A 57,671-nucleotide genomic window follows, 5' to 3' on the forward strand; every position below is an offset into this window, starting at 1 on the left:
TCACCGAGGAGATCAACAAGCGCAAGGGCTGACACCCCCCACACCCGCCTTCGTCTTACGGCCGGGCCCCGCACCCAGCACGACAGGGCCGACAGGGCCGACAGGGCCGACAGCCGTCCGGGCCCCCGCGACCATGCACCACACCACCGGTCACGGGGGCCCGACCCATGCCACGTGTTCGTTCAGCCGATCTCCCCGGGTATCTCGCCCGACCCTCGTATCAAGAGCCGCGTGGGCAACTCGACCCACTCCGGCGGCGCCGAGCCCGCCGCCCCTTCCAACCGGGCGAACAGCCGCTCCGCGGCGGTCCGTCCGAGCAGCGCCGCGTCCTGGGCCACCACGGTGAGGCCCGGGTCCAGGAGGTCGGCCAGTTCCAGGTCGTCGAACCCCACCAGGGCGACGGGACGCCGCCACTCGGCGAGGAGCCGTACGACCGTCACGGTGACGCGGTTGTTCCCCGCGAACACCGCCGTGACCGGATCGGCGTCGGACAGCATGTCCCGTGCCGCGAGCCGAACCCGTTCCGGCGAGGTGACGCCGAGCGACATCCAGGAGTCCGCAACGGGTATCCCCGCATCCGCCATCGCCGCCCGGTACCCCCGTAGCCGCTCCGCCGCCGTGTGGATGCGCGGTTGGTCACCGATGAATCCGATCCTTCGGTGCCCGTGTGCGATCAGGTGCGCCACCCCGGCCCGGGTGCCGCCGAAGCTGTCCGACAGTACGGCGTCCGCCTCGATCCGGCCGGCCGGCCGGTCCACGAACACCGTGGCGATGCCCGCTCTGATCTCGGGCTCCAGGTACCGGTGGTCGTTCCCCGCGGGTATGACCAACAGCCCGTCCACCCGCCGTGCGCACAGCGCGAGCACCAACTCCCTTTCACGCTCCGGGTCCTGGGCGCTCGACCCGTTGATGAGCAGTGCCCCGTACGTGCGGGCGACCTCCTCGACGGCGCGGCTCAGCGGTCCGTAGAAGGGGTCGGCGAGGTCCTCCAGAACGAGTCCGATGCTGGCGGTGCGCCCCTTGCGCAGGACGCGGGCGCTGTCGTTGCGGCGGAACCCCAGTGCGTCGATGGCCTCCTGGACCCGCCGCTCGGTTTCGGGGGTCACCCCGGCCTCACTGTTGACCACGCGGGAGACCGTCTTGAGGCCGACTCCCGCGCGCGCGGCGACGTCCTTCATGGTCGGACGATTGCCGTAGCGATTCTCGATCCTGGGGGATGTATCGGTCACTATGCGGTGTCCTGTCCTGTCGTCACACGGGTGTTCTGCGAGGGAGGGCGAACGCGTGGCGTCGAGCATAGAGCCTGGACAACGTTGTCAGATGGGGTGAGACTGCCCGACGGGCTTCGACTGTTTTCCTTGGTGAACCGACTGGAGAAACCGACTCGGATGCACACCGACCTCGTCGCCGCGCTCGACATCGGCGGAACGAAGATCGCCGCGGCGCTGGTGGACGGCCGGGGCCGGATCGGACTCCGGGCCCGGCGTCCGACACCGGCGGCCCGGGACGGTGCGACCGTGCTGCGGGCGGTCGCGGAGACCGTCGGTGAACTGACGGCGTCCCCGTTGTGGCGGAGGGTGCGGGCGATCGGCATCGGCAGCGCAGGTCCGGTGGATGCGGCGGTGGGAACGGTGAGTCCCGTGAACGTTCCCGGCTGGCGGGACTACCCGTTGGTCGAGCGGGTGCACGGGCTGGTCGGCGGGCTGCCCGTCCGACTGGTCGGCGACGGAGTGGCGATGACGGCCGCCGAGCACTGGCAGGGCGCGGCGCGCGGACACGCCAACGCGTTGTGCATGGTGGTGTCCACGGGGGTCGGCGGCGGGCTCGTTCTGGGCGGGCGTCTGCATCAGGGAGCCACAGGTAACGCCGGCCACATCGGGCACATCAGTGTGGACCTCGACGGTGATCCGTGTCCGTGCGGGGCGCGCGGCTGTGTGGAGGGTCTCGCGAGCGGCCCGAGCATCGTGCGGCGTGCCCGCGCGAACGGCTGGTGTCCGGCTCCCGGCGCCGACGCCTCGGCTGCTTCCGTCGCGGACTCCGCCCGCGCCGGCGACCCGGCCGCCCGGGAGGCGTTCGACCGGGCGGCGCGGGCGCTGGCCGCCGGCATCGCGGCGACCGCGGCGCTGGTGGAGATCGACATCGCGGTGGTCGGTGGGGGAGTCGCCCAGGCGGGGGAGGTGTTGTTCGCCCCCCTGCGCCGGTCCTTGCCCGCGTACGCGACCCTGCCGTTCACCCGCCCGCTGACCGTTACCCCCGCATCGTTGGGAACGGACGCGGGCCTCATCGGTGCGGCGGCGGCAGTGCTCGCCCCGGGAACGGGAACGGGAGCGTGATCGGGGGCGGGCGGCCCCGGTTCTGGCCGTGCGACCGGGACCGGGACTGCATCCGGGGCCGGCACCCGGACCGGGGACCGCCATGCCCCCGCCGGGAGGTCTGACCGGCGACGGGGCGGCTCAGGTGCTGGTCGGTGCTGCGGCGGCCGGACTTTCGGTCGGCCGGTGGGACGCGGCGGGGGAGTCGTCGGCCGGGCGCGGCGGTGAGGTCCGGCCGGGGGAGAGGAACCCGACGGCGAAGGCCACCGCTGTGAGGGCCGCGGCGCCCCACAGGAGCGTGCTGATGCCGGCCGTGTCCACGACCACGCCACCGAGGAAGGCGCCGAGGGCGATGGCGGCGGTGAAGACGCCGACGTAGAGTCCGGTCACGTGCTCGACGCGGTGCGGCGCGGCCTGGGTCATCCAGATCTGGCAGGCCACGGACAGCCCGCCGTAGGCCAGACCCCACAGTGCGACGCTGATGCCGGTGAGCACGGAGACGGTGCTGAAGAGGGCGAGCAGGGCGATGGCCGCGCCGATGCCGGCCGTCAGCCCGAGCACCGTGCCGAGTGCACGGCGTGCCGCCACGGCGCCGGCGGCGAAGTTGCCGACCAGTCCGAACAGGCCGTACACCAGCAGCACCAGGGCGATGGGGCCGGGCGACAGTTCGGTGCGTTCTTCGAGGACGGGCCGTACATAGGTGTAGGCGGCGAAGTGCGCGGTGACCAGGAACAGGATCAGCACCAGCCCGATCACCACTGCCGGGGTCCGCAGGAGGGGTTCGTGACGGCCCTGCTCGTCCGAGCCGGGCGCCGCGGCCGGGCGGGGCAGCCGGGGCAGGACCAGTACCAGTCCCACGGCGAGTGCCACCGCGGCGACGGAGAGCGCGCCGAAGGCGACGCGCCAACTGAACGCGTTGCTGACGAAGGTGCCCAGCGGCACGCCGACGACGGAGGCCGCCGCGACCCCGCTGACCACGGAGGACACCGCCAGCGCGATGTTGCGCTGGGCCACGAGCCGGGTCGCCACCGCGGCCGAGAGGCCCCACACGGCTCCCATGCCGAGGCCCAGGACGACCCGGGAGAGCACGAGCAGCCCGAAGCCCTGGGCCACCGCACTCAGGGCGTTGCCCGCCGCCAGCACCACCATGGCCGCGGCGAGGACCACGCGTCGGTCGAGCGCACCCAGCAGACGGGGAACGGCCGGGGCGGTGACCGCGGTCACCAGACCGGTGATGGTCAGGCTGAGGCCGGCGGTCCCCGGGGCGACGTCCAACCCGTCGGCCATCGGGGTCAGCACTCCCACCGGCAACATCTCGGAGGTCACGACCACGAACGTGCTCAACGACAACACCAGGACCCCTAGCCATTGCCAGGGGGTCGTGCGATCCGGTTCCGAGCCGGTGCGTGGCACCGGTGCATGCGCGTCCATGCCACCAATCAAGCAGCGCACCGGGGCCGGAACAACAGCGATCTCCTCAAGGTTCGATGAGCTAGGGTAATCAATCACGGACGCTGAAGGGGCTGCGATGAACCAGGTCCACATCCAGGAGATCGAGTGTCTGCTCGTCCTCTCCGAGGAACTGCACTTCGGACGGACGGCCACCCGGCTGGGGTGTTCGCAGAGCCGGGTCAGTCAACTCGTCGCCGCCCTCGAACGCCGGGTCGGTGTACGGCTCGTGGACCGCACCAGTCGGAGCGTGGCCCTCAGTCGGTTCGGCGCACAGTTCGTCAACGAGGTGCGCCCCGCCTACGACACCTTGACGACGGTGATCACCCAAGCCCGTGAGCGCGCCAGCAGCGGCGCCCTGCGTCAGCTGCGCATCGGCTTCCACGGCAGCGTCTACGAGGAGGTCACCGAGGCGTTCCGCAAGCTCCGGGCCCAGGAAGACGTCACGATGGCGCTGAGCGAGATCCCCCTGGGGTCGCCCTTCACGGCAGTGCTCAGCGGCCGGCTCGACGCGGCCGTCGTGGAACTCCCCGTGAACGAGACCGCGTTGACCGTCGGCTACCGCTTCCCCCCGCAGGACCGACTGCTCGCCGTCGCCACCTCCCACCCGCTGGCCGGGGCCCAGCGCGTGCAGGTCGAAGAACTCGCCCGACTGGACGTCCTCCACCCCGTCGGGGACGCCCCCGACTACTGGATGGCGGCGCGGGTGCCCCGCGCCACCCCCGCGGGTGCGCCGATCCGTTCCACCACCGGGATCACCACCGTTCAGGAGGGGCTGGCACTGGTCGCCGGGGGCGAGCACGGGATGTTGGTCTGCCGTCCATTGGCGGAGCGTGCCACCCGAAGCGATGTGCAGTACCTGCTGATCGACGGACTTGACGAACCATCACAGATGGCCCTGGTGTGGCGAACCGATCGTGGTAGTCGACAACTAGTCGCTCTCGCACGCCTGTTGGACGGGGAGTTCGCCCGGGAGCGGACTCCGGAGCGGCTTCCCGCGTGAGCCGATTCCCCTGTTGGCCTGGGCAGTTGTGGCTGGGAGAGGTCGGCTAGGGATGCCGGGCGAGCCCCGTTCTCGAGGTGCCGTGATGCGTACGGCGGGTGCGCGCGGCGCAGGTGACGGGGCGTTCCCCGCCCTCCCCAACTCCCTTGATTCCCCGCCATCTCACATTGTGGAAAGCTCAAGGGAAGTCCTTGTGCCGGCCAATCATGCACTGCGATCATCGCCGCATGAGCACCCCGAACCGCATCGCTGACACGCCATCCGGCGTGCACCGCGGCTCGTTCCTGTGCGTCTGTTGTTGGGCCTGAACCCCCTTTCTGCACGGTTCGGTTCCCGATCTCTGCTGGTCAGCCGCGCTTCATCGCGCCGCATCGGCACTGACGCACTCGGAGTCACCACGGTGAACGGCATCGCCCTCATAGGTACACCCCCCTGGTCAGCCGGGCGGGCGCCGCACCACCACCCCACCGCCCGTCACTCGGGTGGCGGCGTCCCGGTCCGTTCCACCTCCACCGATGCGCGCGCCGGGCGGAACTCCGGTCCCGGATACGAGTCCTGTTGTCGCCCCGCGCTGCGTCAGCTCCGCCCTGCGGTGTTTGACGCCCCCGTGCTCACGCCGGACGAAGGACGGCGTCGCCCCTAAGGGGCCTCGCACGACACTCACCGGTTCCCCCTGTGCCGATGCCACGGCACCCCCAGCCCCTCTGCGGGTTCGCGGGCCATGAGAAACGAGAGGATCCTTCATGTGCGGCATAGCCGGCTGGGTTGACCTGGCAGGACTCGGTCCGGACGCCCGGGCCATTGCCGAGAAGATGAACGACGCGCAGGTCCACCGGGGCCCGGACGGCTCCGGTGTGTGGCTCTCCCGGCAGGCGGTGATCGCCCACCGAAGGCTCTCGGTGATCGACATCGAGAACGGTGAGCAGCCGATGCTGTTCCCCCCGTCGGGCCCCGAGGCCCGGTTCGCCCTGTCCTACAACGGCGAGCTGTACAACCACCGGGAACTCCGGGTGGAGTTGGCCGCCCGGGGCCACCGCTTCCGCACCTCCAGCGACACCGAAGTCGTCCTCGCCGCCTGGGTGGAGTGGGGGGCGCGCGCCGTCGAACACTTCAACGGCATCTTCGCTTTCGCAATCTGGGACGACCGGGAAGAGAAGCTGTGGCTGGTGCGCGACCACCTGGGCGTGAAGCCGCTGCACTACCACCGCGACGGTGACCGTCTGATCTTCGGCTCCGAGGCCAAGGCGATCTTGGCCCACCCCGACGTGGTCACTTCGGTGGACGAGGACGGGCTGCGGCAACTGGTGCTGCCGTTGCTGAAGTTCCCCGGAACCAACCCGTACCGCGGTATCTCGGAGGTGCTGCCCGGACAGGTCCTGGAGTTCTCCCGGTACGGCGTTCGCACGATTCGCTACTGGGACGTCCGTGACTTCATCGGTCGGCCGGCCCAGGCGGACGACCTCGACTCGGCGGTGGAGGGGCTGCGCACGCTGTTGCACGACGCGGTCGCCCGACAGACGATCGCGGACGTGCCGCTGTGCACGTTCCTCTCCGGCGGGCTGGACTCCTCGGCGGTCACGGCCATCGCGAACGGCCTGCCGGGGCGCACCTCCCCGGTGAGTTCGTTCTCCGTGGACTTCACCGACGTCGCCGACTCGACCGACTCGCGCTCCGCGCTGGACCGTCGTTATGCGCGGGAAGCGGCGGACCACATCGGCTCGCGCCACTCGAACATCGTGCTGGACAGCCATCTGCTCGCCAGCGGCGCGGTGCGGGACGCCACGGTGCGCGCCCGGGACCTGCCCAACGGCTTCGGCGACCTCGACACCAGCCTGCTCCTGCTGTGCCGCGCGGTCCGCGAACACGCGACCGTCGCCCTGTCCGGTGAGGCGGCCGACGAGATCCTCGGTGGCTACCTGTGGTTCCAGGAACCCCGGGCCGTGGAGGCACAGACGTTCCCGTGGATGGCGGACAGCCCCGCCCACGGCTATCTGCACCAGCGCGTCCTCAGCACCATCGATCCGGGGCTCGCACGCCAACTGCGGCTGGACGAGTACCTGCGCGACGAGTACGCCACCGCGATCGGTGGCCTCACCTTCGACCCGTCGATCAGTGCGCGGGAGCGTCGCCACCGGGAGATCATCCACCTGGCCATCACCTACTTCCTGCCGATGCTGCTGGACCGCACCGACCGACTGAGCATGGCCGGCGGCCTGGAGGTCAGGGTCCCGTTCTGCGACCACCGGATCGTCGAACACCTGGTGACGCTGTCCCGGCACGTCCACAACGCGGGCGGTCGGGAGAAGGGCGTCCTGCGCGACGCGGTGGCCGACCTGCTCCCGCCCGGTGTGCTGGAGCGCCGGAAGTCGCCCTACCCGACCACTCCGGACCCCGACTACTCGCGCCAGCTCGACCGGCAGCTCACCGAGGTCCTCGCCGACCCGCCGGACGGGCTCGCGGACATCTTCGCCCCGCACGTACTGACCCCCGGCGGCCTCACCGACGCGGCGAGGTCACACGGCCTCGTCAGCAACTTCGAGGGCGAGGTCGTCCTCAACTTCGCCTCCTGGCTGCGCCAGTACGCACCGAAGCTCGCGATCTAGAACTCCACCCCTACCGCTCGAACCACCCGCGTACCCCTCGAACCACCCACGAGTACACCGCTGTTCGTCCACCACGGAACGACACCCTGGGAGTGCGACCTTGTCCACCTCTGACATCCAGCAGCAGACCCGTGACCACCTCTGGCTGCACTTCACCAACCACGCGAAGCTCTCCGCCGGCGGCGAGGTCCCCGTCATCACCCGCGCCGAAGGCGCCTACCTCTGGGACGACCGGGGCAACCGGTTCCTGGACGGCCTCTCCGGGCTGTTCGCGGTCAACGCCGGCCACGGACGCCCCGAACTCGCGGAGGCCGCCGCGCGACAGATCCGCGAGCTCGACTACTTCCCCATCTGGAACGCCGTGCACCCGCGCGCGGCGGAACTGGCCGAGGCACTCGCCGAACGGGCCCCCGGCGACCTCAACCGGGTCTTCTTCACCAACAGCGGCAGCGAGAGCGTGGAGACCGCCTGGAAACTCATCAAGCAGTACTTCAAGGCCATCGGACAGCCCGGCCGCCACAAGGTGATCAGCCGCACGATCGCCTACCACGGCACCACCCAGGGCGCCCTGGCCATCACCTCCCTGCCCGGACTGCGGGCCCCCTTCGAACCGCTCGTACCGGGCGCCCACAAGGTGCCCACCAACGACATCTACCGCGCCCCGGAGCACCTGCGCGACGACGAGGAGGCGTTCGGACTCTGGGCCGCGGACCGGATCGCCGAAGCGATCGAGTTCGAAGGCCCGGACACCGTCGCCGCGATCTTCCTCGAACCCGTACAGAACTCCGGTGCCGCGATCCCGCCGCCCCGCGGCTACTTCGAACGGGTCCGCGAGATCGCCGACCGGTACGGGGTGGTCCTCGTCGCCGACGAGGTCATCACCGCCTTCGGCCGCATCGGAGACTTCTTCGCGATCAACCGCTACGGGATCACCCCCGACATCATCACCGGAGCCAAGGGCATCACCTCCGGGTACATACCCGCCGGCGCGACGATCGTCAGCGACCGCCTGTTCGAGCCGTTCACGAAGAAGGAGAACACCTTCGTCCACGGACTCACCTTCGGTGGGCACCCGGTCGCCGCCGCCGTCGGGCTGGAGAACATCGCGATCTTCGAACGCGAGAAGCTGAACGAGAACGTCCGGGCGAACGAGGACCTGTTCCGCACCACCCTGGAGAAACTCCTCGACCTGCCGATCGTCGGCGACGTACGCGGCGCCGGCTACTTCTGGGGCGTGGTGCTGGTCAAGGACAAGCACACCCGGGAACCCTTCACCGCCCCCGAACGCCGCCGCCTCCTGGACGAACTGCTGGCACCGGCGCTCCGCGCGGGCGGACTCCACGCCCGGCTCGACGAACGGGGCGACCCCGCGATCCTCCTGGCACCCCCGGCCATCGTCGGCGAAGCCGAGTTCACCTTCATCGAACAGGTGCTGCGCGCGGCCCTGACCGAAGCGTCCCTGAGGTTCTGAGGCATGGCGAAAACCCTGCACCCGGCACCACCCGGGAACACCACCCCGAAACGGCCGCCCGCGAGCCGGACCACCGCCGCGTACGTGCTGCGCCGCTGCGGCTACGGCGTGGTCGTGGTGTTCTCGGTCTACACCCTGTCGTTCTTCCTGCTCTACGCCCTGCCCAGCGACCCGGTCGCCCTCATGCTGGAACGCCGGTCCGCGGGGGCCGGCGGCGGCACGGCGGAACAGGTCGCCGCGCTGCGCGCCGAGTACGGACTCGACCAGCCGTTGTTCGTCCGCTACCTCGACACGCTCGGGCAACTCCTCCGCTGGGACCTGGGCACCTCCTTCCAATCGGGCAAGCCGGTACCGGAGGTCCTCGCGGCGGTGGCCCCGAACACGATCAGCCTCGCGGCCGGCGGCCTCGTCCTCGCGGTGCCGCTGTCCCTCGCCCTCGCCCTGGCCACCTCCTGGCGGCGCGACGGCTTCCTGCACCGCACCCTGGTGAACGTCCCGGCGCTGATCGCCTCGATCCCCGCGTTCTGGCTGGGCCTGCTACTGGTGCAACTCTTCTCCTTCACCCTCGGATGGGTGCCGTCAGCGGGCGGAACCGGCCTGTCCGGCCTGGTGCTGCCCGCGGTCGCGCTGGCCTTCCCGGTGTCGGCGTCGTTGACGGCCGTCCTCGTCCGCAGCCTCGACGACGTCCAGCAGGCCGCCTTCGTCGAACTGCTCCGGGCCCGGGGGCTGCCCTGGGGCCGGGTGTACCTCGCCCATGTGGTGCGCAACGCGCTGCTGCCCTTCGTGACCCTCGCCGGACTGACCGTCGGCGGAGTACTGGTCGGCACCGTGATCACCGAGACGGTGTTCGCCCGGGCGGGCCTGGGCCGGCTGCTCGCGTCCTCCGTGGAGACGCAGGACGCCCCAGTGATCCTGGCGATCGCGGTGCTCGCCGCGCTGGTCTTCGCCGCCGTGAACCTCGCCGTCGACCTGCTGTACCCGGTCCTCGACCCGAGGACGCGCCACCACAGCGGGGGAGCGCCCGCATGACCGCGACGACCGCTCCCCCCGCACCGGCACGGACCCGGACCTCCGTTCCGTGGGCGGCGCTGATCACCCTCGGCCTGGTGGCCGTCGCCGCGCTGCTCCCCCGGAGCATCGCCCCTGCGGACCCGTACGCCCAGGACGTCTCCCGACGGCTGCAACCCCCGTCCGCCGAGCACTTCTTCGGCACCGACGAACTCGGCCGCGACCTGTTCAGCCGAGTCGTCCACGGCACCCAGGCCAGTCTGTCGATCGCGCTCCTCGCGCTGGCCTTCGCGTTCGGCCTGAGCATCGTGGTCGGCCTGGTCGCGGGCTACTTCGGGGGCGTCGTGGACCGGGTGCTGATGGCCACGGTGGACGTCCTGCTCGCCCTGCCCTCCCTGCTGATCTCGCTGCTGATCGTCTCGGGCCTGGGCACCGGCCCGGTCAACCTCGCCGTCGCCGTCGGCATCGCCTCGGTGCCCGCCCTGGTCCGGGTCACCCGTGCCGAGGTGCTGCGCGTCAGCGCCCAGACCTTCGTGGAGGCGGCCAAGGGCTTCGGACTGCCCCGGTACCGCATCCTCCTGCGACACGTCCTTCCCCACGCCAGGGGACCGATCACCGCGCTGGGCGCACTGGAGTTGGCGACGATGGTGCTGTCGGTCTCCGCCCTGAGCTTCCTGGGATACGGCACCCAACCGCCGGACCCGGAGTGGGGGAGCCTGATCGCCGGCGGCCGGAACCACTTCGCCACGGCATGGTGGCTCACCACACTGCCCGGTGTGGTGCTCGCGGGCGTGGTGCTCGCGCTGCACCGCCTGGGACGGGCGCTCGGCGCGTCGGAAGCGGGGCTCGCATGACCGCCCCCACCCGGCCGACGACCGGGCCCGATCCCCTGCTCCGACTCGAAGGGCTCCGGGTGGCCTACCCCGGAAGCCGGGGACGCGCCGCTACGGTCGCCGTCGACGACCTGTCGGTCACCGTCCCGCCGGGACGCGCGGTCGCCCTCGTCGGTGAGTCCGGCTCCGGCAAGTCCACGACCCTGCACGCGCTCCTCGGCATCGCGGCGCGCACCGCCCGGGTCGACTTCGCCCGGCTGGAGTTCCAGGACGCCACCGGCGAACTCCGCCGGGTCACCGACCCCCGGTCCCTGCGCGGCCGGTCGGTGGGACTCGTCCCCCAGGACCCGATCCGCTCGCTCGATCCGCTGATGCGGATCGGCGCGCAGTTCGCCGAGCTGTACCGGCACTTCCTGCGCCTCATCGACAAGGAGGAGAGCCGCGCCCGGACCGTCGCCGCGCTCGAAGCCGTCGGCGTCGACCGGCCGGAGCTGCGCCTGCGCCAGTACCCGCACGAACTGTCCGGAGGACAGCGGCAACGCATCCTGATCGCCCTCGCCCTGATCGGCGAGCCGCGTCTGCTGCTGGCCGACGAACCGACCTCCAACCTGGACGCCACCGTCCAGCGGCGGGTACTGGACCTCTTCGACGAGGTGCGGGAGAGCCGGGACCTGTCGATGCTGCTGGTCACCCATGACATCGCGGTGGCCGGTGAACGCGCCGACCACGTCCTGGTGATGCGGTACGGCCGCGTCGTCGAGTCCGGGCCGACCCAGCAGGTCCTCGGCGACCCGCAGGACGCCTACACCCGACAACTGCTGACCTCCCAGCCCAGCAGGTTGCCGGCCCGCCCCGCGGCGCAGGTCGCGAAGGACGCGCCACCGCCCGTGCTCGAAGCCCGCGGGCTCGGCAAGTCGTTCGTCAGCGAACGGGGCCACGAGCGGGTGCACGCCGTGCAGGACGTGAGCCTCGGCCTGCACCGCGGGCAGACCGTCGCGATCGTCGGCGAGTCGGGGGCGGGGAAGTCCACCCTGCTGCGGCTGCTGACCGGACTCGAAGCCGCCGACAGCGGCACCGTGCTCCTCGACGGTCAGGAACTGCGCCCCGTCCGACGGGCCCGGGCGGAGTTCGCCCGCCGGGTGCAGCTCGTCTACCAGAACCCCGCACGCAGCCTGAACCCGTCGCTGGCCGTCGGCCGCGCCGTCACGGAACCGCTGGAAGCACACGGCGTCGGCACCAAGCGGTGGCGCGCCCAGCGCGCCCGGGAACTCCTCGAACAGGTCGACCTGCCCGCGGACCTCGCCGACCGCCGCCCCACCCAGCTGTCCGGCGGACAGTTGCAGCGGGTGGCGATCGCCCGGGCGCTCGCCCTCGACCCGGACGTCGTCGTGCTCGACGAACCCGTCTCGGCGCTCGACCAGGCCGTGCAGTTCGCCCTGCTGGAACTCCTCGGCGAGCTCCAGGCCCGCCGCGGCATGGCCTACCTCCTGGTCTCCCACGACCTCGGGGTGGTCCGCGCCGTCGCCGACGAGGTGCTGGTCATGCACCGGGGACGGGTCGAGGAACGCGGCCCCACCGAGGCCGTGTTCGAAGCCCCCACCAGTCCGCACACCCGGGCCCTGCTGGACGCGGTCCCCGCGCTCCGGCTCGCTCCGCCCGCCGACCACACCACGGCCCGTCCGTCCACCGATTCCGACCCCGCCGTCCCCTCCGCTCCTCTGACCTCTCTCACCACTACCTCTCTCACCTCGCCTACCTCTCTTACCTCTCCAGACAGGACACCTTCACCATGACCCGCGCGCCCCTGACGCGCCTGCTCGCCGCCACCGGAGCAGCAACCCTCCTCCTGACGGGCTGCTCCGCCGGAGTCGACGCCTCCTCCGGCGACACGGACACGACCCATCTGCGCGTGGCGTACGGCTGGTACCCGACCTGCTTCGACTACGCGCAGTCCAACCCGTTCGCGCTCTTCGGCCGACAGGTGCTGGACACCCTGCTCAGCGAGGACCCCACCACCGGCCAGCTCGAACCGTATCTGGCCGAGTCCTGGAAGACCCTGGACGGCGGGCGCGCCTACGAGTTCACGATCCGTGACGGAGTGACCTTCAGCAACGGCGAGAAGCTGACTGCACAGGTCGTCGCGGACAACTTCGAAAAGCTCTGGGACCTGGCAGAGCAGGGCGTCTCCCAGACCCCCGGCGCCTACCTGCGCGGATACGAACGGGCCCGGGCCGTCGACGGGCGGAAGGTGCGCATCGAGTTCAAGGAGCCCAACGCCGGCTTCCTCCAGGCCAACAGCGAGGGCCAGTTCGGGATCATCGCCCCCGAGTCCCTGGCGAAGAGCCCGAAGGAGCGCTGCGCGGAGGGCACCGTCGGCTCGGGACCCTTCGTGCTGGACGAGGCCGTCCAGGACGAACGCGTCGAGTACGTCCAGCGCAAGGACTACGACTGGGCCCCCGAGACGTACGGACGCAAGGGCGCGTCCGCGCTGGAGCGGGTGACCGTCCAGATCGTGCCCGAGGAGAGCCTGCGGGCCGCCGGCGTCGTGTCCGGGGAGTACGACCTCGCCTACTCGATGACCGAGACGGGACTCGCCCAGGCCGAGAAGCAGAGCGGCGTCACCACCGTGCTCGCCGCCAACCGCGGCGTGGTGAACACCTTCGTCGCCAACACGGCCGACCCGGTCCTCTCCGACCCGGCCGTACGTCAGGCCATCCAACACGGCATCGACCGCAAGGAGTTCGTCGAAACCTTCTACGGCGAGGGCGTCGAACCCGCCACCAACGTGGTCTCCCGCGGCCACCCGTCCTACGAGGACCACAGCGATCTGCTCCGCCACGACCCCGACCACAGCCGGGGGCTCCTCGACCGGGCCGGCTGGAAGAAGGGCGACGACGGCGTGCGGGTCAAGGACGGCCGCCGACTGAAGGTGTCACTGACCTTCGCCGGCACCGACATCGGCACCGCCGCTTCGGGCTGGGAGTACGTGAAGGACAACCTCGCCGACCTCGGCATCGCGGTCGAGCTCAACCGGGTGTCCGAGGCGGAACAGGCCGACCTCCGCAAGTCCGGTGACTGGCAACTCGCCGTCTACCAGGGAGCCAGCCGCGGCGACGCCGACGGCATCGCCGCCTTCTACCACACCGAGCTCGCACCCTGGGACGGGCAGGCCCCCCGGCCGGCCGTCGACTCGCTCCTCGCCCGACAGGCCGCCACCGCCGACCCGGCGAAGCGCCGCGCCCTGGTCGACGACGCGGTGACCAGGATCCTCAAGCAGGCGTACGGCATTCCGTTGTTCGACTCCGCGCAGGTCCTGTTGGCGCGGACGAACGTCAAGGAGCTGACGTTCCCCGTCAACTCGTGGGAGCCGATCTTCCACCGCGTCAAGAAGAACTGACCCGCGCAACACCCGAACGGACCCCACAGCGAGAGGGAAAGATGTCAACCTCGTCACCGGCCGCCACCTCGGCGGCCGGGCCCCCACGACAGACCGGACGCGGCCCGACGGTGCTGCTCAACGCGCAGTACCTGCCCACGAGTCGGGACTGGCGGACGGCGGCGGGCCGCGCCGACTCCCCGTTCCGGGTGGACACCTTCCTGCGGGCCGCCCAGCAGGCGGAGGCCGCAGGAGTCGACGCCCTGTTCCAGGCCGACTTCTCCGGAGTGAACCGTGCCGGGCTGCGCGCGGGTCCTCCGCTGACCGTGTTCGAGCCGTTCCAGATGGCGGCGCTGATCGCCAGCGCCACCACCCGGATCGCGGTGATGCCGACCGTCTCCACGATGTACACGCACCCCTCCGCGTTCGCGCGCAGCCTCGCCAGCCTGGACCGGATATCCGCCGGGCGGGCCTGGGTCAACGTGGTGTCGTCCTTCCGGTCGGGCACGGCCCTCGGCGTCCAGCGCCAAGTGCCCCGGGACCGACGCCACGTCCAGACCGAGGAGTTCATCCAGGTAGCCCGACAGCTGTGGGCGAGCTGGCCGCCGGCGGCGAACCGGCCCGACCGGGCGACGGACCGCTTCGTCCGCGAGGACCTCATCACGGACGTCACCCACCACGGCGAGTTCTACGACCAGACCGGCCCCATCGACATGGCGCCCTACTCGCCCGCGTTCCCGTTCACCCTGGAGGCCACCTCGTCACTCGAAGGGCTACGGCTGGCCGCCCGCACCGCCGACGGCGTCTTCGCGGGAACCGCCACCCTCGGCGCGGCGCAGGAACTACGACGCATCCTCCGCCGCGAGGCACGGGCAGCCGGACGACCCGAGGACGCGGTCGCCCTGCTGCCCGGCAGTTACGTGCACGTCGTCGGCACCGAGGACGAGGCCGAACGGCTGCTCCGCGCCCAGCGCGCGCACGCCGGCGCCCACGGCGGGCGGCTCGCACTCGACGAAGTACGGGCACGGTACCCCGGGCTGCACCTGGACGGCCTCGGTCCGGCCGACCGGTTGCCCGCCCAGGTGCTTCCCGAGGACCCCGACGAGGTCTTCGCGACGCACGGTTCGCGCTACCTGCCGCTGTGGGACCTCGCCCGGGCGGGCGGCCGGACCGTCGGGGAGTTCGCGGCGGAGGCGGTCGGCCTCGCCGAGCACGCACGGTTCGTGGGCACCCCCGAGCAGATCGGGGACGAGATGCGCCGGTGGTACGACGAGGGCGGTGTCGACGGCTTCCAACTGATCCTCGGCAACGACTTCGACGCGCTCTGCGAAGGAGTCGTCCCCCGACTGCGGGGCAGCGGCACCCCGGCCCCGCACAGCGCTGCGCACCGCCGACCGGCCACCACGGGCTCCTTCCCGCGCCCCTAGGGCCCGGCTGCCCACCCGGAACGCTCCGGTGTCCCGACGGGCCCGTCGGGACACCCGGGCGCGTGCGATCCGTCCACCCGCAGAGCACGTCCAGGAATCAGGAGAGGTAGCCACGCATGACCGATTGCAAGCGGGCGTCCACCGTCGACGCGGACACGCGCGCAGTGCCACCCGAGGAGACACCCCCCGACGGCGCACGCACCGCCCTGTGGAAACGCCGCCTGTTCGAGGGGGAGGCCGGCCTGACCCGGTTCGTCGTCGAAGCCCGGGCGGGGCTGCACATGCAGGACCTCCTGAGGGTCAAGCACGCCATCTTCGAGGGGCTGCCTCAGGGCGAGGGGGAAGAGGAGTGGAAGGCGGCGTTCTTCCGCGGGCAGGCCCTGATGGAGAAGTTCGTCGTGGGCCACTTCGGCCTCGACGACCTCGCCTCCTGGGCGGCGTCCAACAGCACCATCTACGCGGCCGTCGACCCCGCCCCCAAGCACGACGCCGTCGTTCCGCTGGAACGGCTCAACGCCCAGGCGGACCTCTACGGCTCCGACACCGAGTGGGTCGAGAACGGACCCGAGCGCGCCGTGCTGCGCATCTCGCGCTGCGCCATCTGGGAGTACCGCGAACTGGCCCGCGAACGCGGTGTCACCTTGACCCTCCGGTCCCCGTGCGAGTACTGCGTGCCGGCGACGACCGGAATGATCACCAAGAAGGGACTGCGCGCCGCACACGAACTGACCGAGGGCCCGAGCGGCAACGGATGCGTGTGGACCACCTCCCGTGCACGCCCCCGACCCGCCGGCGGCCACCACCCCGATCCCGAAGGATGACTTCCATGACCGGACCCACCACCGGACTCGACAGCCACGCACTCGCAGAGACGAACTGGGACCGATTCCGCGGGCTCCCCGCACGCCAACAGCCCGACTGGCCCGACCGCGAAGCTCTGCGGGCCACCCTGCGCGCGCTTGCTCCCCAGGACCTCGTCAGCCCCGGGTCCGTCACCGAACTCCGCAGTGAACTGGCCCAGTTGGATGCCGGAGGAGGGCTGATCCTGCAACTCGGCCACTGCGTCGAGGACATCGACCACGACGTGGACGCCGACACCCGCAGCATGATCGCCTTCCTCACCCACTTCCGGTCACACCTACGGACGCACACCGGGCGCCACGTCATCGGCGTCGGGCGCCTCGCCGGCCAGTACGCCAAGCCCCGTTCCCAGGACCACGAGGTGGTGGGCGGAGTGAGCCTGCCCAGCTACCGCGGCCCCATCGTCAACTCCCCCCGTCCCGACCGGAAGTCGCGCAGACCCGCACCGGCCCGCATCGCCCAGGCCCACGCCGCCGCCCAGACCTCCTACGCGGCCATCGCGGACCACCACCGGGCGACCGCGAACCTCGATCCGATCTGGACCAGCCACGAGATGCTCCTGCTCGACTACGAACTGCGGTTCCTCCGCCGGGGCGAGTCGGGGCACCACCTCGCCACCACCCACTGGCCGTGGATCGGCGCCCGCACCCGACAGCCCGACGGGGCGCACATCGCCGTCGCGGCCACCCTGAGCAACCCCGTCAGCGTGAAGGTCGGCCCCGACCTCTCGCCGGACGAGGCGGCGGAGCTGGCGGTCCGGCTGAACCCCCGTGACGAGCCGGGCAAACTCACCTTCATCGCCCGCATGGGACACCGGAACATCGAGCAACTGGGCGCCCTCGTACGGAGCGTGCACAGCCGGGTCGAGAACGTGCACTGGATCAGCGACCCCATGCACGGCAACACGGTCACCGGCACCCACGGGTTCAAGACCCGTCACGTCGAGCACATCGTCGACGAGCTGACGCAGTTCCAGCGCATCCTCGTCGACGCCGGCCACCGCCCTGCCGGACTCCACCTGGAGGCCACGCCCGAGGACGTCCACGAGTGCACCCAGGACGGCCACGAGCCGCACGAACCGGCCCGCTACCGGACCTTGCTGGACCCCCGTCTCAACCCCGAACAGACCGCGCGGGTCCTGGGCAGCTGGTTCGTATGAGCCGACGCCGGCCCCCGACAAGGAGTACCCCATGACCGCTCCGTTCCTCGCCCTCGAAGACTCCGCGACGATCGACCCCGACGCGTACCTGCAGGCCGCGCTGGACTGGCACTTCTCGCCCGAAACCGGCTCACCGCTGTGGCTGGAGCTCGCCAAGACGCTCGACTTCGACCCCCTCACCGACATCCGCTCCTACGCCGACCTCGCCAGGTTCCCCGACATCGCCGAGCACCTGCGGGACCGGCCCGTCGCCGACCTCGTCCCCCAGGGACTGGCGCACGAACCCGTCCCCTCCGTGTTCGAGACCGGCGGCACCACGGGCGCGCCCAAACGTCTGCCCTACACCGAACGTTGGGTGCGCCGGGCCCTCGACTGGAAGACCGCCGAACTGCGCGAGGCGGGCTTCCCCAGCGGCAGGCCGTGGCTGGTGGCGATGCCCTCGGGCCCGCACGCCTTCGGACACACCACCCGCCTCCAGGCGAAGGCCCTGGGGTCCGTCCTGCACACCGTGGACCTCGACCCGCGCTGGGTGAAGAAACTGATCGCCGCGGGCGACAGCCCCGACCCGTACCTCGCTCACCTGGTCGACCAGCTCGGCCACGTCATACGCAGCCAGGACATCGCCGCCATCACGACCACCCCACCGATCTTCTCCGAACTGCTCCTCCACCACGAACTCGCCGACCGGCTGCGGGGGAGCCTGAAGTACCTGGCCTTCGCCGGAGCGCACCTCGACGACGACACGTACGACCTCATCGCGGACGCCCTGCCCGACACGGTGATCCAGAACATCTACGGCAGCACCATGGTCCTCACCACCGCACGGGCACGCCCCACCGAGGACGCCTCCGACACCGTCTACGACGGCTACTCCCCGTTCGTGGTCTTCGCCGTCGTCGACCCCGAGACCCGGCTCCCCGTGGCGTACGGGGAACGGGGACAGGTGCGCATGACGCACATCAGCAGCGGGGTCTTCATCCCCAACAACGTGGAACGGGACTCGGCGATCCGGGTGCCCGCACCCGAAGGGGCCGTCGGGGACGCCCTCGGCTCGCCACGACCGCTCGCCGCGTTCGACGGGGAGCCGGTCATCCAGGGGGTGTACTAGATGGGGGCCCCCTCCCGCGTCCCGTCCCGCGCCGCCCGGCCGGCCGAAGACGTCCTGGAACTGCCGCTGTTGACGCACCGGGGACGGCTCAGCACCCGGGCCCGGGAGACCGTCCACGCCCTCGACGGTTCCCCGCTGGCCTCCCTGTCGCTCAGCCCCGACCTGCTCCTCTCGCAGAGCGTCCGGGCCCAGGCCGCCGCCGCCCCGCTACCCGCCCGGGAACGCGCCGCCAGGCTCGTCGAGGCGTCCCGGCGGTTCCTGGACGACGTCCTCGGCGGACTCTCGTTCGCGGAACACTGCGCGTACGTCAACCGCGTGTCCGGACACAACGTCCCGCTCACCGAGGAGTTGGGTCGCGCCGTCGCCGCGGCCATCGCACAAGCGCCCGACCGGGCCGACCGCGCCCGGCCCCACGGCTCGGTCCGCACCTGGCAGGAGGCCGCCGACGGAACGGGCAGCGGCGTGTGGACCCGACGGGGCGAGACGCTCGCCGCCGTGCTCTCCGGCAACACGCCCACGATCCAGAACGGCTGGCTCCAGGCGCTGGCCCTCGGGTACCGCGTAGCGGTGCGCCCCTCGCGCCGCGAACCCTTCACCGCCCACCGGGTCATCGAGGCGCTCCGGGCGGCGGGCTTCCCGGACACCGCCGCGGTGTACCTCCCGACCACGCACGGGGGAGTGTCCACCCTGCTGCGCCGCGCCGACCTCGGTCTCGCCTACGGCGGCGACGAGATCGCGAACGCCTACGGCTCCTCACCGACCGTCAAGGTCGGCGGACCGGGCCGCTCCAAGACGCTCGTCGCCCGTGACCGCCTCTCCCCGGCGACCCTCGCCGCCGTGGCCGACTCGGTGAGCGCCCTGTCCGGCTCCGCCTGCGTGAACACCACCGCGGTGCTGGTGGAGGGTGACCACGAACAGTTCGCCCGTGACCTCGCGGCGGTGCTGCGCGCTCGCGCCGGCGTACACCAGACCACCCCCCGGCACCTCGGCCCCCGGGTGTCCCGTGAGTCGGCGGACGCGCTGATCGGGTACCTGGAGCGCCACGCCTCCCACGCACGCCCGCTGATCCCCCTCCAGGAGGTGACCACCGTCCATCCCGACGGCGGTGTGGTGCTCGGCCCGGCGGTGTTCGCCGTCGCGGACCCCCAGGACCGGCTCCTCGCCACCGAACTGCCCTTCCCCTGCGTCTGGGTGGCCCCCTGGACCGCGGCGGACGGCATCGGTCCGCTCCGTGACTCACTGGTCGTCAACGCCGTCACCCGGGACGAGGACCTGATCGGTGCGCTGCTGCGCGACCCGAGCGTGCGCAACGTCCACGTCAACGCCCCCACCGTGCACAGCGACGGGAACCTGCCCCACGAGGACTACGTCGGTGACTTCCTGATGAGGAACAAGGCCGTCGTGTCCGTCTGACACGTGCCAGGCCGGCATCCGGCCGAGCACGTCCGGACCGGGCGCCGTGGAGGAGGCCGACCTACCCCGTGACTCCTCCACGGCTCCCGTCCCGCTCCCACCGGGCCCCGACCCGCCCCCTGGTTCGACCGTCGGAGCAGGTCACCACCGGTTCGACGGGTGGGTACGAGGGTGCCGCAGTGCCCTTGAGGAACTGCGGGTACGGTCCCTTCGGCGCATCCTGGTTTCCGTGACAGGGTGTTGCGGGCAAGCCTCAGGGGCCGACAGAAGAGGGGGAACCGTGATCGTCTGGATCAACGGTGCGTTCGGTGCGGGCAAGACGACCACCGCACGGGAACTGATCGAGCTGATCCCGAACAGCACGCTCTTCGACCCCGAGGCGATCGGCGGTGCGCTGTCCCAACTGCTGCCGCCCAAACGCCTCGACGAGGTCAGCGACTACCAGGACCTGCCGATCTGGCGCCGTCTGGTGGTGGACACCGCCGCGGCCCTCCTCGCCGAGGTCGGCGGGGTCCTCGTCGTCCCCGTGACCCTGCTGCGCCAGGACTACCGGGACGAGATCTTCGGCGCGCTCGCCTCCCGGCGGATCGCCGTGCGCCACCTCCTGCTGGCACCGGCCGAAACGATCCTGCGAGAGCGGATCGAACAGCGGGAGGTCCCGTCCGGCCCGGTGGACCGCCAGACGTGCGTCCGACGGCGGAGCCACGACCACGTGGAGCCTTACCTGGCCGCCCTGGGATCGTGGCTCACCGCGGACGCCCACCTCATCGACAACGGCAGGCTCAGCCCGCACGAAACGGCCGTCCGGATCGCCGAGGCCGTCCGCAGCGGTGCCGCACCCGCCGTCCACATCGTGCAGACACCCCAACCCACCGCGGAGACGGTGGCCGCCGGAGTGCTCCTCTTCGACGCCCGCGGCCGCGTCCTCCTGGTCGATCCGACGTACAAGGCCGGCTGGGAGTTCCCCGGCGGGGTCGTCGAACCCGGAGAGGCACCCGCCCGCGCGGGGCTGCGCGAGGTGGAAGAGGAGACCGGGCTCCGCCTCGACGGCATGCCCCGGTTGCTCGTGGTCGACTGGGAGCCGCCGGCGCCGCCCCGCTACGGGGGGCTGCGCTTCCTCTTCGACGGCGGTCGTCTCGACCCCACCGCGACGGACCGGCTGCTCCTGCCCGACACCGAGTTGCGCGACTGCCGCTTCGTCACCGAGGACGAGGCCGGGCGGCTGCTGCCCCCCGAGCACCACGCGCGCCTGCGCTGGGCGCTGCGCGCCAGGGAACAGGGCGCGCCCGTCTACCTGGAGGCCGGCGCACCGGTCTAGGAGCCCCGCCGATGCCCGTCACCCCGGCACCCGAGGGGCGGAGCACCGACGCCGGACGGGACGGGGACGCCGTCGGCACCGGACCGGCCGTCACCGAGGGGCGCGGGGGTGACGACCCCCGCGCCCCCCACCGTCAGATGCGCGCGTACCCCGTCAGGAACAGGGCCTCCGCCAGGGCCAGCCGCTCCAGTTCCTGCGGGGACACGCTCTCGTCGGCCGCATGGATGCGGGCCTCCGGCTCGCTCAGCCCGATCAGCAGGATCTCCGCCTGCGGGTACAGGGTGGCGAGCGTGTTGCACAACGGGATCGAACCACCCTGCCCGGCGTACTGCATCCGCTCGCCCGGGTACGCCGTGCTCATCGCCTCGGCCATGGCCCGGTACGCCGGACTCGACGGGTCCGCACGGAACGGCTGGCCCTCGCCGCTCTGCTCCACCCGCACCCGCGCCCCCCACGGCGTACGGGACTCGACGTGCGCGACCAACAGCCGGGTCGCCTCGGCGGCGTCCACGCCCGGCGGCACCCGCAGGCTCACCAGGGCCCGCGCACGCGCCTGCACCGACGGCGTCGCGTCCGCCACCGACGGGCAGTCGATGCCCAGGACCGTCACCGCCGGCCGCGCCCAGATCCGGTCCGCGACCGTACCCGAACCGATGAGGTCCACCCCGTCCAGCACCCGGGCGTCCGCGCGGAACGACTCCGGCGGATACGCCAGGCCCTCCCACGTCCCCCCGCCGGACAGTCCGTCCACCGTGGTCGAACCGTCCGGTGCGCGCAACGAGTCGAGGACGCGGATCAGCGCAGCGAGCGCGTCCGGGGCCGCTCCACCGAACTGCCCCGAATGCAGATTGCCCTCCAGGGTCTCCATCTCGATCCGGACCATCGTCATCCCGCGCAGGGTCGTGGTCACCGTCGGCAGCCCCACCCGGAAGTTGCCGGCGTCACCGATGACGATGCTGTCCGCGCGCAGCAACTCCGGATGCTGCTCGGCGTACCGTTCGAGCCCTCCGGTGCCCTGCTCCTCGGAACCCTCCACGATGATCTTCACCCCCACCGGCACGCCACCCCGCGCCTTCAGCGCCCGCAGCGCCACCAGGTGCATCACCAGCCCGCCCTTGCAGTCGGCGGAGCCACGCCCGTACCAGCGGCCGTCCCGCTCGGTCAGCTCGAACGGCGGAGTCGACCACGCCGACTCGTCGAGCGGCGGCTGCACGTCGTAGTGCGCGTACAGCAGCACCGTCGGTGCGCCCTCGGGACCGGGCAGGTGGCCGTACACCGACTGGGTGCCGTCCGGCGTGTCGAGGAGGGCCACGTCCTGGAAGCCCTCGGCGTGCAGGGCGTCCACGATCCAGCGCGCCGCCGCCTCGCTCTCGCCCTTCGGGAACTGGGTGAAGTCCGCCACCGACCTGAAGGCCACCAGTTCGGCGAGGTCGGTGCGGGCCCTCGGCATCAGCGAAGCGACGGTTGCGGCGAGCGGATTCGGCGACATGGGCACGCTCCTGGAGGGTGCGACGTTGGTACTCGTGTACGGGGCGGGACGCTGGGTCCGCGGGGAGGTGCCCGTGCGCTACCGGTGGAGGTCACGTACCGGGCGCCGATGATCCTCCCACAGCGGCAAGCGGCGGCGCCCGCCGTAGGATGCCTGATGGAAGCGCGGCAAGCTGTGGGATCGGAGCGGTAGACCAACGTGAGCAGCGAGAACACTTCGGACGAGGCCCGTCACGTCTGGGACGTCGTCGTGGTCGGGGCGGGACCCGCAGGGGCCTGTGCCGCCTATGCGGCGGCAGTGGCGGGGCGCAGCGTCCTCGTGCTGGAGAAGGCCGAACTGCCCCGTTACAAGACGTGCGGCGGCGGCATCATCGGCCCCTCGCGCGACGCGCTGCCGCCCGGCTTCGAACTGCCCCTACAGGACCGGGTACAGGCGGTGACCTTCACCCTCGACGGCAAGTTCAGCCGGACCCGCCGGTCGAAGCACACCCTGTTCGGCCTGATCAACCGTCCCGAGTTCGACCAGCAACTGGTGGAGCACGCGCAGAAGGCGGGCGCCGAACTCCGTACCGGGGCCACGGTCACCCGGGTCGAGCAGCACGGCTCGGCCGTTCCCGACCGGCGTACGGTCGCCGTGGTCCTCCAGAGCGGCGAGACCCTGCTCGCGCGGGCCGTCGTCGGCGCGGACGGCAGCGCCAGCCGGATAGGGGCGCACGTCGGGGTCAAGGTCGACCAGGTCGACCTGGGGCTCGAAGCCGAGATCCCGGTGCCGCCGACGGTCGCCGAGGACTGGAAGGGGCGGGTCCTCATCGACTGGGGCCCCATGCCCGGCAGTTACGGGTGGGTGTTCCCCAAGGGCGATACCCTGACCGTGGGGGTCATCTCCGCCCGCGGCGAGGGCGCCGCCACCAAGCGGTACCTGGAGGACTTCATCGCCCGCCTCGGGCTCGCCGGTTTCGAACCGAGCATCTCCTCGGGTCACCTCACCCGTTGCCGCAGCGACGACTCGCCGCTGTCCCGGGGGCGCGTGCTGGTCTGCGGTGACGCGGCCGGGCTGCTGGAGCCGTGGACCCGCGAGGGCATCTCCTTCGCCCTGCGCTCGGGCCGACTGGCCGGTGAGTGGGCGGTGCGCATCGCCGAGTCGCACGACGCCGTCGACGCCCGGCGGCAGGCCCTCAACTACGCGTTCGCGGTCAAGGCGGGCCTGGGCGTCGAGATGAGCGTCGGCAAGCGCATGATGTCCCTGTTCGAACGGCGGCCGGGGATGCTGCACGCCGCGCTGACCGGATTCCGACCGGCCTGGAAGGCGTTCACCCGGATCACCCGGGGCACCAGCACCCTCGGGGAGATCGTGCGGACCCATCCGATGGCGGGACGCGTACTGTCGTCGATCAACCGCTGACCGCAGCCGCCCGCCCGCGGCACGGGTACCCGGGTACTCCCCAGGGAGTACCCGGGCCCACCTCGTTCGGTCGACGCCCCGAGCACCCCGGACGTCTAGCGTGAGCGCCATGGGAGAGCGGCGCGTGCACGACGACGACGACGGCCCGGACCGGGAGGGCCCGCCGTGGCGGTGGTGGACCGGGCCGGGGCGGGGCGACGGGACGGACGAGGGTCCGACGGGAACCGGGGCCGGCGCGCGGTGGCCCTGGCGCTCCACCCTCCTCGTCACCGCGGTCGCCCTCATCGGCACCAACTTCGCGGCCCAGGCCCAGCCCGACCGCGAGCCCCTCGGAGTCGCCGGTCGACTGTTGCTGGTCGGGTGCGGACTGCTCCTCGCGGCCCGGTGGCGCCACCCCGTCGCGGTCGTCTTCGGCACCGCGCTGGGGGCGCTCGTCTACCTCGCCGCCGGATTCCCCTACGGGCCGGTGTTCCTGACCTTGGCCGTGGCCTGCTTCAGTGCGGTGGTGGCCGGCCACCGGCGCGCCGCGTGGACGGCCGTCGGACTCTGGTGGGCGGGGCACCTGCTGGTGTCGCACGCAGCGACCCGCTGGCTGCCGCCGACCGGTGACGCAGCCGCCCCCTGGGGCAGCGAGGTGATCATCGGCGCTTGGCTGGTGGCCATCCTCGCGGTGTCGGAGCTGGGCCGGGTCCGCCGGGAACAGTGGCACCGCGAGCGGGCCGAGCGCAGGGCGGCGGCGCACCGCCGCGCCGACGAGGAGCGCCTGCGGATCGCCCGTGAACTGCACGACGTCCTCGCCCACAGCATCTCCGTGATCAACGTGCAGGCGGGCGTGGGCCTGGCCCTGCTGGACTCCGATCCGGAGCAGGCCAGGACCGCGCTGACCACCATCAAGGGGGCGAGCAAGGAGGCCCTCGGCGAGGTCCGGCAGGTCCTCGACGCGCTCCGCACACCGGGCACCGCCCCCCTCGCGCCCGCTCCCGGCATCGACCGGCTCCCCGAACTGGCCGAGCAGGCGGCCCGTGCCGGACTCGCCGTCGAGGTCACCACCGAGGGCACTCCCCGCCCGCTGCCGCCCGGGACGGACCTGGCCGCGTTCCGGATCGTCCAGGAAGCACTCACCAACGTGGTGCGGCACTCGGGTTCGCGACGGGCCCGCGTGCTGGTGCGCTACGGGGACGACCGCCACCTGCTGCTGCGCGTCGACGACGACGGCCCGGCGACCGCGGCGGAGGCGGGCGGCAGCGGCAACGGACTCGCCGGGATGCGGGAGCGGGCCGCAGCGCTCGGTGGCACCATCGAAGCGGGGGCCCGGCCGGACGGCGGGTTCCGGGTGGGTGCCGACCTGCCCTTCGTGACGCGGCAGCCGCCCGTCGAGCCGCCCCGGGAGGGCCCGTGATCCGCGTACTGCTCGCCGATGACCAGGCCCTGGTCCGGGCGGGGTTCCGGGCGTTGTTGGACGCTCAGCCGGACGTCGAGGTCGCCGGTGAGGCCGCCGACGGCGAGGAGGCCGTGCGGATGGTCCGGGAGCTACGGCCGGACGTGGTCCTCATGGACATCCGCATGCCGCGGCTCGACGGCCTGGCGGCGGCCCGCCGCATCGCCCGGGACCCGGACGCCGACGCGGTCCGCGTGGTCATGCTCACCACCTTCGAGCTGGACGAGTACGTCTTCGAGGCCATCCGGGCGGGTGCCTCGGGGTTCCTGGTCAAGGACACCGAACCGGAGGAACTGCTGCGCGCCGTGCGGGCGGTGGTGGCCGGGGACGCACTGCTGTCGCCCGGGGTGACCCGTCGGCTCATCGCGGAGTTCGCGGCCCGTTCCAAGGTGCCCGAGGCGGCGGCGTCGTTGGACCCGCTCACCGACCGGGAACGCGAGGTGATGGCCCTCGTCGGGATGGGCCTGTCGAACGAGGAGATCGCCCGGCGACTCGTCGTCAGTCCGCTCACCGCCAAGACCCACGTGAGCCGGGCGATGGTGAAGCTGGCGGTCCGGGACCGTGCCCAACTCGTCGTCCTCGCCTACGAGTCCGGACTCGTCCGGCCGGGCTGGCTCGGTTGAGGACCCCTTGCCAAGTCATCCCAGGTGATGACACGGATGCGACCGGCGGTTGACGCCCGCGGGTGGGGTGCTGAACGAGGCTGGAACTCCTTTGCCGTAGACGGGAGTTCTGGTGAGCCGGTGGGATCGGGTCGGGCAACGCGCTGCGTACGGGGCTGCGCTGGCGTTGGCGCCCTACTTGCTGATCAAGGTGTCGTGGGTGGTCGGTTCGCTCCTGGGGCTGCTGCCGGTCGGGGCCGGGTTCGGCAAGGCGGAGTGGGTGGTGCTCAACAGCGCGACGATCGCCATGGCCGGGGTCGGGATCGCCGTGGCACTCGCGCTGGTGAGGCCCTGGGGGATGCGGATTCCGGGGGCGCCGTTCGTCTTCTGTGCCTGGGTCGGGACGGGGTTCCTCGTTCCGGTGCTGCCGTACGCCGTTCTCGGTTCGCTCCTGGGCTCGGCGGACGACCGTCGGGAAACGGGGACCGACCCGGGCCCGTCGATGCCGGGCTGGGAGGCCGCGCTGGTGCAGATCGGATTCGTCGGCATGGGGCTGGGGTTGGCCCTCGCGCTCCCCGCGTACCTGCGGCGGCGTTGGCCGGACGCGTTCGTCGGTCGGCTCGGGCAGGGCGGAAGGGATGCGTTCGGGGTGCCGCCGTGGGTGGTGGTGGTCGGCGCCACGGTCGGTCTCGTCTGGCTGTACTGGGCGGTCGGCGGCACCGTGGGTGTCGCCCGCCCCGGGGAACGGGACCTCGCCTGGAACACGCTGTCCGGCCTCCTCGGGCTCTGGGCCCTGGTCGCTTCCGTCGCCACCTGGGCCGTCCTGCGGGGCCGGCCCGCGGGGATCCCCCGGTGGGGCCCGATGGCGCTCGGCTGGCTCGGCTCGGGCTCGTTGTTCGCCTGGAGCGGCTGGAAGCTTCCGTTCACCCTGTACCTGGCGGTTGCGCAGCCGGCCGATGCGGCCCTCCCGGAGAACCTCGCGCTCGCGGCGGTCCTCCACCTCGCGGCGGTGGGTGCGGGTGCGGCGATGCTGAGGGCGCTCGTTCGTGCACGGCCGGCGCCCCGGAGCGCATAGCCGAGTCCTCGGGGCCGTCTCCGAAGCCGGGCGGCTCCGGCGCGCCCCGGAAGCCGTCTCGGGGGCCGTCGACGCGCACTCCGGTGATGAGGAAGTTCTCACTGGTGCAAAAGGGGTTGAGGGGACCGTCCTGCACCGTTGACCCCGTCTCAACGGGGCGTATGGACGTCGGGGCACACCGGATGAGAAGGACCCCAGCCGTCACGAACCGGCCAGCTGTTGTGTACGCGTCGAAACCTCACACCTCCTTCACCCACCCCCTGCTACGGTTGCCCGCCATGACCGTGAAGTCCTCCGAACACCCCCTCGTGGACCGCTGGCGGGAGATCCTGACGCTGCACGCGCGCACCATGTGCGAGTTGGACCGGGAACTCCACCGGTACGGCCTGGGCGTCAGCGACTTCGAGGTGCTCGACGTCCTCGCCGAGTACGAGGAGCAGGGCAGAGTCGGGGAGCACCGCGTCCAGGAGATCGCCGCGCGCGTCCATCTGAGCCAGAGCGCGCTGTCCCGGCTGATCGGCCGGCTGGAGCGGGACGGGCTCGTGGAGCGCGGCATGTGCGCGCGGGACCGGCGGGGTGTCCAGGTGCGCTTGACGCCCAAGGGGCGGGAAGCGCACGCGGGTGCACTGCCGGCCCAACGCGCGGTGCTCGGACGGACGTTGCGCGGGGCCTGAGGAAGTGTTCGGTGAGCGGGCACCGCAGCCGCACACCGAACGGCGATCCGGTCATCCTTCGCCCGCCGCAGGCCATTCTTTGCCGCCTCATTTCCCTACGGATGCTTTCGCTTGACCCTGTGCGAAAGGCGGGCCGTCCGTCTCGTCGTGCCCCGCAAGGGGTCCGTGCCCGATCGGCGAGGCCGGTCCGCAACGCCACGGCAGAAGGAGTCCCGGCATGATCCGTGTTTCCCGGAAGCTGTCTTCAGGGTGGTTCGCGGCGGTGGGGGCCGCCGCGCTCATCACCGTGTTGACGCCCGCGCACGCTGCCCACGCCTCGCCACTGTCCTGCGGTCAGACCGTCACGACCAGCGTCGTCCTCACCGCCGACCTGCTCAACTGCCCCGGTGACGGCCTGGTCGTCGGCGCCGTCGGCATCACCGTCGACCTCAACGGGCGCACGGTCGACGGCGTCGGTCTGGGCGTCGGCATCCGCAACGACGGCTTCGCCAACGTCACCCTCACCAACGGCAGCAGCACTCCCGCCCGCGTGCAGGAGTTCGACCACGGAGTGCGGCTCAATCCCGGAACGTCGGGCAACATCGTCGAGAAGATCACCGTCCAGAACAACGAGTTCTCCGGCATCGAACTCAACAGTGCCGTCAACAACAACCGGGTGCGCAACAACCTCGTCGAACGACAGGCCAAGCGAGGCATCCTGATATCCGGCGGGTCACGGGACAACGTGATAGCCGGCAACACGCTCAACGCCAACCAGGGCGAGGGCGTGTTCGTCCAGAACTCCCCCGGCAACCGCCTCGAAGGCAACCAGGTCACCGGCAGTGGCGGCGCCGGCCTGGTCCTGGAGGGCTCCAGCGGGAACAGCCTGCTGACCAACACCGTCGGCGGCAGCAGCGACGGCGCGATCGTCCTGCGGCTCGGCTCGAACGACAACCTCGTCCAGGGCAACTCGTCCACCCGGAGTGCGGACGCCGGGCTGACCGTCGCCAACTCCACCGGCAACCGCATCGTCTCCAACACGGTCCGGGGCAGCGGCGACAGCGGAATCGTCCTCCAGTCCTCGCACGGCAACACGGTCACCGGCAACGACGTCAGCGCGAACACCGGCGGCATCGAGCTGAGCTTCGCCAACAACAACCTCATCCAGTCCAACACCGCGAACGACACCACCGGGGACGGGATCACCCTGACGCAGTCGCTCAACAACGGTCTGGAGCTCAACCAGGCCAACCGGAACAACTCACGGGGCATCTACGTGGTCGGCGACGCGACCCCCGGCAACGGCAACCGGTTGGTCCGCAACACCACCAGCACCAACAAGGGCGATGGCATCGCCGTCTCGAAGGCCGGCCACACCATCCAGGGCAACACCGCTCGGAACAACAACAGTTGGGGTGTTTCCGCCGACCCGGGCAATGTGGACGGCGGAGGAAACCTGGCCAGCGGCAACGGTCAGGCCGCCCAGTGCAAGAGCGTGGTCTGCACCCCCTGAGCCCCGCCGATGCGCACCGCGCCCGCCCGCGGGCCCCGTTCGCCCGCGGGTAACGTCGTGACCATGGACTCCTCGAACGGCGCAAGCACCGACCAGGCACCAGCCGATCCGGCCGCCACCGACGACGAGCTGGCCAGCCAGCCCATCGGCTACTGGAGCGGCCGGGCCCACGCGGTCGTCACCCGGCAGCTGCGTGACGCGATGGCCGGGATCGACGTCACGCAGCCGCAGTACTGGGTGCTCAACACCGTCAAGTACAGCCCCGAACCGCCGAGCCCGGACGAGACGTCCGCCCGACTGTCGCCCCTCGCCGACGGTCCGCACGAGATCCCCCGCGTCGTCGCCCAACTGCTCCACCGGGGGTGGCTGCGGACCGACGGCGGAGCCCGTCTCCACCTCACCGACGCGGGGGAAGCCGCCAGGGTGCGGCTGCGTGCGTTGGTGAGCGAACTCCGGGCCGTGGTCCACGACGGCATCAGCGACGAGGAGTACGTGGTCACGCTCAAGGTGCTGCGCAGGATGATCGCCAACGCAGACGCCGCCGGGACCCCGTAGCCCCGTGGTGGGGGCCGCCGTGCCTCAGCCCCGGTCGCTCGACCGCATTCCGTAGGCGATCAGCGCGGCCGCGGCCGACAGGACCGCGACGCTGGTCAGTGCCGAGGGCAGGGTGAACCAGTCCGCCATGAAGCCGATGGCGGGCGGGCCCAACAGGAGCCCGCCGTACCCGAGGGTCGAGGCCACCGCGATGCCGTTCGGGCCGGCGAGGGCTCCGGCGCGCTCGATGGCCACCGGGAAGAGGTTCGCGAGACCCAGGCCGGTGACGGCGAAGCCGAGGAGCGTGCCCCACACGGTCGGCGCGAGCGCACCGGCGAGCATCCCCACGGACGCGGTCAGCCCGCCCGCCACCAGCGTGCGGGTGCGCCCCAGCCGTTCGAGGAGTGCAGTACCCGAAAACCGACCGATCGTCATGGTCAGGGCGAAACACGAGTAACCGGCCGCCGCGACACCGGGATGGGCGCCCAGGTCGTCCTCCAGGTGCAGGGCGCCCCAGTCGGCGAGGGCACCCTCGCCGTACGCCGTGCACAGGGCGATCAGGCCGAGCACTAGCACCAGGCGTCGGGTCCGACGGTCCATGCGGCGGTGCACCGTGCGCGGGGCGGTGCCGTTGCCGGGGGCCGGGTCGGGCGTCGGATCGGGGATGCCGTGGCGGAGCAGGGGGCGCGCCGCGACGACGGTCACCGAAAGGCCGATCGTCGCCAGCAGGATCAGGTGGGGGGTGGGGGACAGGGAGCCCGCGAGCAGCGCGCCGAGCCCCGCGCCGACCATGCCGCCCAGGCTGTACGCGGCGTGGAAGGCGGGCATGAGCGGGCGCCGGACCGCGAGCACCACGTTCACCGCCGCACTGTTCAGGGCCACGCTCAGGGAGCCGTAGGCCGCACCGAACAGGAGGAGCACGATGCCCAGCGTGGTCGCGGACCGGGCCAGTGGCGGCAGGAGCACGCTCAGGGACATCAGCGCCGCGCACGCGATGGTGACCCGGAGGCTGCCGAAGCGGCGGCAGAGCCGGCCGGTGAGCGTCATCGTGACGACGGCGCCGGCGGAGAGGCACAGCAGGGCGAGACCGAGCGAGGTGGCGGAGGCGCCGGTCTGTTCCTTGATGGCGGGGATCCGGACGACCCATCCGGCGAAGACGAAGCCGTCCAGGGCGAAGAAGGCGGTGAGGGCGGTGCGGGGGTTGGACCGCAGGGGGGTCGACCCGCCGGCCCGGGAGGAGGCGGCGAGTTTGTTTAGTATCGGCACAAAGTCAGGGTAGGGGCCGGGTCGGGCCCGAACAAGGGGCGTGCGTTTGATTGTGCGAGTGCCTGGGGGTTCCCCTGGGGGGTCGTGTGGACTTGTGGGTGTGCGGCGCGGGCAGGAGCCTGCCGTTCGGTCCTGCGCGTGGCCTTCGGCAGGGCCTGCGGTGGTGGGCGCCCGCGGGCGCGGTCCGTACGGCCGGCCGGGCCACGGCCGCGAAGACCATCCCGTCGCTGCGGGGAGCCGACCCCGGGTCAGCGGGGGACTGACGGGACCAGACCGGCCTCGTACGCGGAGATCGCCGCCTCACCCGGTTGCGTGCGCCCAGCTTCGCCAGGATCGCGCTGACGTGCGCTTTCACCGTGCCTTCGACGAGGTGCAGCCGGCTCGCGATCTCCGCGTTGGACAGCCCCGTGCCGACTCCGGCCAGCACCTCGCGCTCCCGTTCCGTGAGCCGCTCCAAGTGTGCCGCCCGGTGGGCGCGCAGCCCGGCGATGACCCGGCCGGCGACCCGCGGGGACAGGTAGGCTCCGCCGGCTCCCACCGCACGCACGCCGTTGAGGAGTTCCCTCGGGTCGTCCGCCTTCAGCAGGAAGCCGTCGGCACCCTCCTCCAGGGCGCGGATGACGTACTCGTCCTGACCGAAGGTCGTCAGCATGATCACACCGACCGCAGCCGACTCCCGATGGAGCCGCGCCGCTGTCCTCAGCCCGTCCAGGCCGGGCATCTGGATGTCCAGCAGGATCACGTCCGGCCGGTGTCTGTGGGTGAGCGCGATGGCCTCGTGCCCGTCGCTCGCCTCGGCGACCACCTCGACCTGGGGGTCCCTGGCGAGGCTGGCCCGCACTCCCGCTCTGACCATCGCCTCGTCGTCGGCCACCAGGACCCGGACCGGTCGGCTTGCCGGTGTCGTCTCCTGCCTGGCCTGGCAACTGACGACGAGCGTGCTGCCGCCTTCCCGGTTCGACGAGTTGACCACCGGCCGGACCCGCGCCGAACTCGCCCCTCTGCTGCCGGCCCGCGCCTACCCCTACCCGTCCGACCAGGCCCGTTCCGCATCCCGGCCGCCGGGCGCCCGTTGCGACGCTGCTGACGAAGGACACCGTGCCCGGGGCCGCCCCTGACCCGGACCGTCCCGTTGTCGCTTCGGTGCGCACCCCGGTCGACCCCTCGGTGGGTGGGGGCCTCAGACCGCCAGGACGGTGATGCCCGCTTCCTCGAAGCGGCTGAGCACGGCGGGGTCGGCGGCCCGGTCGGTGACCAGGGTGTCCACCCCGACCGCGGGTCGGATGTGGGCGAACGCCCGGGCCCCGAGCTTGCTGGAGTCGGCGGCGACCACCACCCGCTCGGCCCGTTCGCACAGCAGCCGGTTCGTGGCCGCCTCGCCCTCGTCGTGCGCGCAGGCTCCGTGCCGTACGTCGAAGGCGACCACGCCGAGGACGGCGACGTCGACGGTGATCTGCCGTAGCACTGCGTCCGCCAGCGGGCCGATCAACTCGTAGGACTGCGGACGCGCCACGCCGCCCGTCAGCACGATCTTGAACTGGGGGCGCACCGCCAACTCGTTGGCGATGTTCAGGGCGTTGGTGACGATCGTCAGTGCCGGGGCGCCGGACGCCAGCTCGGGACGTACCGCCAGCGCGCGCGCCACCTCGGTGGTCGTGGTTCCGCCCGTCAGGCCGACCGCCTCCCCGGGGGTGACCAGTGCGGCGACCGCCTCCGCGATCCGTTGCTTCTCGGGCGCCCGACGTGCGGACTTGTAGCGCAGCGGGAGTTCGTACGACACCCCGTGCGCCACCGCCCCTCCCCGGGTCCTGACGAGCAGTTGCTGCTCGGCGAGCCCGTCGAAGTCACGCCGGATGGTCGCGGCCGAAACCTCCAGGGCCGTGGCGGCCTCTTCCACGTCGAGGCGCCCCCGCTCCACCAGCAGTTCCAGCAGTGCCTTCCATCGGGCGTCGCGGGACATCGACATGCTCCGTTCAGGTCCGTTCAGTGGGCGGGTCGCCGGATCGTTGAGGTGACCCTAGCGTAACTTCCTGCAAGGGAAATGCTTGAAGATGCTTGAAAGTGCGCTGTATCTTGCAGAAATAAGCATTCATGGGAGAGGGGACCCGGCATGAGCCATGTCGAGAACGAACTGAACAGCCAGCCCGAGTGCTGGACCCGCGCCGCCGCGCTCGCCACCGAGCACACCGCGGCACTGCCCGCGCCCGGAGAGCGCGTCGCCCTCGTCGGCTGCGGCACCTCGCTCTTCATGGCGCAGGCGGCCGCCGCCCTGCGGGAAGGAGCCGGCCAGGGCGAGACCGATGCGTTCGCCGCCTCCGAGTTCCCGCACCACCGCCCCTACGACCGCGTCGTGGCGCTCACCCGCTCCGGCACCACCAGCGAGGTCCTGGAACTGCTCGGGGCGCTGCCCCCGGGCACCCGCACCACCGCCGTCACCGCCGATCCCGAAACGCCGGTGATGCAGGCCGCCGACGCCGTCGCGGTCCTCGACTTCGCCGATGAGCGGTCCGTCGTGCAGACCCGCTTCGCGACCACCGCACTGACCCTGCTCCGCGCGCACCTCGGGCTGCACTCCGAAGCCGTCGTCGCCGACGCCCGCACCGCACTGGCCGAGCCGCTGCCGGAAGGGCTCGTCGACCGGAAGCAGTTCACGTTCCTGGGCCGCGGCTGGACGGTCGGCCTGGCCAACGAAGCCGGGCTGAAGATGCGGGAGGCCGCCCTCGCCTGGACGGAGGCGTACCCGGCGATGGAGTACCGGCACGGCCCCATCAGCATCGCCACCGAGGGAACCGCCACCTGGATGTTCGGCGAGGCGCCCGAAGGGCTCGCCGAGCAGGTGCGGGCCACCGGCGCCCAGTGGATTCCCGGTGGCCTCGACCCGCTCGCCGAACTCGTGCGCGCCCAGCGGCTCGCCGTGGCCGTGGCCGCCGCCCGCGGCCTCGACCCCGACAGCCCCCGCCACCTCACCCGCTCGGTGATCCTCACCGCCTCCTGACACGTCACACCACGCCCAAAGCCCCCGGGCGTCGTGGGCTCCCGGACGGGCCGTTACACCCGCCCGGGAGCCCACCGCCCCGGCGCCACCGGGGCACCGCACGGAACCAACAGCACGGACGAAGAGGAAGGAGGGGCCCCGATGCCCCTCGCAGCAACAGGTGACCTCGTCGCACAGGCCGCCGCCGCCCGCGGAGCCGTCGCCGCCTTCAACATCATCACGCTGGAGCACGTCGAGGCGGTCATCGCCGGCGCCGAGGCCGTGGACGCCCCCGTCGTCCTCCAGATCAGCGAGAACGCCGTCAAGTTCCGCTACGGGCGGCTGCTCCCGCTCGCCCGGGCCGCCGTCGCCGCCGCGGAACGGGCCGCCGTCCCCGTCGCCCTGCACCTGGACCACGTCCAGAGCGACGACCTGCTGCGGCAGGCCCACGACGCCGGGTTCAGCTCGGTGATGTACGACGCGGCCCGACTCCCGTACGCCGAGAACCTGGCCGCCACGCGGGCCGCCGCCGAGTGGGGCCATCGGCGCGGACTGTGGGTCGAGGCCGAACTCGGCGAGGTCGGCGGCAAGGACGGCGAGCCCCCGCTCGACGCGCACGCCCCGGGCGCGCGCACCGAACCCGCCGAGGCCCGACGGTTCGTCGCCGAGTCCGGAGTCGACGCTCTCGCCGTCGCCGTCGGCAGTTCGCACGCCATGACCAGCCGCACCGCCGTCCTCGACCACGCCCTGCTCGCCGACCTGGCCATCGCGCTCGACGTGCCGTTGGTCCTGCACGGCTCGTCCGGCGTGCCCGACGGAGAGCTGCGCCGGGCCGTCACCGGGGGGATCGCCAAGGTCAATGTGGGCACGGCACTGAATGCGGCGATGACACTGGCCATCCGTGACTTCCTCGCCGCGCACCCCGAGGCCGTGGACTCGCGCAAGTACCTGAGCGTGGGCCGGGAGGCGATGGCGACCACCGTCCGCGAACTCATCACGGTCCTGCGCTCCGCCCCGACCCCGGTGAACGTCTGACGCCACCCCGGGGCGGGCGACCGTCCCGGGCGGAACGCGCCACCCCCGACGGATGCGTCGACGGCTCCGTTCCGGACGGGATACTGACCGATGTCCCACGCTCAGTATCCCCGCTGTCGCTCTGGGCATATGCTGAATGGCCCTAGCGAGGGGAATGCGGCATGACGTCGGACGCCAAGATCCTCATCGTCGCCGACCATGAGGACACGCTCTACGCGCTGGAGAGCGCGTTGTCCCCGCTCAGCCACGAGGTCGTCTGCGCCACCAGCGGTGACGCGGCACTGAAGGAAGTCCTGAGAGGCAACACCGGCCTGCTGCTGATCGACGTCAGGATCCCCGACGCCGGCAGCCTGGAGGTCGTCCGCTACATGCGACGGGTCGAACAGACCCAGTACATACCCATCGTCCTGGTCACCGGCTTCGGGCCGGATGCCGCACTGTCGTCGGCCGCGCTCCGGCTCGGCGTCGCGGACCTGGTCCCCAAACCCGTCGACCCCTGGGCCCTGCGCACCAAGGTGGACTTCCTCTTCCGAACCCATCAACGACTACGTGCACTGGAAGCCGAGCTGCGCGAGCTGCGGGCCCGACCCCCGTCGCGGACCCTGTCCGTCCGGGGCCGGGCCCGCAGCTCGCGGACGGGCGTCCCGCGGGAACTGCCGCTCCAGCCGGACTCGGCACCCCAGGGCGGCTGACCCGGTCGAGCCGTCCGCACTGCCCGCCCGCACTGCCCGTCCCTCCGTCCGGACACACCGCCCGGACGGAGGGGCCAGCGGTCCGACGGAGTCCTCCGGGCGGCGAACCGGGGAGATCGCGCCATGAACGGCCGGGTCCCGGCCGAGACGCGCACCCGGGGGTCGCATGCGGAACGCGCGGCGCGCCGATCATGACAGACTCGCTCCCATGAGCGGCAAGACGGCACCGAGGACGGTGGGGGACGGGTCCACGCGCACCCGACTCGAACGGGGGCGCGGCGCCCTCGGACCAGCACTGGAGCTCGTGCACACGGGACGGGCCCCCACCCGGGCCGTCCTCACCGCGGAACTCGGCGTCACCCGTGCCACGGCCGGCGCGGTCGCCGCCGAACTCGAATCCCTCGGGCTGATCCGCGTCGACTCACACCCCAGCGCGGCCACCGGTTCCCAAGGTCGTCCCTCCCACCGCCTCCACCTCGCCGACGACGGGCCCGTGGTGCTCGCGGCGCAGATCCACTCCGACGGGTTCCGCGCCGCGTTGGTCGCGCTCGGCGGACGCATCGTCGCGACCGCCCCCGGCTGCGGGACGGTCGGCGCGGACCCGGCGGGCATCCTCGGCGCGGTCGTCGCCGCCGGCGCCGACCTGCTCGCCGCCACCGGGCGGCGCTGCGTGGGCGCCGGCCTCGCCGTACCGTCCGCGGTCGCCGAGCCCGAGGGGACCGCGCTCAACCCCGTGCACCTCGCCTGGCCGCCCGGCTCCCCGGTACGGGACGTCTTCGCCGAGCAGGTGCGGGCCGCCGGGATCGAGGGACCCGCGCTCACCGGCAACGACGTCAATCTCACCGCGCTCGCGGAGTACCGCCACGGCGCCGGCCGGGGCGCCCGTGACCTGCTGTGCGTGGCCACCGGGCACACCGGTGTCGGCGGGGCGCTGGTGCTCGACGGCAAGTTGCACACCGGCAGTTCGGGACTCGCGCTGGAGGTCGGTCACCTCCGGGTGGACCCCGAGGGGCGGCCCTGCCACTGCGGCGGTCGGGGCTGTCTGGACGTCGAGACCGACCCGCTCGCGTTCCTCATCGCCGCGGGCCGCACCCCCGGCCCCGAGGTCTCGCACCTCCAGCAGGCCAAGGACCTCATCCGGGACGCGTACGCCGACCCCGTGATCCGGCGGGCCACCGAGCGACTGATCGACCGTCTCGGCCTCGGCCTCGCCGGGCTCGTCAACATCCTCAATCCGGACCGGATCATCCTCGGCGGCCTGCACACGTCGTTGCTCGAAGCCGACCCGGAACGTCTGCGCGCGGTCGTCGCCGACCGCAGCCTGTGGGGTCGCAGCGGAGGCGTGCCCATCCTGCCGTGCGTACTGGACCACAACAGCCTCGTCGGCGCCGCGGAACTCGCCTGGCAGCCGGTGCTGGACGATCCGCTGGCCGCACTGGGCCAGGACTGACCGATCAGTGCGCGGGCCACGGCCGGGTGCCGATCAGCCGTCCGGGGCCGTCCCGCTCCACAGCGCCGACACCAGCGGCCTGCGCAGATCGACCCGACGTACGCACAGGCCGATGGTCAGCGCCTCGGGTTCGGGATCGACGGGAACGACCGTCAAGGCGTCCCGGACCGCGCTGTGATCGAGGACCAGCCGGGGGACCACGCCCGTTCCACAGCCCAGTGCCACCAGCGCCAACAGCCCCTCGTGCCCGTCCGGTTCGGCGCTGATGCGCACCGTGCGGGCGTGCACGCGGAACCAGCGCTGGGCCGCCTCGCGGACCAGCCCCCGCCGGGGCAGGACGAACGGACCGGTCAACTTCGGATCCGGGCGGTCCCGCGCGGTGACGAACACCACCGGGGTCCGCGCCACCGTGCGGCTCGCCAACGGGTCCGGCACCCTGACGGGAACGCCCGCCACCGCGATGTCGACCTCACCCTCGTCCAACCGGGCCAGCGCGGTGGCCGCGTCCCCGGTCCGTAGGTCAATCCGCACCTGCGGATGCGCTGCCCGGAACGGTGAGAGCAGCTCGGGCAGCAGGGTCTGACAAGCCGTCACGGTCGCGAACACCCCGAGCGTTCCCGTCAGTTCGACCGGATCGGGATGCCCGGCCCGGTACTCGTGCCACAGGTCGAGGGCGCGGGCCGCGTACTGCCTGAAGCGTTGACCCTCCGCCGTCAACGCCACCCCGCGCGGGCCGCGGTCGAAGAGCCGGGCGCCCGCGCGGGCCTCCAGCCGTTGCACGGTCCGCGTCAGCGTCGCCGGGCTGAGGTGACAGTCCAGACTGGTCCGCCCGAAGTTCAGCGTCCCCGCCAGATGCAGGAACACCCGCAGCTCCTCATGGTGCTCGGACACCCTGCCACCTGGGCCTTTCTCCTAGCGGAACGCTCCGCTGCACAAGTTGCGCTTGCTGCAACGGTGTGCCGGAGCCTACAACCCTTGGCATGACACCGAGCAACCACGCCCACCCGGCCGCACCCACCCGCCGGCCCGCCGCGATCGCCCCGCACCCGACGACCCCGGGCCCGACGAACACCTTCACCTCCGCCGTCTTCGCCCCCGAGACCATGGACGTGCCCGGCGGCACCGAAACCGTGCTGCGCGGCGGACGCCACCTCTTCCCCCTGCTGTCCGAGGCATTCGCCGGAGTGCGCCGCATCGGAGTGATCGGTTGGGGTCCGCAGGGCCGCGCCCAAGCCCGTAACCTCCGCGACTCCCTCGCCGGTACGGACGTCCGCGTCACGGTCGGCCTGCGCCCCGGTTCGGCCTCCGCCGCCGATGCCCGCGCGCACGGCTTCACCGAGGCGGACGGCACCCTCGGCGACTGGCTCGACGTGACCGCCGAGAGCGACCTCGTCGTCCTGCTCATCGCGGACGCCGCGCTCGCCACTCACCACGAGCGGATCTTCGCCGCGCTGAAGCCCGGCGCCACCATCGGGCTCTCCCACGGGTTCCTCCTCGGCCACCTACGGTCCCGCGGTGTCGACTTCCCGGCCGGCCACGGCGTCATCGCCGTCTGCCCCAAGGGGATGGGCGACTCCGTGCGGCGCCTGTACGAACAGGGCGCCGAAGTCAACGGCGCCGGCATCAACAGCAGTTTCGCGGTCCACGCCGACCCGGACGGCCACGCGGTCGACCGCGCCCTCGCCTGGTCCGTCGCGCTCGGTTCCCCGTACACGTTCCGCACCACGCTGGACAGCGAGTACCTCTCCGACATCGTCGGGGAGCGCGCGATCCTGCTGGGCGCCGTCCACGGACTGGTCGAAGCGCTCCACCAGCACTTCCGGCTCGCCGGCGACGACCCGGTGACCGCGTACGAACGTTCCTGCGAGAACGTGACCGGACCGCTGGCCCGCACCGTCTCCCGCGAGGGGATACGAGCCGTCCGCGAGGGCTTCGACGCCGCCGGCCGCGGCGTCTTCGACCGGGCGTACACCGCCGCATACGGCCCCGCGCGCGAGATCGTCGCGGAGATCTACGACGAGGTCGCCGACGGCACCGAACTGCGCAGCGTGATCCTCGCGGAGGACCGGCTCGCCGCCCGGCCCATGACCGAGATCGGCCGGTCCCCGATGTGGGCCGCCGGGCCCGCCGTGCGCGCACGCAGGACGACCCGTCAGGTGGCCGTCGACCCGCTCACCGCGGGGATGTTCACCGCCACGATGACCGCGCAGATCGACGAGTTCGTCGAGCGCGGCCACCCCTGGTCGGAGATCGTCAACGAGTCCGTCATCGAAGCCGTCGACTCCCTGTTGCCCTACATGCACGCCCGCGGTGTCGCCCACATGGTCGACAACTGCTCCCGCACCGCACGGTTGGGCGCCCGTCGCTGGGGACCGCGGTTCCAGGCCGCGTACCAGCAGATCGCGCTGCCCGCCGCCGAACGGCCCGCCGACCCCGCGCTCCTGGAGGCGTTCACCGCCCACCCGGCGCACCACGCCCTGGCCGCGGCGGCGGCGCTGCGACCTGCGGTGGACATCGCCGTGCTCTGAGCCGGGCCGCGCGGATCAGACGACGTGTGACTCCGGGCGCGGGGCGGCGGCGCCCGGAGCGAAGCGTCCGGCGTGCAACGGGCCGACGTCGACGAACGGCGCCCGCCCGAGGCACAGGTCCCGGACGATCTCGCCCACCGCCGGAGCCTGGAGGAAACCGTGACCGGAGAACCCGGTGGCGTACACGAAGTTGGCGGGCGTGACCGATCGACCGAGCACGGCGTTGCCGTCGGGACTCATCTCGTACAGGCCCGCCCAGCCGCCGCCGAGCCCCACGTCCAGCAGCGCCGGCGCGCGTCGGGCCAGGGCGGCGCCGAGCCGGGGCAGCCAGTGGGGCGAGTAGGAGGTGTCGAAGCCGGGCTCCTGCATCGGGTCGGACATGCCGATCAACAGACCGGGGCCCTCCTGGTGGAAGGAGAACGACGTGCCGAAGTCCACGGTGAACGGCAACGGTTCGGACAGCTCCCGCAGGCTCCGCATCGGGCCGGTGCACAGCATCTGCCGCCGTAGGGGGGGCACCGGCAGGTCGACCCCGGCCATCGCACCCACCGCGCCGGCCCAGGCACCGGCCGCACAGACCACGGTGTCCGTCGTCACCCGGCCCCGATCGGTGACCACGGTGCGGACCTCGTCGCCCCGCAGCTCCAGGTCCTGCACCGTCACCCCGGTGTACAACCGGGCCCCCAGCCGCCGGGCCGCCCCGGCGTAGCCGAGGACCACGGACTGCGGGGTGCAGTGGCCGTCGTGGGGGGAGTGGACGGCGGCGAGCAACCCCTCGGTGGTGATCAGCGGGGACAACCGGCGCGCTTCGGCCGGGTCGACCAGCCGACTCTCCACGCCCAACGCGTTCTGGAGGGCCACGCCACGGGTGAACGCGGCGACGTGGTCCGGCTCGGAGAGGAGGAACAGGTGGCCGACCCGCCGCAGTCCGATCTCCTGACCGGTCCGCTCCCCGAACCGGGCGTACGCATCGAGGCTGCGGGCGCCGATGAGGACGTTCAACTCGTCGGAGAACTGGGCGCGGACCCCACCCGCCGCCTTGCACGTCGACCCGGAGCCGAGGGCGCCGCGCTCCAGGAGCACCACGTCCCGGACGCCGGCCTCCGCCAGGTGGAAGGCGATGCTGGCCCCGATCACGCCGCCGCCGACGATCACGACGGAGGCCCGGTGCGGCAGCGGCGCGGACGAGGCGGTGGCGGCCAGCGCCAGCGCGGTCGCCGGGAGCGGGGAGACGGGGGCGGGGGCACGGGCACCCGGCCCCGCGGTGTTCGCCCCGGCCGGGCCGAGGGCGGATGCGGGCGCGGGGCGCGCGGACGGTGGCTGGGGGGTGGCCAAAGGGAGGTCCTTTCCGCTCGGAGCGACCGGCGGTCATGGGGTCCCCATGGTCCGCCGGGACTCCGACCGTCGTCCACCGAGCCACGCCCGGTTCCGCCCGCGACCGCACTCCCGGTCCGCGCCGTGCGCCCGGCCGGCCCGTCGACCCCGCGCCCCCTCGGCTGCCCGGCACCCGGAAGCAGGACGTGCCCCGTGCGGTACTCCCCGCGCGGTACCCGGAGTGCCGCTGGAGGTACGACGCCCGAAGCCCCCTGCCGCGGGAGGCTCGAAGCATCCGCACCACCACCGGGCACGGCGTCGACCGGGCCCGCCTTCGAGGAGATGAACCGTCATGGTGACACTGGCCGACTGGGGCGGCGGCGGGCCCGGCCCCTGGATCCTGCTGATGCCGCTCGTCTGGGCAGCCGTGGTGATCGGCGTGGTCACCGCCTTGCGCCGCACCGGCCGGGGCGGCGGGCGCGGGCCGTGGGGGTACCGCGAGGACCGACGCCCCCGAGTCGCCCCGCACGCCGACGCGGCCTCGCCCCTCGCCGTCCTCGGCCGCCGTTTCGCCGCCGGGGAGATCGACGAGGACGAGTACTGGCGGCGGCAGTCCGTCCTCGACCCGGACTTCGGCGCCCGACCGGGCGACGCCCCCTGATCCCGGACGGGCGTGACCCGGTGACCCGCGTGGGGGACCGGGTCAGCCCGGCAGCGCCGAGTGCGCCGGCACGGCGGTGACGGTCACCCACTCGTCCAGGGGGCCGGTCGTCACCGATCCGTACACCCCGTGGTCCGAAACGGTGGCCACCACGGGGGTCGGACCGGCGGCCGGGAGGGTGAACCAGACGATCTTGCCGGAGGTGCCGAACGGCCGTGCGCCCCAGCTCTCGCTGACGGCTGCGACCATCGCCAGCCCCCGGCCACTGGTGTCGAACGGGCCGGCCGGCCGCACCTGTGGCAGTCGCGGGTCGTGGTCGAGCACCGACACGGTCAGCCGGTCGAACAACAACTCCATGTCGACGGTGCACGTCTTGTCGGGCTCGGCATGGCGATGGACGTTCGCGAGGAGCTCGGTGACACCGAGCGACGCATGGTCGATCAGAGTGTCCACATGCCAGTAGCGCAGTTGCGCGGAGACGATTCTGCGGATCTGTCCGATCCGCGACGGCAGGGCCTGTAGCTCCACCGTGCAGTGCCTGCTTGGCTCGCTGATCACGGCAACGACTCCCCGAATTGAGGTCCGGAAGAGGACGGAGTACCGATGCCAGCAGAACGGCTCCCCACCACGACCGCCTGCTGCCTGTCCGGCGGGCTGGTTCGCAGCGTCATCGCCGGTAAACCCTGAGTAACCTGAGTGAGGTGAGACCAGCGTGACGCAAGGGGGCCGGCGCCGCAACTCACGACCACCGCGGACCGGCGGAGCGGGGCGCCGCCCTCAGTTGCGCCGTCGCCCCCGGTCGGTCAGGTCGCCGGCCCGGCGCACGGCCTCCACGAACCGACGCGCCGCGGAGGAGTCCGACCGCTCCGCCGGCTGCTGCGGCTCCTCGGCGTCCAGGGTGAGCACGTACCGGGTGCCGTTGACATCGGCATGGGCCCGGTCTCCCGGCGCGAACCACGAGGTGCCCGCGCGGACCGTGCCCACCGGCGCGCTGTCGATCTCGCTGCCGTAGCTGGTGAGCAACTCCAGCCGGCCGCCGGTGATCCGCACCTGGCCGGCGCGGGTGAGGGAACGCAGCCGCTTCTCGATGCGCACGCCCCGCGCCGTGAACTCCGGTTCCGTCGCCATGCCCTGGCCCCCTCATCGCCCCGCGCTCGTCCCGCAGTGGCAGTGTGCCCCCGCGCGAGGCTCCCGCGCCAGAGCGCGTCCCAAGGTTTGCCTTGAGCCTACCCAAGCGGTGTTTATGCAGGTGAGATGCGGTACGCAGACGCATATGATCGAGGCATAGGGCCCACCACACGGGTGGGTTTAGCCGGCGCCCCGGCACCGGGTGCCCCGAGGAGACGCGATGAGCACCCCCCGAGCGGAAGACCTCCCCACGCCGTCGCCGCACGGCGGTCCCGTGCCGACCGCGCCCCCCTCCGCCGGTCTCCCGGACCCCGTTCCCGCGGGCGGTGCCCCGGCCGGCGCGGGCCCGCGACCCACCCTCGACACCGACCGCTCCGACGACGGGTACCGGGGCTGGCTGAAGGACGCCGTCCGCAAGGTCCAGGCGGACGCCAACCGTTCGGCCGACACCCATCTGCTCCGCTTCCCGCTCCCCGACGCCTGGGGCGTCGACCTGTACCTCAAGGACGAGTCGACGCACCCCACCGGAAGCCTCAAGCACCGGCTGGCCCGCTCGCTGTTCCTGTACGGGCTGTGCAACGGGTGGATCAGGCCCGACCGCCCCGTCATCGAGGCGTCGAGCGGCTCGACGGCCGTCTCGGAGGCGTACTTCGCCAAGCTGATCGGCGTCCCCTTCATCGCGGTGATGCCCCGTACGACCAGCGCGGAGAAGTGCCGTCTGATCGAGTTCCACGGCGGCCGGTGCCACTTCGTGGACGACCCCCGCACCATGTACGAGGAGTCCGCCGCGCTCGCCCGGGATACCGGTGGGCACTACATGGACCAGTTCACCTACGCGGAGCGGGCCACCGACTGGCGCGGCAACAACAACATCGCCGAGTCGATCTACCGTCAGCTGGAGCGCGAACGCTACCCGGAACCCGCCTGGATCGTCGCCACCGCGGGCACCGGCGGCACCTCGGCGACCATCGCCCGCTACGTCCACTACATGCAGTACGACACCCGGATCTGTGTGGCCGACCCGGAGAACTCCTGCTTCTACGACGGCTGGACGACCGGGAACCCGGACGTCACCACCGACCGCAGCTCGCGGATCGAGGGCATCGGGCGCCCCCGGATGGAACCCAGCTTCCTCCCCGGGGCCGTCGACCGGATGATGAAGGTCCCCGACGCCGCCTCCGTCGCCGCGGTCCGGGCGCTGGAGGACGCCATCGGCCGCAAGGCCGGGGGATCGACCGGAACCGGGCTGTGGAGCGCCCTGAAGATCGTCTCCGAGATGGTCGCCGCGGGCCGCACGGGCAGCGTCGTCGCCCTGCTCTGCGATCCCGGCGACCGCTACCTGGACAAGTACTACTCGGACGAATGGCTGGCCGCCCAGGGCCTCGACATCGCCCCGTACCGGTCGGCGATCGCCACGCTGTTCAGTACGGGGCAGTGGCCGTAAGCGGGCTCCGGCCGGACCCGGGCACCCCGGCACCGCCACGAGCCCGCGGCTCAGCCGTTCGGGGCGCTCAGCCGTTGCGCCAGCTCCTCCATGGCGTCCCGGAAGGACCGCCCCAGCGCCGGGCGCGCCCGCCGCATCACGAACCGGAACACCGCCGTGCCGTCCGCCGCCACCGTCCACTGCACCCGGGTGCCGTCCGGCGTCCGCGTCAACACCCACTCCTCCAACAAGCCGTGCACCCCGGGCGCGTTGGTGAGGTCGACCCGATAGGCGTACTGCGCGGGCGCGTCGGAGGCGACGACCGTCTCCTCGAAGCGGCCCCCGCCGCGCAGCCGCACCAGGCGACCGCCGTCCGTCGGTCGTGCCTCGGTGACCGCGCGGAACCACAACGGCCACTGCTCCACGTCCCTCGCCAAGGCCCGGAACACCACGTCAGGAGCGGCCGGGACCTCCCGGGCGAAGACCAGCCGCACGGGCGCGGTCGTGGTGAAGTCGAGCCCCACCGGGCTCAGACGGCGTGCCATGAGGACCCCCTCACAGATTCCGGTGCCGCGTGCGACCCCGGGTCGAGCGCCGAGCTGACGTCACCCTAACCGGCTGTCCGTCAGCTGTCTGTACCGTCCAGTTCGTCGTCCAGCTCGCCCGCGACGATGAGTCGCGGCAACACCTCCGCGATCTCCGCGCGGGCCTCGGCGCGCAGCCCCGAGTCCGTCACCAGCGTGTCCACCTGATCCAGCGACGCGAACGAACTCAGGCCGACCGTGCCCCACTTGGTGTGGTCCGCGACCACGACCACCCGACGGGCCGAGCGCACCAGCCGCCGGTTCGTCTCCGCCTCCGCGAGGTTCGGCGTCGACAGTCCGGCTCCGGCCGATATCCCGTGCACCCCGAGGAACAGCACGTCGAAGTGGAGCGAGGCGATGGCCTGGTCGGCGACCGGACCCACCAGGGAGTCCGAGGGCGTGCGCACCCCACCGGTCAGCACCACGGTGGCCAGCCCCTGCCGTTGGCCCGAGCCGCGCTGCGCCGAATGGAAGACGTCGGCGACGCGCACGGAGTTGGTGACCACGGTCAACTCCGGTACGTCCAACAGGTGGTGGGCCAGCGCGAAAGTGGTGGTGCCGCCCGACAGCGCGATCGCCGCGCCCGGCACGACCAGGTGCGCCGCCGCCCGTGCGATGTCCTCCTTGGCGGTCAGCTCCAAGGCGGACTTCGCCTCGAACCCCGGCTCGTGCGTGCTCGCCTCGACCACCGGCACCGCGCCGCCGTGCACCTTCTCCAGCACGCCCTGCCGGGCCAGGGCGTCCAGGTCCCGGCGGACCGTCATGTCCGAGACGCCCAACCTGCGCGTGAGTTCGTTGACGCGGACCCCGCCCCGGCGTCGCACCTCGTCGACGATCAGGGCCCGACGTTGCTCCGCGAGGAGGTTCTGGTTCTCGCTCACGACCCACTCCACCCGTTCGGCATCCGTCTGTCCCTCGCTGTCCATCACCGGTGCGGGCCGACTCGCTGCCACGCGCCCCCGCGGCGGGCGGGACGCTACCGGCCGATCGGTCCGACCGGGTCCGCACGCGTGCTCGGGCGGCACCGCGCGTCGACTCCCTCTCCCGGGGCACACGGGCTCACGGCAACCCCAGGGTCACCCATCCTCGCACGGGCCACCGACCGTCGTGTCGGCGGCGTTCCCTCCCGGCGCCCGAGACGACCCCGCCGACCGGAAGTCCTCCCCCCAATCGGGGAGATTCCGTCAGGACCGGTGTGCAAGGACCCGGCCCGCGCGATTCTGGGCTCCTGACACGACACACCCCCCGGGGGGAAGCGCCATGAAGCATGCGCGCACACCGTCCTCACCACCGGCGGACGCTCCGTCGCACCCGCCCGGAGCCGCATTGGAACTCCTCGTCCACGGAGTGGGCGGGGCCAGCGCACCACAGATGCTCAACGATCCGCGAACGGTCCGGGTCACCGGCGACGACACGGCGGCCGTCCACCGTCGGGCGGGTGACCTGGACGCCGAACGGCGGCCCGCCGGCGACGGCCGCCCGGTGCCGGAGGCGTACGTCTGGTCGAACCTCACCTCCGGCAGCGGCAGCCGTGCGCTGTGGCTCCTGTTGCTGCCGTTCATGGTCGTCAACCTCGCGCACTGGATGCGCCCGGCCTCCGACGGGGGCGGTGGTGCCGCCCGCGCCTACGCCCTGTGCGTGCGCCTGGTCGCGCTCACCCTCACCGTGTTGTTCGTCGCCGCGGCCTGTGAAGTCGCCCTCGACCTCCTCGCCTGGCAGTGCGCGGGGTCCCGGCGCTGCGCCGCGGAGCTGCCGTGGTTCGGGTTCTTGTCGCCCGACCTCTCGCCTGGCGGCTGGTGGACCCAGCCGGGCCGCCGACTCGCCCTGGCCGCCCTCGCCCCGACGGCACTGACCGGCCTGCTCTGGTACCTGTCGCACCGCACCTGGAACGCCTACGAGTCCCAGAAGCCCCCGGACCTGCACTCCCGCACCCCGGACGCACCCGACGCCCCGACCGCCGCCGAGGCCGATGGCCCGGTGCACCGGCCGGACGCCCGCACACCGCTGGCCCGGCCCGGGTTCTGGTACGGGCGCAGGCTGGTCGCCCGCTTGCGGGCCGCCCACACCGCCGCCGCGCTCCTCACCGTGGCCGCGGCCGTCACCGCCCCCGCCCTCGGCTTCGACCACCGCAGCGGGGATTCCGGCCCGTTGACCGTCCTGGGCGTCGTGGTGACGGGGGTCATCGCGACCGTCGCGGCCCTCGCCGTCGCCGTGGTCGGTCGGCGGGGGCGCAGCGAACGACGGCCGGACCGCCGTCGGGACGGGGCCCGCGTACGGTTCCTCCCGCTCGTGGCGGTCGGCGTGCTCACGTTGGCGGTCGGCTACGCGGGCTGGTCGCGGCCCGGGTGGCGCTCGCACGGCCGTCTGCCGGGGGACCTGGCGTTCGGTGCGCTCGCCCTGCTCCAGTGGGCGCTGGTCCTGGTGTTGGCCGTGGTCGCACACTCCCTGTACCGCCGGGCCCCGGACACCCGGACCGCGTTGCGCGGCTTCGGCGGACCCGCGGCCACCGTGCTCGCCTGTGCCCTCGGCGGGGTCATGGCCGGCGGCGGCGCCCACCGGACCGCCGTCTGGCTGGACGACACCGGGCCGCCCGCCGGAGGCGGCGCTGCCCTGCCGGGTCCGCCGGTCCTGCTCAGCTGGCAGGCGGCGGTGCTGCCGCCGCTGTTGCTCGTCGTCGTGCTCGTGCTGGCCGGGCTCTCGGCGGTCGCCCTGCACCGCGCCCGCACGGGGACGGCCGACGTCCGCGCGGACTACCCGGAGGAGCATCCGGCGTGCCCGCCCGGCGCGGGCCCGCGCACCCCGCCCACCGGGGACGCGACGGACGGGAGCGCCGCTGCCGCGGCACCCGGCGGCCCGCCCGACACCACGCCCGAGGACGCGGTACGGGCCCGGAACATCGCCCTGGCCCGCGCCGGAGCGGCCCTCACCGATCGGGCCCCGCTCGTGGTCGGCACGCTCGCCGCGGCGACCCTGGTGTGCCAGGTGGCCGCCCTCGCCGGTGCCTGGGCCACCCGCGCGCTGCCCACGCAGGCCGTCGCCGGGGCACCTGAGGTGGTGACCGGCGCGGTGGACCTGGCACAGGCCGGGGGGTCGTGGCTCGTCGGGGCCGGGTTCCTGCTGCTCGTGGTCGCGGCCCGGCGCGCCTACCGGGACCCGAAGGCCCGGCGCACCATCGGCATCCTCTGGGACGTCGGCACGTTCTGGCCCCGTGCCGCCCATCCGTTCGCCCCGCCCTGCTACGCGGAACGCGCCGTCCCCGACCTCACCTGGCGGGTGCACACCTGGACCCGGCGGACCCGGGGGCGCCTGATCATCTCCGGCCACTCCCAGGGCAGCGTCCTCGCCGCGGCGGCGGCCTGGCAACTCGCCCCCCGCAGCCGTGAACGCGTCGCCCTGCTGACCTACGGCTCCCCGCTGGAGCGCCTGTACGGGCGCTGGTTCCCGTCCTGCTTCGGCTCGGCCGCCCTGGCCGACCTGCACCGCGACGTGGACTGCTGGCGCAACCTCTACCGGCGGACCGACCCCATCGGCGGGCCGGTCCTGCTGCCCGGGGACCGCGGCCCGGAGGTGGACGGCAGCCCCCTCAAGGACCCCCTCGCGTACGGTCGTACGTTCACCCATCCGCTGCCCGCACCGATCCTCGGGCACTCCGACTACCAGGCCGATCCGGTGTTCGCCCGGGAACGCGAACGGCTCCTGGACCGGCTGCGACCGCCCGCCGTTCCGCCGCCCCGGCCGGACGGGGAGGTCTGAACCACCGGCGCGTCCGTCCCCACGTCTTCCGCCGTCAGGGCAGTTCGGGCAGGTCCCCCGGGTAGAGCAGGGTGAGGTCGTCGGTGCTGGGTTCGGCGATCTGGGCCACCCGGCCCGCGTGCCGCTCGACCATCGCCTCGAACGTCTGCCGCGCGGTGCGGCCGTTGCCGAAGGCGGGGCCCTTGGGAAGTGCCGTGAAGTACTGGACCAGCGCCTGCGGCGTGTCCTCGCCGAGCCGGTACTCGTGTTCCTCGGCCTGCTGCTCGACGATCCGCAACAACTCGTCCGGGACGTAGTCGTTGAAGGTGATGGTGCGTGAGAAGCGGGACGCGACACCGGGGTTGACGGTGAGGAACCGCTCCATCTCGGCGGTGTAGCCGGCGACGATGACCACCACCTCGTCCCGGTGGTCCTCCATCAGCTTGACGAGGGTGTCGATCGCCTCCCGCCCGAAGTCACGCCCCGAGTCCTCCGGCGACAGCGCGTACGCCTCGTCGATGAAGAGCACTCCGCCGCGGGCGCGGTCGAACGCCTCCTGGGTGCGGATCGCGGTCGAGCCGATGTGCTCGCCCACCAGGTCGACGCGGGACACCTCCACCAGGTGTCCCTGGTGGAGCACTCCGAGCGAGGCGAGGATCTCGCCGTACAACCGGGCCACCGTGGTCTTGCCGGTGCCGGGGGAGCCGGTGAACACCAGGTGGCGCCGGGCGGAAGCCGCCTTGAGTCCGGCCAGTTGGCGCCGTCGTCCCACTTCGATCATGTCCGTGAGCGCCCGGACCTCGCGTTTGACGCTTTCCAGGCCGACGAGGGCGTCGAGTTCCCCGAGCACCTCGTCGGCGGACCGCACGGGCTCGGCGGGGGCCTCGGAAGCAGCCGCCGCCGAGCCGGGTATCGCCGCGCGCGGGGCGGGCACGCCCGACAGCAGGCCGACCGGCTGGGTCGCGGGGCCCGCCCGCCCGGCCGTCGGGAGGGTGGCCTGCGCGGTGGCCACCGCGGGCGCCGTGGGCATGCGGAGTCCGGCGCTCTCGTCGCTGGTGCAGTCCTCGGCGACGGGTCCTTCCTCGGCGAACTCGAAGCCGCCGCGGGCGCAGCGCTCCGTACGGCACTTGCGGAGCGTCGTGCGGCAGCCGTCTATCACGTGGAAGCCGTAGCCGCCGCTGCCGGTGACCTTGCAGCCGGTGAAGGTGCCCCGCCCGCCCGCCGACACGTAGAAGCCGGCCTCGGCCGGGGAGGTGACGGTGCAGCGTTCGACGGTGGGATCGGCGCCCTTGGTGACGATCACCCCCGTCTGGACGGCGTCCACCGTGCAGTTCGACAGGGTGCCGCCGCTGCCGTGGTCACGGAACCACGCCCCGGTCGCGGCCTCCCGGATGCGGCAGTCGTCGAGCTGGGCCGTCGCCCCGTCGCTCACCGACACGGCCGTGTTGCGGACCTGGGTGAGGTCCGTGTCGACGACGTCCGCACGGGACCCGCGGTCGAGCACGAACAGCGCGTCGGGCACGTCCCGCACCCGGCAGGAGTCGAGCACGACCGCGGCGCCGTCGCTGACCCACACCGCCGGGTAGTCCCCGGTGCTGTCGTGGATCTCGCACTGGTGGGCGTCCACCCGGGTGCCGGGGTCCCACACGGACAGTCCGTTGCGGCCGAAGCGGCTCACCGTGGACCGGGTGAGCGTCAGCACGGAGCGTGAACGCAGGTCCACCGCGTTCTCGGGGACGTCGTGGATGCGGCAGTCGGCGAGGGTGAGCACCGCGTCCGTGTCGAGGGTGATCCCGTCGGCGGTCGTCCGGTGCACATCGCAGTCCGTGAGGTGGGCGGTGGCCCGTCCGGTGACCTGGACGCCGGAGCCCTTGACCTCGTACACCTCGCAGCCGACGGCCTCCAGGGCCGAGCCCTCTCCCGTCACCGACAGGCCCGAGCCGGAGGCGTGGTGCACCCGGCACCGGTCCAGCCGGGGGTGTCCGCCGCTGCGCACCGCGACGCCGGACTGACCGGCGGCGACGACCTCGCAGTCCTCGAAGACCCCGCCGCCGCCGTCCAGGACGGCGATTCCGATGCCCGCGGGGTTGTCGACGGTGCAACGGCGCACGGTCGGGCGGGCGTTCCCCCGGACCTCGATGCCCACCGCGGACCTGGTCACGATCCGGACGTCGGTGAGCTCCGGCACGGACTCCTCCACGAGCAGTGCCGGGGCGGCCGAGTCCTGACCCTCCAACACCAGCCCATGGACGGCTGCGGGCGCCCGCACCGTCAGCGGCACGCCGTCGACGGGTGCGATGCGCACCGAACCCGGTGCCCCCTCGGGCCCGCGGAGCGTCACCGCCCGTTCGATCACCAGGTTCTCCCGGTAGGTACCGGGGGCGACGGTGAGTACGTCGCCGTCCCCCGCGGCTTCCAGGGCCGCGGCGAGGGAGCCGTACTCACCCGTGCGGCGTCGCCACCGCGATGTGCCCGTGTGCGTCACCTGGACCGTGCCCTGTGCCATGGCGCTGTTCTGTCCCCACCTCGTCGGATGCGCGGGTGTCGCGAGTGCTGCCGAAGACCTCGGCCGCTCCACCGTAGCGTGTGCGGAGCAGCCGAGTTGACCAGAGCGAAAGGCCGGTCAGCGGCCCGTGCCGGTCCGCCCGCGGGGGCTCGCGACGGCCCCCGGCCACAGCCGTCACCCGAGGACCGTCAGGGGGTCACCGACCCGGAGCGTGCCGGGGTGTTCCGGGACGAGGTTCTGGCCGAAGACGAGCTTCCCGTCGATGCGGCGGTGTCGGGCGAGCGTGCGCAGGGGCTCCCGGCCGCGGACGGCCGTGTGCTGGTCGGTGGTGGTCACCGCGCAGCGCCCGCACTTCTTGGCGACCCGGAAGGTGACCTCGCCGACCGCTATCCGCGACCAGTGGTCCTCCGCCCACGGCTCGGTGCCCGTCACCACGAGGTTCGGCCGGAAGCGGTTCATCGGCAGGGGGCCCTCCTGCGCGTGGTCGCCGTGCGCGATCAGCGCGTTGAGGGCGTCGAGCGAGGCGAGGCTGGTGACCAGCAGGGGGAACCCGTCGGCGAAGGAGACGGTCTCGCCCCGGTGCGCGTAGTCCGGGTCGATGGGTCGGCTCACCGCGGGGTCGGCCAGGTGCACCAGCCGGACCTCGATGCCGAGGAACTCGCTGAACCAGTCGCCCGCCGCCTCGTCGGCGGGCACGGCCTCCACCTTGTCCCCCCAGATCTGGACCGACGTCCGGTCCACCGGGTCGGGCACGGTGACCGTCAGGGGCGCGCGGTCGGGTGCGGACAACCGGACCGCGCCCCCGGGCAACGGCTCGGCGCGGGTGAGCGCCAGCCGGGCGTGCTGGCGTTGGGTGACCGCCTTGGCGGAGTCGTCGACGAGCATCCAGCGTCGGTCGCCCGAGATCCCCCATGGCTCCACGAGCGCCTCGTCGGGCGCGTGGCCTTGGGCGGCCTTCACCGGAAAGACATGCAGGGACGCCAACACGGGACTCGCCATGGATCCATCCTGCCAGCAGCGTTCACCGGGTGGGAGGGGACGGCGTCCGTGCCGGCGTCCGTCAGTACCCGCGGTAGGGGCGGTTGTGCGGATCCTCGTAGGAGGCCGGTCCCGGGGCGGGCCGCGGGGTCGCCGGGCGCATCGCCTCGTAGCCCACGGGCGGCGCGGGCCGCGGCGGCTGGGGTTGGGCACCGGGGTAACCGCGCGGCACGCCGGTCGCCTGTTGCGGGAAGTGGGGCGCGGCCTGCTGGAGCGGCGCCGGTTGTTGCTGCTGCGGTGCGTACCCGTACTGCGGCGGGTACGGCTGCGGAGAGGGCGCCGCGGGCAGCGCCGGCAGGGCCGACGGCAACGCGGGCAGATGACTGCCGGTGTCGTACGCGGCGGGGACCCGGATCGGGGCGATCTGGGGAGTGCCCCGTTCTGCGACGAGGGAGTCGTAGATCGGAGTGTCCTTGAAGGACGGCGCGGAGTAGTAACCGCCGCCATAGGTGGAGCGGGGGGAGGTCATGGCACCTAAGTTAAGCCCACGATGTGCTGGTTGGGGAGACAGATAAGAGGGTTGTTTTCCGTGCCGGACGTAGCTGCTGATCGCCAATCCGAGTGAATTCGGAAAAAACGGTCGCACTGTGGCGTAAGGATCGTGTAAGGAGGGCGATTTCGAGGGTGGTTACCGGTGGTTGACCAGTGATCATCCACATTCGCCGGAGTCCACCTCCGCTTGCCCGTGGGGCAAGGGACCGACTCCAGGAGCGAGGGAACGCCCAGGGGTACCCGTACCTGCGCAGGTACACCGGGGTGCGGCGGCGGACGCTCACCAGGGGGCACACATGAGGGGGTACACACATGAGGGGGCACGCATGACCATGGCGAAGGGCACCAACGCCGTCGTACCGACGACTGCCGTGCGGGTGGAACTGGAGTGGGGGGCGGGGCCGGGCGTCCCACGGGTGGACTCCGTGGCGCTGCTCCTGGTGGGGGGCAGGGTGCGCGGAGACGGAGACGTGATCCGGCCGGCCCGGCCGGACGACCCGGCCGCCGCGCTCCGGTACGAGGACGGGCACGGCGGGAACGGTCGGGCCACCGACACCCTGGCCGTGGACCTCGCCCGCGTGGACGACGCGGTCGAGCGGATCGTGCTCGTCGTGTCCACCGCGAGCGGCACCTTCGGGCAGGTGCCGCGGCCCGGCGTCCGCGTCCTCGACGCGGCACGCGGAACGGAACTGGCGCGCTTCGACTGCGCGGACGCCACCGTGGAGACCGCGTTGGTCCTGGGCGAGCTGTACCGCAGGGGAGGCGGCTGGAAGTTCCGCGCGGTCGGTCAGGGCTACGGGGAGGGGCGCCGGGCCCTCGCCGAGGACTTCGGGGTCACCCCCGCCGCACTCGCCCCCGCCCCCGACGCCCCGCCCCCGCCCGCGGCACCAGCACCGACCCGCGCACCCGCCCGGCCCCCGACACCCGACCCGCCCACCACCCCGGTACGGCTGAGCAAGGTCACGCTCACCAAGGACGCCCCGGCGGTGTCGCTGGCCAAACAGGGCGGCACCGGCGGAACGCTGCACGTGAACCTCAACTGGGGCGTACGGGAACGTCCCCAGGACCGCGGCTCCCGGTGGCGCAGGCCCCGCGGCCCCCACCGGAACCTCGACCTCGACCTGTGCGCCCTGTACGAACTCACCGACGGGCGCAAGGGCGTGGTGCAGGCCCTCGGCCATGCGTACGGCGCCCTGCACGCGCCCCCGTACGTCCACCTCGACGGCGACGACCGCACGGGCGCCGCGGAGGGCGGCGAGAACCTCACGATCAATCTCGACCACCGCACCGCACTGCGCCGGGTCCTGGTCTTCGTGATGATCTACGAGGGCGCCGACTCGTTCGCGGACCTGCACGCCACCGTGACCCTGCGACCCCAGCACGGGGCGCCGATCGAGTTCTTCCTCGACGAGTGCACCGTCACCTCACCGGTCTGTGCGCTCGCCCTGCTCACCCAGGAGGGCGGCGACCTGGTGGTCCGCCGCGAAGCCCGCTACCTGGTGCCCGAACCGGGCATGGGCATCCAACGGACCGTGGACCACGCCTACGGATGGGGCCTCACCTGGACCCCCGGCCGCAAGTGACCCCCGCGCACGGCCCGGGAACACAACGGGGGAGCGGGGCGCGCGACCGGCGTGTCACCGCTCCTCCGGAGCCACCCGTGGCGCCCGCCCGGGGCCCGCGTACGTCCGGCCCTTCCACGCCGCCCCGCGCCCGCGGTGGTGCCGCACCGCCGAGTCCACCGTCATCAGCAGGTACAGCAGCGCGGTGAACGGCAGGGTCGGGGCGAGCCAGAGGCTCTGCCGGTAGTACCGCAGCACCGGTACGTACGTCACCGTCATCACCAGCCACCCGAACGCCCCGAGCAGGGCCGCCGCCACCGACGGCGGACGGGCCCACAGCCCCGCCACCACCGCCATGGGCGGCACCAGGTACACCACCACCAGACCCGCCACCGTCCCCACCAACAGAAGTGGTTGGTAACGGAGTTGGCAGTAGGCGCTGCGCGCCACCATCCGCCACAGGTCACCCAGGCGCGGATAGGGCCGCACACTGTGCACCCGGTCGGCGAGCCCCAACCAGATCCGGCCGCCGGTGGACTTCACCGCCCGCGCCAACGACACGTCGTCGATCACCGCGTGCCGGATCACCTCCGGCACCCCCGCCCGCTCGGCCGCCGCCGACCGCAGCAGGACACAGCCGCCCGCCGCCGCGGCCGTCCGGCTCCCGGACCGCCGCACCCGACGGAACGGGTACAGCTGCGCGAAGAAGTACACGAACGCCGGAACGACCAGCCGCTCCCAGGCACTCGCCACCCGGAGCCGGGCCATCAGCGACACCAGGTCGTGGCCTCCCGTCTCGGCCGCCGCCACCAACTCCCGCAGACTGCCCGGTTCGTGGGCGATGTCGGCGTCCGTGAGCAACAGGTACCGCGGGGCGCCCCCGCGGGCCAGCCGCATGCCGTGCCGCACCGCCCACAGCTTTCCCGTCCAGCCGTCGGGCGGCTCACCCGGTGAGGTCACGGTCAGCCGCGGCCCCCCGTACCGCTCGCCCAGCTCCCGGGCCAGTGCCCCCGTACCGTCCGTACTGCCGTCGTCCACCAGGAAGACCTCGAACGGCCCCGGGTAGTCCTGGGTCAGCAACGAGGGCAGGGACAGCGGCAGCATCCCGGCCTCGTCCCGCGCGGGGACGACCACCGCGACCGGGGGCCACACGTGCGGCGCCCGCCCCGGCGGCAGCCGCACGTCGGTGCGCCAGAAGAACCCCTGGCCGAGCAGGAGCCACCCCCAGGCGGCGGCGGACACCACGGCAATCCAGACCATCGCGCTCACCCGCGCAGTGTCCCCCACGGCACCCGGCCCGGAACGGCCCATCGTCTATGGTGACCGGGTGAAGATCGCGCTCATGGACTCCGGAATCGGACTGCTCGCCGCCGCCGCGGCGGTACGGAGACTGCGCCCCGACGCCGACCTCGTGCTGTCCAGCGACCCCGACGGCATGCCGTGGGGACCGCGCACCCCCGAGGACCTCACCCGGCGGGCCCTCACCGTCGCCGAGGCCGCCGCCGAGTGCGGCGCCGACGCCCTGATCGTCGCCTGCAACACCGCCACCGTGCACGCCCTGCCCGCGCTGCGCGCCCGGCTCGAACCGGCGCTCCCGGTGGTCGGCACCGTCCCCGCGATCAAGCCCGCCGCCGCCGGCGGCGGACCCTTCGCCATCTGGGCGACGCCCGCCACCACGGGCAGCGCCTACCAACGCGGCCTGATCGCCGACTTCGCCTCCGGCGCGGAGGTCACCGAAGTGCCCTGCCCGGGCCTCGCCGACGCCATCGAGTACGCCGACGAGGACGGCGTCGACCGGGCGATCGCCGCAGCGGCGGCCCGTACCCCGGACGGAGTAAGGGCCGTCGTCCTGGGTTGCACCCACTACGAACTGGTCGCCGAGCGGGTCAGGACCGCCCTGGGACGCACGGGGGACGAGGGCGGGTTCCAGGACCCGCCGGCCCTGATCCTGCACGGCTCCGCGGGCGCCGTCGCCGCCCAGGTGCTCCGTCGCCTCGGTGCGTCCCCCGCCCCGGACGCCCCCCCTGTCGGATCGGTCACAGTCCTGCACGGCGGACGGCCCGCGACCCTCGCCGAGCGGGCCCTCGCCTACCCGGAAGGACGGCTCCTGGCGGCGCTCAGCCAGGCCCGGTGACCTCCGGCGACACCCCGCCGTCACGCTCCGTGCTCCGGTGCCGGGCCGGCGGGTCGTCTGTACTCTCGACAGCATGAGGGACCACCCGCAGGGCGACCGGGGCCCCATCGAGGCCCCCGTCGAGATCTGGACCGGACGAGCGAGCAACCGCGTGCAGTGGCTGCTCGCCCTCGCGGGCGCGGCCTGTGTGGCGCTCGGCATCGAACTGGCCGTCGTGTCCGAGTGGAACAGCGGCGTCCTCGCTCTGGTCATGTCGGTCGTCGGCTGCATCGCCGCCGGCCTGCTCGTGCTGTTCGGCACGCTGGCGTTCGTCCATGTCGCGGTCCGTGTCGACCAGGACTCCCTGGAGGTCCGCTGCGGACACATCGGTCTGCCGCGCCGTCGCATCCCGCTCGCCCAGGTCGTCGACGCGGACTTCGCCCCCACGGTCACCCCCCGCCAGTGGGGCGGCTGGGGCTACCGTTGGCGCCCCGAGATCGGCACCGCCGTGATCGTCCGCCGCGGCGAGGGCGTGGTCCTCAGCCTCGGCGACGGCCGCAAGTTCACCGTCACCGTGGACGACGCCGAGGCCGCCGTGCGGATCATCCGCGATCGGCTGCGCCCGCCGACCACGCCCCCGGCGCCCACCGCCGTCTGACCGGCACCCGGCCGCCCGCACTCACCACCGTTCCAGGGCCAACGGCCGGGCCGTCGCCATCCCCGCGAGCAGACCGCTCCCCACCGTGACCGCCGTGAAGCTCAGGGCGTCACCGATCGCCGCCAGCGTCGCCACCGCGGTCAGCGCGGCCCCCGCCGTCACCGCCACCACGGTCGGCCGCGGCGAGCGCAACAGGGCGTACAACACCCAGCCGAACGCCAGGGCCAGCAGCGCCACGCCCACGAAGCCCTGCTCGGCCGCCTGCTGGAGCAGCGCCGAGTGCGGACGGCCGTCCGGGACCAGGGAATCCGCCACCGTCGGGCTCAGCTCCCCGAAACGGTCCGGTCCCACCCCGAGCACCGGATGGTCCTGCGCCATCTCCAGCGCGTCCCGCCACAGCAACACCCGGTACGGCGTGAGCTGGCCCTCCAACAAGGACGTCAGGCCGTCCGGCAGCGCAGCGGCGGCG

At 72.7% G+C, this 57,671-nt stretch carries 48 protein-coding genes and 1 pseudogene (1 of these 49 running past the window's edge); 32 read left to right on the top strand and 17 right to left on the bottom strand.

Going from position 1 to position 57,671, the window contains the following annotated elements; translation table 11 throughout:
• Positions 1-182 precede the first annotated feature (182 nt).
• Positions 183-1,298 (bottom strand): LacI family DNA-binding transcriptional regulator, encoded by a 1,116-nt coding sequence (locus tag ACFV88_RS26550; RefSeq protein ID WP_385494409.1) that lies wholly within the window; start codon positions 1,296-1,298, stop codon positions 183-185.
• Between the two features lie 90 nt (positions 1,299-1,388).
• Here ACFV88_RS26550 and ACFV88_RS26555 point away from each other — a divergent pair, with 90 nt between their 5' ends.
• Positions 1,389-2,333 carry an ROK family protein gene (locus tag ACFV88_RS26555; RefSeq protein ID WP_385494410.1) on the top strand — a complete coding sequence of 315 codons (945 nt, stop codon included), beginning with the start codon at positions 1,389-1,391 and terminating at the stop codon, positions 2,331-2,333.
• Between the two features lie 120 nt (positions 2,334-2,453).
• On the opposite strand, the gene ACFV88_RS26560 is transcribed toward ACFV88_RS26555, so the two are convergent.
• Complete coding sequence (locus tag ACFV88_RS26560) at positions 2,454-3,665, bottom strand: MFS transporter (protein ID WP_385494517.1); 1,212 nt, start codon at positions 3,663-3,665, stop codon at positions 2,454-2,456.
• Positions 3,666-3,840: 175 nt separating this feature from the next.
• On the opposite strand from ACFV88_RS26560, the gene ACFV88_RS26565 reads away from it, so the two are divergent.
• From ACFV88_RS26565 to ACFV88_RS26625, 13 genes are all read left to right on the top strand, one after another.
• Positions 3,841-4,764 carry a LysR family transcriptional regulator gene (locus ACFV88_RS26565; protein WP_385494411.1) on the top strand — a complete coding sequence of 308 codons (924 nt, stop codon included), beginning with the start codon at positions 3,841-3,843 and terminating at the stop codon, positions 4,762-4,764.
• Positions 4,765-5,507: 743 nt separating this feature from the next.
• The gene (asnB, locus tag ACFV88_RS26570; protein ID WP_385494412.1) at positions 5,508-7,367 is read left to right on the top strand and encodes an asparagine synthase (glutamine-hydrolyzing); all 1,860 of its coding nucleotides are present in this window, start codon (positions 5,508-5,510) and stop codon (positions 7,365-7,367) included.
• 100 nt (positions 7,368-7,467) lie between these two features.
• A complete protein-coding gene (locus tag ACFV88_RS26575; RefSeq protein ID WP_385494413.1) occupies positions 7,468-8,838 on the top strand; it encodes an aspartate aminotransferase family protein in 1,371 nt (456 codons plus the stop codon).
• Between the two features lie 3 nt (positions 8,839-8,841).
• Positions 8,842-9,867 (top strand): ABC transporter permease, encoded by a 1,026-nt coding sequence (locus ACFV88_RS26580; protein ID WP_385494414.1) that lies wholly within the window; start codon positions 8,842-8,844, stop codon positions 9,865-9,867.
• The gene (locus tag ACFV88_RS26585; protein WP_385494415.1) at positions 9,864-10,700 is read left to right on the top strand and encodes an ABC transporter permease; all 837 of its coding nucleotides are present in this window, start codon (positions 9,864-9,866) and stop codon (positions 10,698-10,700) included. Before ACFV88_RS26580 ends, ACFV88_RS26585 begins: the two co-directional genes overlap by 4 nt.
• Positions 10,697-12,472, top strand: a complete 1,776-nt coding sequence (locus ACFV88_RS26590) for an ABC transporter ATP-binding protein (protein WP_385494416.1) — start codon at positions 10,697-10,699, stop codon at positions 12,470-12,472. Before ACFV88_RS26585 ends, ACFV88_RS26590 begins: the two co-directional genes overlap by 4 nt.
• Entirely contained in the window at positions 12,469-14,076 is a 1,608-nt protein-coding gene (locus tag ACFV88_RS26595) for an ABC transporter substrate-binding protein (protein ID WP_385494417.1), read from the top strand. Before ACFV88_RS26590 ends, ACFV88_RS26595 begins: the two co-directional genes overlap by 4 nt.
• 41 nt (positions 14,077-14,117) lie before the next feature.
• Positions 14,118-15,482, top strand: coding sequence for an LLM class flavin-dependent oxidoreductase (locus ACFV88_RS26600; protein WP_385494418.1), 1,365 nt, complete (start codon positions 14,118-14,120; stop codon positions 15,480-15,482).
• Between the two features lie 116 nt (positions 15,483-15,598).
• Positions 15,599-16,303: a hypothetical protein gene (locus tag ACFV88_RS26605; protein ID WP_385494419.1), complete on the top strand. Its 705-nt coding sequence runs from the start codon at positions 15,599-15,601 to the stop codon at positions 16,301-16,303.
• A gap of 5 nt (positions 16,304-16,308) precedes the next feature.
• On the top strand, positions 16,309-17,502 hold the full coding sequence (locus ACFV88_RS26610) for a 3-deoxy-7-phosphoheptulonate synthase (RefSeq protein ID WP_385494420.1): 1,194 nt from the start codon (positions 16,309-16,311) through the stop codon (positions 17,500-17,502).
• 31 nt (positions 17,503-17,533) lie between these two features.
• Positions 17,534-18,610, top strand: a complete 1,077-nt coding sequence (locus tag ACFV88_RS26615; RefSeq protein WP_385494421.1) for an AMP-binding protein — start codon at positions 17,534-17,536, stop codon at positions 18,608-18,610.
• Positions 18,611-20,023 (top strand): aldehyde dehydrogenase family protein, encoded by a 1,413-nt coding sequence (locus tag ACFV88_RS26620; RefSeq protein ID WP_385494422.1) that lies wholly within the window; start codon positions 18,611-18,613, stop codon positions 20,021-20,023.
• Between the two features lie 280 nt (positions 20,024-20,303).
• A complete protein-coding gene (locus ACFV88_RS26625) occupies positions 20,304-21,341 on the top strand; it encodes an NUDIX domain-containing protein (RefSeq protein WP_385494423.1) in 1,038 nt (345 codons plus the stop codon).
• Positions 21,342-21,474: 133 nt separating this feature from the next.
• Here ACFV88_RS26625 and ACFV88_RS26630 read toward each other — a convergent pair whose 3' ends face one another.
• Positions 21,475-22,830 carry a dipeptidase gene (locus ACFV88_RS26630; protein WP_385494424.1) on the bottom strand — a complete coding sequence of 452 codons (1,356 nt, stop codon included), beginning with the start codon at positions 22,828-22,830 and terminating at the stop codon, positions 21,475-21,477.
• A 198-nt stretch (positions 22,831-23,028) separates the two neighbouring features.
• Here ACFV88_RS26630 and ACFV88_RS26635 point away from each other — a divergent pair, with 198 nt between their 5' ends.
• The 7 genes from ACFV88_RS26635 to ACFV88_RS26665 all read left to right on the top strand — a co-directional run bounded on the left by ACFV88_RS26635 (position 23,029) and on the right by ACFV88_RS26665 (position 30,067).
• Entirely contained in the window at positions 23,029-24,231 is a 1,203-nt protein-coding gene (locus ACFV88_RS26635) for a geranylgeranyl reductase family protein (RefSeq protein WP_385494425.1), read from the top strand.
• Positions 24,232-24,340: 109 nt separating this feature from the next.
• Positions 24,341-25,630: a histidine kinase gene (locus tag ACFV88_RS26640; protein ID WP_385494426.1), complete on the top strand. Its 1,290-nt coding sequence runs from the start codon at positions 24,341-24,343 to the stop codon at positions 25,628-25,630.
• The gene (locus tag ACFV88_RS26645; protein ID WP_385494427.1) at positions 25,627-26,292 is read left to right on the top strand and encodes a response regulator; all 666 of its coding nucleotides are present in this window, start codon (positions 25,627-25,629) and stop codon (positions 26,290-26,292) included. Before ACFV88_RS26640 ends, ACFV88_RS26645 begins: the two co-directional genes overlap by 4 nt.
• Positions 26,293-26,404: 112 nt before the next feature.
• Entirely contained in the window at positions 26,405-27,346 is a 942-nt protein-coding gene (locus ACFV88_RS26650; RefSeq protein WP_385494428.1) for a hypothetical protein, read from the top strand.
• A 278-nt stretch (positions 27,347-27,624) separates the two neighbouring features.
• Positions 27,625-28,020: a MarR family winged helix-turn-helix transcriptional regulator gene (locus tag ACFV88_RS26655; RefSeq protein ID WP_385494429.1), complete on the top strand. Its 396-nt coding sequence runs from the start codon at positions 27,625-27,627 to the stop codon at positions 28,018-28,020.
• 217 nt (positions 28,021-28,237) lie between these two features.
• Positions 28,238-29,512: a right-handed parallel beta-helix repeat-containing protein gene (locus ACFV88_RS26660; RefSeq protein WP_385494430.1), complete on the top strand. Its 1,275-nt coding sequence runs from the start codon at positions 28,238-28,240 to the stop codon at positions 29,510-29,512.
• A gap of 63 nt (positions 29,513-29,575) precedes the next feature.
• Positions 29,576-30,067 carry a MarR family winged helix-turn-helix transcriptional regulator gene (locus ACFV88_RS26665; protein ID WP_385494431.1) on the top strand — a complete coding sequence of 164 codons (492 nt, stop codon included), beginning with the start codon at positions 29,576-29,578 and terminating at the stop codon, positions 30,065-30,067.
• A gap of 24 nt (positions 30,068-30,091) precedes the next feature.
• Here the strand turns inward: ACFV88_RS26665 and ACFV88_RS26670 are convergent, their stop codons facing one another.
• The 3 genes and pseudogenes from ACFV88_RS26670 to ACFV88_RS26680 all read right to left on the bottom strand — a co-directional run bounded on the left by ACFV88_RS26670 (position 30,092) and on the right by ACFV88_RS26680 (position 33,272).
• Positions 30,092-31,312, bottom strand: coding sequence for an MFS transporter (locus ACFV88_RS26670; protein ID WP_385494432.1), 1,221 nt, complete (start codon positions 31,310-31,312; stop codon positions 30,092-30,094).
• Positions 31,313-31,560: 248 nt separating this feature from the next.
• Positions 31,561-32,168 (bottom strand): annotated as a pseudogene (locus ACFV88_RS26675) (response regulator).
• Positions 32,169-32,492: 324 nt separating this feature from the next.
• Entirely contained in the window at positions 32,493-33,272 is a 780-nt protein-coding gene (locus tag ACFV88_RS26680; RefSeq protein WP_385494433.1) for a DeoR/GlpR family DNA-binding transcription regulator, read from the bottom strand.
• Positions 33,273-33,422: 150 nt separating this feature from the next.
• Between ACFV88_RS26680 and ACFV88_RS26685 the strand changes: the two genes are divergently transcribed.
• The 4 genes from ACFV88_RS26685 (at position 33,423) to ACFV88_RS26700 (ending at position 37,463) form a co-directional block, all read left to right on the top strand.
• A complete protein-coding gene (locus tag ACFV88_RS26685; protein ID WP_385494434.1) occupies positions 33,423-34,307 on the top strand; it encodes an SIS domain-containing protein in 885 nt (294 codons plus the stop codon).
• 141 nt (positions 34,308-34,448) lie between these two features.
• Entirely contained in the window at positions 34,449-35,321 is an 873-nt protein-coding gene (locus ACFV88_RS26690) for a ketose-bisphosphate aldolase (RefSeq protein WP_385494435.1), read from the top strand.
• 161 nt (positions 35,322-35,482) lie between these two features.
• A complete protein-coding gene (locus ACFV88_RS26695) occupies positions 35,483-36,013 on the top strand; it encodes a two-component system response regulator (protein ID WP_385494436.1) in 531 nt (176 codons plus the stop codon).
• 208 nt (positions 36,014-36,221) lie between these two features.
• The gene (locus tag ACFV88_RS26700) at positions 36,222-37,463 is read left to right on the top strand and encodes an ROK family protein (RefSeq protein WP_385494437.1); all 1,242 of its coding nucleotides are present in this window, start codon (positions 36,222-36,224) and stop codon (positions 37,461-37,463) included.
• A gap of 33 nt (positions 37,464-37,496) precedes the next feature.
• On the opposite strand, the gene ilvY is transcribed toward ACFV88_RS26700, so the two are convergent.
• Positions 37,497-38,354 carry an HTH-type transcriptional activator IlvY gene (gene ilvY / locus ACFV88_RS26705; protein WP_385494438.1) on the bottom strand — a complete coding sequence of 286 codons (858 nt, stop codon included), beginning with the start codon at positions 38,352-38,354 and terminating at the stop codon, positions 37,497-37,499.
• Positions 38,355-38,566: 212 nt separating this feature from the next.
• Here ilvY and ACFV88_RS26710 point away from each other — a divergent pair, with 212 nt between their 5' ends.
• The gene (locus ACFV88_RS26710; protein ID WP_385494518.1) at positions 38,567-39,991 is read left to right on the top strand and encodes a ketol-acid reductoisomerase; all 1,425 of its coding nucleotides are present in this window, start codon (positions 38,567-38,569) and stop codon (positions 39,989-39,991) included.
• A 15-nt stretch (positions 39,992-40,006) separates the two neighbouring features.
• Here the strand turns inward: ACFV88_RS26710 and ACFV88_RS26715 are convergent, their stop codons facing one another.
• The gene (locus tag ACFV88_RS26715; RefSeq protein WP_385494519.1) at positions 40,007-41,167 is read right to left on the bottom strand and encodes an NAD(P)/FAD-dependent oxidoreductase; all 1,161 of its coding nucleotides are present in this window, start codon (positions 41,165-41,167) and stop codon (positions 40,007-40,009) included.
• Positions 41,168-41,657: 490 nt separating this feature from the next.
• Between ACFV88_RS26715 and ACFV88_RS26720 the strand changes: the two genes are divergently transcribed.
• Positions 41,658-41,966, top strand: coding sequence for an SHOCT domain-containing protein (locus ACFV88_RS26720; protein WP_385494439.1), 309 nt, complete (start codon positions 41,658-41,660; stop codon positions 41,964-41,966).
• Positions 41,967-42,008: 42 nt separating this feature from the next.
• Here the strand turns inward: ACFV88_RS26720 and ACFV88_RS26725 are convergent, their stop codons facing one another.
• A complete protein-coding gene (locus ACFV88_RS26725) occupies positions 42,009-42,524 on the bottom strand; it encodes an ATP-binding protein (RefSeq protein ID WP_385494440.1) in 516 nt (171 codons plus the stop codon).
• Between the two features lie 219 nt (positions 42,525-42,743).
• Positions 42,744-43,094: a hypothetical protein gene (locus tag ACFV88_RS26730; RefSeq protein ID WP_385494441.1), complete on the bottom strand. Its 351-nt coding sequence runs from the start codon at positions 43,092-43,094 to the stop codon at positions 42,744-42,746.
• Between the two features lie 220 nt (positions 43,095-43,314).
• Between ACFV88_RS26730 and ACFV88_RS26735 the strand changes: the two genes are divergently transcribed.
• Positions 43,315-44,538 (top strand): PLP-dependent cysteine synthase family protein, encoded by a 1,224-nt coding sequence (locus tag ACFV88_RS26735; protein WP_385494442.1) that lies wholly within the window; start codon positions 43,315-43,317, stop codon positions 44,536-44,538.
• A gap of 50 nt (positions 44,539-44,588) precedes the next feature.
• Here the strand turns inward: ACFV88_RS26735 and ACFV88_RS26740 are convergent, their stop codons facing one another.
• Both ACFV88_RS26740 and ACFV88_RS26745 read right to left on the bottom strand, forming a co-directional pair.
• Positions 44,589-45,062 (bottom strand): SRPBCC family protein, encoded by a 474-nt coding sequence (locus tag ACFV88_RS26740; RefSeq protein WP_385494443.1) that lies wholly within the window; start codon positions 45,060-45,062, stop codon positions 44,589-44,591.
• A gap of 80 nt (positions 45,063-45,142) precedes the next feature.
• Entirely contained in the window at positions 45,143-45,982 is an 840-nt protein-coding gene (locus ACFV88_RS26745) for a DeoR/GlpR family DNA-binding transcription regulator (protein WP_385494444.1), read from the bottom strand.
• A gap of 379 nt (positions 45,983-46,361) precedes the next feature.
• Between ACFV88_RS26745 and ACFV88_RS26750 the strand changes: the two genes are divergently transcribed.
• Positions 46,362-48,854, top strand: coding sequence for a hypothetical protein (locus ACFV88_RS26750; protein ID WP_385494445.1), 2,493 nt, complete (start codon positions 46,362-46,364; stop codon positions 48,852-48,854).
• A gap of 34 nt (positions 48,855-48,888) precedes the next feature.
• Here ACFV88_RS26750 and ACFV88_RS26755 read toward each other — a convergent pair whose 3' ends face one another.
• From ACFV88_RS26755 to ACFV88_RS26765, 3 genes are all read right to left on the bottom strand, one after another.
• On the bottom strand, positions 48,889-51,339 hold the full coding sequence (locus ACFV88_RS26755) for a right-handed parallel beta-helix repeat-containing protein (RefSeq protein ID WP_385494446.1): 2,451 nt from the start codon (positions 51,337-51,339) through the stop codon (positions 48,889-48,891).
• A gap of 174 nt (positions 51,340-51,513) precedes the next feature.
• Entirely contained in the window at positions 51,514-52,338 is an 825-nt protein-coding gene (locus ACFV88_RS26760) for an MOSC domain-containing protein (RefSeq protein WP_385494447.1), read from the bottom strand.
• A gap of 61 nt (positions 52,339-52,399) precedes the next feature.
• Positions 52,400-52,846: a DUF6643 family protein gene (locus ACFV88_RS26765; RefSeq protein ID WP_385494448.1), complete on the bottom strand. Its 447-nt coding sequence runs from the start codon at positions 52,844-52,846 to the stop codon at positions 52,400-52,402.
• Positions 52,847-53,201: 355 nt separating this feature from the next.
• Here ACFV88_RS26765 and ACFV88_RS26770 point away from each other — a divergent pair, with 355 nt between their 5' ends.
• Positions 53,202-54,452: a TerD family protein gene (locus ACFV88_RS26770; RefSeq protein WP_385494520.1), complete on the top strand. Its 1,251-nt coding sequence runs from the start codon at positions 53,202-53,204 to the stop codon at positions 54,450-54,452.
• 54 nt (positions 54,453-54,506) lie between these two features.
• Here the strand turns inward: ACFV88_RS26770 and ACFV88_RS26775 are convergent, their stop codons facing one another.
• Positions 54,507-55,691, bottom strand: a complete 1,185-nt coding sequence (locus tag ACFV88_RS26775) for a glycosyltransferase (protein WP_385494521.1) — start codon at positions 55,689-55,691, stop codon at positions 54,507-54,509.
• A 67-nt stretch (positions 55,692-55,758) separates the two neighbouring features.
• Between ACFV88_RS26775 and ACFV88_RS26780 the strand changes: the two genes are divergently transcribed.
• Positions 55,759-56,565 carry a glutamate racemase gene (locus tag ACFV88_RS26780; protein WP_385494449.1) on the top strand — a complete coding sequence of 269 codons (807 nt, stop codon included), beginning with the start codon at positions 55,759-55,761 and terminating at the stop codon, positions 56,563-56,565.
• A 73-nt stretch (positions 56,566-56,638) separates the two neighbouring features.
• Entirely contained in the window at positions 56,639-57,202 is a 564-nt protein-coding gene (locus ACFV88_RS26785) for a hypothetical protein (RefSeq protein WP_385494450.1), read from the top strand.
• A 21-nt stretch (positions 57,203-57,223) separates the two neighbouring features.
• On the opposite strand, the gene ACFV88_RS26790 is transcribed toward ACFV88_RS26785, so the two are convergent.
• Positions 57,224-57,671 carry the 3' end of an O-antigen ligase family protein gene (locus tag ACFV88_RS26790; protein ID WP_385494522.1) on the bottom strand. 512 nt of this gene lie beyond the right edge of the window, so the window shows 448 of its 960 coding nt (coding positions 513-960); its start codon lies off the right edge, out of view; the stop codon is at positions 57,224-57,226.

This window comes from Streptomyces sp. NPDC059816 (genome assembly GCF_042732055.1).
GTDB lineage: Bacteria > Actinomycetota > Actinomycetes > Streptomycetales > Streptomycetaceae > Streptomyces.

Coding starts and splice junctions, on each gene's coding strand:
- ACFV88_RS26595 (WP_385494417.1), top strand. CDS start 12,469: ATGACCCGCGCGCCCCTGACGCGCCTGCTCGCCGCCACCGGAGCAGCA.
- ACFV88_RS26600 (WP_385494418.1), top strand. CDS start 14,118: ATGTCAACCTCGTCACCGGCCGCCACCTCGGCGGCCGGGCCCCCACGA.
- ACFV88_RS26750 (WP_385494445.1), top strand. CDS start 46,362: ATGAAGCATGCGCGCACACCGTCCTCACCACCGGCGGACGCTCCGTCG.
- ACFV88_RS26785 (WP_385494450.1), top strand. CDS start 56,639: ATGAGGGACCACCCGCAGGGCGACCGGGGCCCCATCGAGGCCCCCGTC.
- ACFV88_RS26690 (WP_385494435.1), top strand. CDS start 34,449: ATGCCCCTCGCAGCAACAGGTGACCTCGTCGCACAGGCCGCCGCCGCC.
- ACFV88_RS26620 (WP_385494422.1), top strand. CDS start 18,611: ATGGGGGCCCCCTCCCGCGTCCCGTCCCGCGCCGCCCGGCCGGCCGAA.
- ACFV88_RS26685 (WP_385494434.1), top strand. CDS start 33,423: ATGAGCCATGTCGAGAACGAACTGAACAGCCAGCCCGAGTGCTGGACC.
- ACFV88_RS26640 (WP_385494426.1), top strand. CDS start 24,341: ATGGGAGAGCGGCGCGTGCACGACGACGACGACGGCCCGGACCGGGAG.
- ACFV88_RS26695 (WP_385494436.1), top strand. CDS start 35,483: ATGACGTCGGACGCCAAGATCCTCATCGTCGCCGACCATGAGGACACG.
- ACFV88_RS26710 (WP_385494518.1), top strand. CDS start 38,567: ATGGACGTGCCCGGCGGCACCGAAACCGTGCTGCGCGGCGGACGCCAC.
- ACFV88_RS26775 (WP_385494521.1), bottom strand. CDS start 55,691: ATGGTCTGGATTGCCGTGGTGTCCGCCGCCGCCTGGGGGTGGCTCCTG.
- ACFV88_RS26555 (WP_385494410.1), top strand. CDS start 1,389: ATGCACACCGACCTCGTCGCCGCGCTCGACATCGGCGGAACGAAGATC.
- ACFV88_RS26610 (WP_385494420.1), top strand. CDS start 16,309: ATGACCGGACCCACCACCGGACTCGACAGCCACGCACTCGCAGAGACG.
- ACFV88_RS26660 (WP_385494430.1), top strand. CDS start 28,238: ATGATCCGTGTTTCCCGGAAGCTGTCTTCAGGGTGGTTCGCGGCGGTG.
- ACFV88_RS26605 (WP_385494419.1), top strand. CDS start 15,599: ATGACCGATTGCAAGCGGGCGTCCACCGTCGACGCGGACACGCGCGCA.
- ACFV88_RS26550 (WP_385494409.1), bottom strand. CDS start 1,298: ATGCTCGACGCCACGCGTTCGCCCTCCCTCGCAGAACACCCGTGTGAC.
- ACFV88_RS26630 (WP_385494424.1), bottom strand. CDS start 22,830: ATGTCGCCGAATCCGCTCGCCGCAACCGTCGCTTCGCTGATGCCGAGG.
- ACFV88_RS26720 (WP_385494439.1), top strand. CDS start 41,658: ATGGTGACACTGGCCGACTGGGGCGGCGGCGGGCCCGGCCCCTGGATC.
- ACFV88_RS26740 (WP_385494443.1), bottom strand. CDS start 45,062: ATGGCACGCCGTCTGAGCCCGGTGGGGCTCGACTTCACCACGACCGCG.
- ACFV88_RS26580 (WP_385494414.1), top strand. CDS start 8,842: ATGGCGAAAACCCTGCACCCGGCACCACCCGGGAACACCACCCCGAAA.
- ACFV88_RS26765 (WP_385494448.1), bottom strand. CDS start 52,846: ATGACCTCCCCCCGCTCCACCTATGGCGGCGGTTACTACTCCGCGCCG.
- ACFV88_RS26665 (WP_385494431.1), top strand. CDS start 29,576: ATGGACTCCTCGAACGGCGCAAGCACCGACCAGGCACCAGCCGATCCG.
- ACFV88_RS26735 (WP_385494442.1), top strand. CDS start 43,315: ATGAGCACCCCCCGAGCGGAAGACCTCCCCACGCCGTCGCCGCACGGC.
- ACFV88_RS26755 (WP_385494446.1), bottom strand. CDS start 51,339: ATGGCACAGGGCACGGTCCAGGTGACGCACACGGGCACATCGCGGTGG.
- ACFV88_RS26615 (WP_385494421.1), top strand. CDS start 17,534: ATGACCGCTCCGTTCCTCGCCCTCGAAGACTCCGCGACGATCGACCCC.
- ACFV88_RS26680 (WP_385494433.1), bottom strand. CDS start 33,272: ATGTCCCGCGACGCCCGATGGAAGGCACTGCTGGAACTGCTGGTGGAG.
- ACFV88_RS26655 (WP_385494429.1), top strand. CDS start 27,625: ATGACCGTGAAGTCCTCCGAACACCCCCTCGTGGACCGCTGGCGGGAG.
- ACFV88_RS26565 (WP_385494411.1), top strand. CDS start 3,841: ATGAACCAGGTCCACATCCAGGAGATCGAGTGTCTGCTCGTCCTCTCC.
- ACFV88_RS26760 (WP_385494447.1), bottom strand. CDS start 52,338: ATGGCGAGTCCCGTGTTGGCGTCCCTGCATGTCTTTCCGGTGAAGGCC.
- ACFV88_RS26590 (WP_385494416.1), top strand. CDS start 10,697: ATGACCGCCCCCACCCGGCCGACGACCGGGCCCGATCCCCTGCTCCGA.
- asnB (WP_385494412.1), top strand. CDS start 5,508: ATGTGCGGCATAGCCGGCTGGGTTGACCTGGCAGGACTCGGTCCGGAC.
- ACFV88_RS26770 (WP_385494520.1), top strand. CDS start 53,202: ATGGCGAAGGGCACCAACGCCGTCGTACCGACGACTGCCGTGCGGGTG.
- ACFV88_RS26730 (WP_385494441.1), bottom strand. CDS start 43,094: ATGGCGACGGAACCGGAGTTCACGGCGCGGGGCGTGCGCATCGAGAAG.
- ACFV88_RS26585 (WP_385494415.1), top strand. CDS start 9,864: ATGACCGCGACGACCGCTCCCCCCGCACCGGCACGGACCCGGACCTCC.
- ACFV88_RS26700 (WP_385494437.1), top strand. CDS start 36,222: ATGAGCGGCAAGACGGCACCGAGGACGGTGGGGGACGGGTCCACGCGC.